Consider the following 41,206-nt stretch of genomic DNA (forward strand, 5'->3'; position numbering starts at 1 on the left):
GAGGCCCTGTTTGTATGCGCCCAGCGCCCCGCGACCACCCGATCGGGACTCCCGTTCGATGCGCATCTCTCAAGATCGAAAAGACAACAGCTTCTCAACGCCTGCACATGTTGCCAGCGGGCGTACAGCCCCTGATCATGCTCGACACTAGAGCAACAGGTCACGGGCCCGTTCCGCTGACCCAGAACATGGGAAACCCCTGACACAGCATAGGCAGTCAAGATATAACGGGTCATCACATCTCTAGGCGACACGGGGGGAACCGATGGCTGACGTCACTCACGAGGAGGCCATAAAGGCACTTAAGTTGGTTCTCGATATTGACGCTTGGACCGAGAATCACTTGATTCTTGAAAAGCCACTTCACATTGATTCAGATAGGGCCGTAAGTCGATTTGAAATCGTAGACCTCAAAACAGCAACATCCCACTTGAACCAATCAAACCGCGAAAACGCAGCACAGCTCAAGTGGTCCAATAGTTGTGAATATTTGATCGTTCGCAACGGTGCATTCAGCCCTGGGGGAGTGATGCCCCGAGACATTGAAAACATTGACTCCCCCGATGAAACCGGTCTCAAATATTCGGTCGGAAATCCCTCTCTCGCATTCACGCTAAACCTTCTCTTGCGGGCAGAAAATCCGCCTCCTTCTTCAACGCGCACACCGTTCTATATTCAGAATGCACGTAGACGGCTCAGGGATCGCCGGATAATCGGATATTTCGACGGATTGCCCGAGGATTCGGAGCCCTCGCTCACTTATCTCATGGGGGAGACCATGCCTCTCATGACTCTTCGCATCGAGTCGAAGCGACCACGGCCTGACTTCAAAGACGCGGCAGAGGCTTTCCTGTTTCAACTAGCCTTCAATTATGACGTCTCCTTTCGCGTGGCCGCAGATATTGACCACCTGTTCGGCGTGGGGAGGGTACGGAGGCGAGGCCGTGCAGGGGACGCGGCAATGGACGCTCCAAGGATGACTTACAACTCAGATCTCGTACATCACTATCAGTTGGCTGTTTCGGCCGAGAGTCCCATGCTGCAGTACCTGTCCTATTATCACATCGCCGAGCATTTTTTCGAGAAGGTGTTCAATGATGATTTCGTAGAGCAGGTACGCAGGAAGATCGCAGATCCCGCCTTTTCTCTTAAGCGGTCGAAAGACATTCAGGGCGTAATCAGACTCGTGACAACAACTCAACGTAAAGTCCGGGACGAGGGCGGAGTTGATGAGCAGCGAGCACTCGCGCTAGTCTTGGAGAACTTTATTGAAACTAGCCGTCTACTAGACGACCTACGGGCGCATGATGCAGAACTAATCAATTACTACAAGACCAATTCACCTTCCTTCAGCGAGAATGTGCCTGTCGACCTGGAAGCCGACCGAGACGCAGAAGTGAAGGCTGCACTAGCGAAGCGCATCTACCAAACAAGAAATTCCCTGGTGCACGCCAAAGACGGGGCTAGGCCGAAGTATTTTCCGTTCGTCGATGATGCTGAACTTTCCAAAGAAATTCCGCTCCTGCGGTTTTGCGCAGAGCAAATCATCATTACTCACGGCAAGGTCATATAGGTAGATTACGGCTGACTCATCTTGGCTGGAATGCTCGGTGTCGCGGTATAGGTTCGGCCGTCGCAACTTGCTCTGGTAGGCGGCGCTGGCAGCGTGGCTGAGGCCGGCGGGGGTGCAGCGAGACATACGCGCGCCTGATCGGTCGGCGCGCCAGCCATCGTGGCTGACTTTCGTCGGCTGAGGTTCAGGCTGCCAGCATCGAGGGCGTCCCCAGTCGGCCGACCGGCCAGACCGTGATGATCAACCGTCTCTGGGCTGTGCGAGGCTCGCCTAGTCCACTCAACAACGACCAGCAGTGACAGACGAGTCTCAGCCGTCAACCACGAAACCCCAGGTCACAACCCCCAACTGAACGGGTTACCCCCGAGGGGTAGCCGTCCGGCAAGATGGGGTGTTTCTTGCCCGATGCCGTCACTCGCTCTCCACTCATGTTGGCTCCGCGCTACCCCCTGGGGTCAAAATTCCAACGTTGCGCCGATCTGCGGCCTCTATGGTCTGTGCATGGGCAAGGTCTGCATCTTCTGTGGCGGCACTCCTCTGACGAAGGAGCACGTCCTCCCTCGCTGGCTCAAAGTCGCGCTCGACCCAACAGTCAGGCGCCACCGGTACATTCGGCTGAGCACGGACGAAGTCCGACATCACGAAGCTCCCCCGCTGCATGACCAAGTCAAGGTCGTCTGCTCCAACTGCAACAGCGGCTGGATGAACCAGTTGGAAGAGGACGTCAGGAGCTTCCTGCCTGCTCTGATCCAAGGAACTCCAAGCAGCCTCAACGCCGAAGCGCAGCGTGCTCTGGCGTCATGGTCCCTCAAGACCATGCTCATGTTTCAGCAAACGCATCCGTCTGACGTGCGCAACGTGATCCCGGGGAGTGACTTCGCAAGGTTTCATGAGGTCCACGAACCAACTGCCTCGATGCTCGGTCGCCTGGGCTTCATGAACTACCCACCTGACGACAGCGTGCCTCTTGTGGACACTTGGTGTCAGGGTTACGGGACTTCCCAAGTGGGTGGAGTGGCCTGGATCAGCACCCTCAAGATCGGCTGCATGGTGGTGCAGCTCATCCGTGCGCCTGATGTGGCAAACGGCTCCCAGCTCGTTCCGTATGAAACCTCGCCCTCCTTGCGCCCAATCTGGCCGCCGGCCGAGCCGATCGAGTGGCCTCTGTCTTGGGCGATCCCGTACGAACTGATGACGGCGCTGGCGCACCCCGAAGTATTGGATGTGACCGTCGCTCCCATCCAGGCTTAGGTGTTCGGCCAGTGACATCTGTTCCTGACATCAACGACGGTGAACACGGATGGATCCTGGCGATCACCGACGGCCCCTGTGTCCAGAGCGATTGAAGCCCTCACACCAGGTGGATCGAACTCCTAAAGCGGGTGTCGCAGGTTCGAATCCTGCCGGGGGCACAACAAAATGCTGGATAATTGGACATAGCACCCGTCGACGACGATCGCAGAGGGGTGCTTTTGTCCTAGATGGGAACCCCATGGGAACGGCACGATGAGTAACGAGCGGTAACTCTTCGTCGATTACCTCATGGTTGCTTTTTGTAGCTTCATAATGATCTAGGGGGAATTGCCGGCTCCGGCGAACTGCTCTCTGGGCGATGCCTGAGCGGGGCGGAAGCGCCTGGCTCGCGTTCTGGAGAATCCGCTGGCGAAAGCGGCGCTCACCGCTTCGATCTGGTTCGGTGCACAAGCCGGACAGTGCAGGTGTGGAGCGGAGGTTCCGAAACCCTCGGCGGGCAGGGGGCCGGGGTGAGCCGTGCGGGCTCGGCCGGCCTCTCCCCCGGGCGGCGGAGATCCGCCGCGGCAAACGTATGTCCTGGCACGGGTCACGTCCCATGCGTCCGACACAGCGATCTATGAGCAGCGCGGCATCGTCGTCTCGCTGAGAGAACCCTCCGGGGCGCTGGACGTGCGCACGACCTTGTGCGTGGAACTGGCTGGCAACACCTACGGGGACTACGACACGACCCAAGACGGGGGCAGCCCGGACTGGAGCAGCATCCGCGTCACACTGAGCAAGGAGATTCCATGCTGAGGGCTGGTTTCGGGGTCAGTGGCCTCGTTGAAGTCAATTGGATGCAGCGTCGGCGCAGGCGTCCAGAAATGGGGGGCTCGGCCCGAGGGTGATCTTGCTGGCACGATCGGGCCCGCTCGGGCCGACCGATCACGCGCGCCGAACATCGGGCGGCCGGAGCCCTGCCCGGCGAGCACATCAGCTCGCCGGGCAGTCTGTCGTTACCGGCCGCGTGTGGAGTCGGCTGTCGGGTCAGAACTTCTTGAAGGCGACCTTCTTCCCCTGCTTGTCCATCGGTTGGGGCGTGGTCAGCAACGTTCCGTCGGCCTTGCTCGGCCACCCCGGTGGTTCGATGAAGAACCAGTAGCGGCCGGAAGGCAGGCCGCTGCCGTGGGGGAACGGGACGGACTTCACCACGGTGTGACTTGCCACTTTGATCGCGGTGGCATTGTCCGGGAGCGGTCCGTACACGACCGTGGCGTTTTCCGCGCCGGGCTCCTGTCCGCCTGACCAGTAGCCGCCTGATGGACTGCTGTCGAAGCCGCAACCCCCGGACGACCAGTCTCCGCCAACTTCTGGCCCCTTAGGACTGTCCACCGTCAGGCACAGCCCCTCATCACTCAGGTACGCATCCAACTGCCAGTGCACCCCATGGGTGACGTGCTTGGACAGCACGACGTAGTCGGGGAGGTGAGGGCCCTTTGCTGAACAGCCGACCAGAAACGCGGAGACGAGCAAGGCGACCGGTCCCATAGTGAGGAGGCGTCTCATGGCGTCGGCCTCATCAGCTCTCGGTGGGCTGGGCAGCCCACAAATGCAGGTGGGGGTTGGCTTGCTGCCAGCTGATGGCGTCTTTGACCTTCCATATCGGTTCGTTCCTTCGCGTATGGGAGTGCTGGGTCACGAGGACGTTGCTGCCGGTGACCCTGGTGATGACCGCCGCGTGGCTGATGCCTGCCGAGCTGGTGCCGGTCCAGTTGACCCAGACGATGTCTCCGGCGGCCGCGTTGCGAGGGGACTCGAAGCCGGCGCCCTGTATCTTCTCGAACTCGTAGAGATCATGGGCGACGGTCCAGGAGTGGCTCCAGCTGCGCCCCAAGCGGCTCTCGAAGAACCAGTACTTGTCGTTGGAGGTGCTGGGGTGCTTGCCCCGGAAGCCGGCGGCGTCGTACTTCATCCGGAACCCGCCTCCGTAGAACAGAGCCCGGGAGACGAAGTCGGTGCAGTCGTCTCCGAACCCGTTGTAATCGATGTTGGCGTGGTTCAACGCCCAGGAAGAAACGGCTGAATTGCCGCTGCCACCGCCCCCGGGATCGGTGAACCCCGGGGCGAGGACGGCGTGGCCGCTGCTGTCGAGCGTCCACTCGGGGGTGCCGTCGGAGGCGGAGTCCTGAACGCTGGGCGCTGTTGCCGTCTGGTTGGTGTATTCCGTGACGGGGTCCAGGGCCGCATCGGCATCAACGAAGCCGGTGATAAAGGGTGTGCCGGAAGCGTTGAAGAAGAATTCGTCGTCGTCGATGCTCTCCCCAGGGGTGGATTGCGAGGTGCCACTGCTGGTGTCCACGGTCGTGAAGGTCTCGTCGGCCGTGGTGAAGACCTCGTTGGTGCTACTGCCTGAGGGGTGCACGACGAGTGTGTTGGACAGGGTGGTGGTGTCCTGGGTGTCCTGTTCGTCGTTGGCCTGTTCCAGGGCGGCGATGGCGGTGTCCGTGTCCGCTCCGTAGTTCAGCTCGGTGGAGAAGGACGTGGAGAAGCTGTACTGGGAGGCGACGATGGAACTGCTTGCCGTGGCGCTCTCCTGAAGCTGGTCCTTGGCGTTGAGGAACTGGCTGATGGTCTGGGTGTACTGCGAGGTCCCTCCGGACACCGCTTGCGGTGTCGCCGCGGCCGTGGTGTCGCTGGAGCCTGTGCCGACCTGGTTGGTGGCGGATACGGCGAATGTGTAGGCCGTACCGTCGGTGAGGCCGGTGATGACGGCGTGCAGTCCGCCCGTGGTGGCCTGTTGGGCGATTTGGCCGGAGGGGTCGAGGGCCTTGACCGTATAGGTGATGCCGTCGCCGGTGGCGTCGACGTAGCCGCTGTCGGTCGGCGGTGACCAGGTGAGGACGGCTCCGCCGTCGCCAGGCGTCGCGGTGGCGTTCGCCGGGGCGCTGGGAGCGGTCGGCGGCGTGTACACGACGCTGATCGTCGGCTGCTCGGCGCTGGGGACCGTGCTGGCTGAGGAGTAGTAGACGGTGCCGGTGGTGGCTGTGGACTGGTCGTCGGCCTGAAGGATGAGTCCGTCGTTGGGCAAGCCACCGCTCAGCCAGCTCGCCACCAGGGGGGTGACGTCATAGGAGGCGCTGGCCTCCGTTCCCGAGGCGATGGGACCGGATGTGTCCTCCTGGGCCAGTAGTCCGGCCCCCGTCGTCTGCGCGGTCACGTCGCCGTTCGCCTGCTCGACATCAAGGGTGTCGCTGATGCATCCGCCGAGGCAGCCCTGTTGCGTGAGGGACAGGGTGGCGCTGTAGACGGTGGAACCCGCCGGAATGGCGGAGAGATCCGCCTTGATCGCCGACGCCCAGTGGTTGGTCCCGTCGCCGCCGACCTTCAAGGTGGTCGTAGCGGTGTTCACAGCGCAGGCGGCCCCGGAGCAGCCGGTCGCGTCGGTGATGGCGTCCTCGCTGGTGATGCCCGAGGCAGGGAGCGTGGCGGTGACGGCGTTGGCCGGCACGGAGCCTGAGCCCGAGTCGGAGGAGGGCCCCGTGAAGGTGAAGCTCTGGGTGGAACTGGGCGCGGAGCAGAGAGAGGCGTAGCAGGCGAGCATGTACCAGCTGTAGGTCTGGCCGGCTGTCAGTGTCCCCTCGGGAATCATGTAGGTGACCCGCTCACCGGACGGCACGGTCCCGATCGCGGTCGGCGTTGCGCCGACCGGGTTGCCGGACGCGTCCTGGACGAAGATCTCGCCGGTCACCGAGTCGCCGGTCGGACCGTAGACCACTCCCGACACCATCGGGGTTGTGGTATCCGTTCCGGTCGTCGCCAGGTCCGTCGGGATGGACGGTTCGATCGCCGAGAACCAGCCCTCCAGATCGACGATCAGATCGACCGTGCCCGAACTGCTGTTGTACACATTGATCTTGCCCGAGGTTCCAGGCTGGAGGATGGCGAGATCGGCTCGCGACGAGCCCGGCTGGAAGTTGCCCACCGACGTGTCTGGAGCGGGCTGTCCGGTAGGCCAGGCACGTAGATAGCCGGCCGCCTGCTGGTCAGTGGTTGTCAGATTGAGGACGACACCACCGATGCCATAGACGGGCAGGCCGTTGGTGCCGCCCACCGCCACGGCCACCGTGCCGTGTGCCGGGATGGAGGTGGTGGTGCGGGTGTCGAGCAGCCGCGCCTGGACCGGGGTGAAGCCACCGCCCTGAGTCACACCGGGACTGAAGTACCCGTAGATGTCGATAACGACATCGATGGACTGGGTACTCGACCCGTTCTTGACCGTGATCTGCCCTCCCGAGCCCACGGCGACGGTCGCCGCGCTCGCCGTGGTGGCGTCCACGTAGTCCAGAGCGGGCTGACCGGCAGATCCCCCGGTGGCGTACGCGTACAGAGAGCCGGCGGCCGCCGGCGAGGGCACCGTGAGGTTCACGAAGACCGCTGAGGCGTCGGCGATTCCATCCACGCCGTCCATCTGCACATTGATGCTGCCGCCCGGAGCAAGTTGCGCCTCGGCGGCACCCGTTCCGTCCCGGGTATCGACCAGACGGGTCTGCGTCACGGGGACGTAGCCGCCAGGTGCTGCCCCGGAGGACGAGGTGAAGTAGCCGCTGACATCCACGACCACGTCAACAGTCCCGGACGAGTTGTAGACGTCGACTTTCCCATCGGACCCGGGCGCCACGAGCACGGTGTTGCTGATTTTCTGTCCGGTGTGGAAGTTGATCACTGATCCCGGACTGGGCCGTGAGGAGCCGTCCGGCCACAACTCCATGTAGCTCGACGTCGAAGTCGGGTTCACGGCAACCACGTTGAGGGACACGGCGGATACCCCACTTGCCGGGATGCCCCCTTGCCCCAGCACCTGGAACGACTTCGTCGTCGTTGCTCCGAGAGAGGAGGAGATACCAAGCCCCGACGAAGTGTCGACGATCTTGGCCGCCGGTGAGACCGGCACGAACTCGCCCCCTGAACCAGATGCATCAGCCACCGCTGGGCCGAGTCCTCCCAACCCGAATGCAAGCAGTACAGCGGACAACACCACCGCCAGACGTCTCCGACTCCTGACGGATCTCCGGCTTCGCGCCCCCTGTTTGTGCATGCGGCGTATGGCCGCCCTGATCCTCATCACCATGGCTTGCCCCCCCTGTTCGGCAAATTGCACCGAATCATCAGGTAAGCCAGAACCATGATCAATCCAGTAGCTGCCAAGCCTTGCCAAAGGTTTCTCCGAACTCGCTACTCACGCCCTCTGCACCTCGGTAGCCCACGACGGGTCGTGCTCCCGACAGCGCCCCTTACCGGCAGCGCGCCATCGACACACTCGCCAACTGGGGCGAGGGCATCCACTCGACTCCGTAACCGCTCGGCTTGAACGGAAGATCGACGAGGCGTCCGGCCGCCGGTCCGCGCTTGCCTTGGCTGAAGCCTCGCTCACGGATGCCAAACAGAAGGCCAAGCGCCTCAACGGGCGTAAACTCCCCGCAAGTGCAACCCACGAGCGGATCTTGGCGGGGCGCTTGGACAAGGAGCTCGCCGACGAGGCGCTCCGGCGCTATACGGCACTGCACGAGCGGGCGAACCGGAAGGCTCCCTGACGCTCCACAGCTAGGAGCCGCCGATGCACTCCCTCCGAAAGGTGCGGTGAGAGAAAGCGTTGACCTGGCTCCAAGAGACCTTCTCCGTCAGCAATCACTTGGCGCCGACGCCTCGGTGATCTCCGGCAGTCGCCACTGAACTCGTCATCGTTCGGAGCGAGGTGCCCCGTAGGATCACCCGGGACCACTTCGAGGGCTGGGGCTCGCCGAACTGACACCGTCTCGGTCCTGATCTCGGTCGACCACCGCTCCGGTAGCGGGCCTCTGGCGCGCTTGGCCTCTCGCGGCTGATCCTGAGCCACTAGCCTGTGCTCATCGACCCCTACTGGCTGCGTAGACGGCCGAGGGCCTCAAGCCCCGATGGGATGGGGCTTGTGTCGCCCCCAAATGGGCTGCGGTGCTCACCGCTTCTGTGACCCCAGCTGGCCTCAGCTGACTCCTCCGCCCTCGTACAGTCTGGCGGTCGCGTGGGGCCCTCATGGGAACGTCATGGGAACGGAAGGCCGAGTAAAGACAGGGAAGGACCGGAAGAAGCCGGAAGACTCCGCCCCGTTGACCAGCAGGAACAGTGAAGCCGGGGAAAGGTCGGGACAGACAGGGTGATCAATAGGGTCTCTCCTAAAGCGGGTGTCGCAGGTTCGAATCCTGCCGGGGGCACCATGCAGAAGGCCCCGGACCGTTCTTGGTCCGGGGCCCGCGGATCTCCATCACAACGCGGGGCGCGACTCCTGCCGCTGTGAGGAGGGGGTGGGGTGACTCGGGGCACGCCCGTGGCGGGCGCGCCCTTGTGTGCCTGCGGTGACTGCTACCGAAGCACGATGATCACGATGCTTCCGTTGACGAAGCGGTGGTCGAAGCGGTGGTCGAAGCGGTGGTCGAAGCAGAATCCCGGGTGGTTGAAGCAGAACCCTGGGTGGTCGAAGCGGAACCCGCCGTGATCGAAGCAGCGCCAGTCGTCGTGGCCGAAGCACCAATTGGTGGGCACCTGGGTGTGCACGGCAGGGGCTGCTGCGGCCGTGCCGGCTGCGCTGATCGCAGCGCCGCCGGCCATCAGGATGCTGGCAGCGAACGCCACGCCGAGACGCCTCGCGCGTTGTGCTCGCATGATGGATACGCCCTTCCTTCCGACGTCTCGCGCGACTCTCGGTGGCACGAGATGGATGGCAGCAGCCGCGGAGCACATCCCTCATCCAAGATCCCGCTGTACGGGAACCAGCCGACCAGGTGCGCACTCCCAGGATGCGGCCTATCTCCGATACGTCAGAGGCGTCCTTTTGGATTGCCCTTTTGCGGACCTTGCACCCAGTGGTTCGGGACGGAGAGGACGTGGGTGCAAATGCTGCCGCCCCGCGGTCGTACCCGCCTCGGGTCCGGACTCGGAAGGCGGGGAGAGGTCACGTTGGTGCCCAGCCCGGTCCTGGCCAAGGCATTGCCCGGGCCGTCGCGCCACCCCACGGTGATCGACGTCATGTACATCGCCGTTCTCGCAGGATCGAGGCCAGATCTACCCCGCCCTCGCACCGGCGCTCGGCAGTCCGGAGGCCACCGCCACCATGAACCGTGCCCGCACCGAGATCGAACGTCTCGCCCGCCGTATCGCCACCCACCTCCAACTGGCCCACGCGGGCGGGGGCCTCTCCGCCGAGCAACTCGACGACCTGCGCTCCTGCCTCTACGGCCTCAACACCGTCCTGCGCCTGCACTTCACCCAGGAGGAGGAGAACTACTTCTCCCTCGCTCCGTGAACGACGGACGGGAGGGGCTGCCAGCAGGCGGTGAAGCAGTGAAGAGGTGCCGAGTGGTCCAGGAGCGGGCCCGAAGAGCCCATGGTGCCCCCGCCCGGGGGAGGCCCACCATCAACGTAAAAGGTGCTGTTCGAAACCACGCAGGTGGAGATGGGCACGGTGCTGTACCGGAATGGCGGCTGGGCCTGGATGGCCTTCATGCCCCTGCTGTGGATCGCACTGATCTGCCTCGCCGTGTGGGCCGTGATCCGCTTGACGCACGGCCCGTCCGGCGGCGCCTCCGGCCGCAGCCACGGCTGGGAGGACCGCGAGCGCCGGGAGACCCCGGAGGAGATCCTCGACCGTCGCTACGCCTCGGGAGAGATCGACACGGACACGGATTCAGCACACATGGGAACGGGAAGCACCGTGAACACGTGAGAGCCGCGGAGCAGTGGTTCCCCCGGTCAAACGCCCCGCGGTCCGCATCTCCCCAGGTCAGCGCCCCGCCCAGAGAAAACTCCTAAACCGTGTCGCAGGTTCGAACCCTGCCCCGGGGGAGCAAAGAAGCAGCAGGTCAGATGTCCTGCCGTCCTGGTGGACGGCAGGACCTTCTGTTCTCTCAGCACGCATGAGGTGTGCGCATCGAGGCGCCGGTGGGGGCCACCCGTCCTGTGAACGTCACACTCCACGCCGACGGTCACCCCGGACGATCCACCCCCGCGAGGATGGCGAGGGACAGTCCGTAGCCGATCCCGGAGCGGTTCAGTCAGCCGAGACTGTTGCCCCACAGGGACGTGTCGGTGCTCTTGAGGCTGGGGACGCCGCCGTACGTGCCGCCGTCGGCGGTGACGAGCGGGGCGGAGAGCTGGTCTTCCAGAAGTCCGTCGCGGACCTGCACGATGGTGCTCTCGTGGTCGGTCTTGCCGGGCTTGAACGTCTTCCCGTCGATCGCGGCCTTCAGGTAGTACAGGGCGTACTTGGCGTAAAGGTCGACCGGCTGGGACACGGTGGCGTCGATGTTGCCGTTGGAGATGTACTTGAGCTCCCTGGGGACGCCGTCGTTGGAGACGACGAACACGTGCTTCGGGTTCCTCGGGCCGACCAGCAGCCCCTGCTGCCTGAGCACGTGCAGTGTGCCGGAAAGGGCCAAGCTGGCCTGCATGTAGATGCCCTTGATGTCCGGGTGGGCGGTCAGGGCGGTCTGGAGCTTCTGCGCGGCGACGTCCCCGTCCCAGCCGGTGGCCTCTCCGAACACCTTGATGTCCGGGTAGTTCGCCTTCATGCATGCGTTGAACCCCTCGGTGCGATCACGGCCGTTGATCGATGAGAGGTCGCCCTGGAGCATCACGACCTTGCCCTTGCCGCCCAGCTTGGCGCCCAGGTACTTGCATGCCTTCTCGCCGTAGGCGCGGTTGTCGGCGCGGACCACCATGTAGACCTTGCCGGTGTCGGGGCGGGTGTCGATGGTGACGACCGGGATCTTCGCCGCCTGCAACTGCGCCAGGATCGGCGCAATGGCAAATGTGCTCTGCGGGGCCATCGCAATGCCCTTGGCGCCCTGGAGGATGAGTGTCTGCCCGTTGGCGGCGAGCTTCGCGACGTCGTTCTGCGAGTTGGTCGTCCTGAGTGAGAGGCCGAGTTGCTTGGCGTACACAGGCGTGTACTTGATGTACGCGCTCCAGAAGTCGGTGTCGGAGCGCGGGTAGTCGACGCCGACCAGCGGCTTGCCGCCGCTCGACGTGGCCGTGCTGCCCGAGCCGCCGCTGCAGGCGCCGAGCAGCACGAGTGCGGAGAGGGCGGAAGCAGCGGAGCAGAGGACGGGCCTGGGCCTCATCGGTACTTCCTCGCGGTGCGTCCCGAAGCGCCTGCCGTCTCACCCTTGGAAGGGCTGGCTGTGAAATCCCAGCTCACTCGGACCCTGGGTTGGTGGCGGGCTCACTTGGCCGGCAGACACATGCCACCCGGCCGACACCAAACTGTCTCAATGTCCAATATACCTGGGCAGGGATTCCATTCCTGTCTGGTCATTTGCCTCGCACCCGTTTGCGTGGACGGGACAAGGAGTTGCACGAGTCCCTCCCACCTGCGCCGCCCGTGGAAGCGTCAGGCGCGCCCGTGCGCCTGCTGCGTGTGTCGGGACAGTGAGTCGATGACCACCGCGGCGAAGAGCACCCCACCCGTGATCACCAGCTGGACGGCGGTGGGCGTGTCGGTGAGGGCCATGCCCGAGGCGATCGACTGGATGACCAGCATGCCGAGCACTGCGGACCAGGTCGTACCGCGTCCTCCGAACAGGCTGGTACCGCCGATGACGGCGGCAGCGATGGCGTTGAGCAGCAGGACGCCGGAGCCGGAGTTCTGGCTCACCGACGTGATGCGCGAGGCCAGGAACAGGCCGCCGGTCGCCGCCAGGGTGCCGGAGACTGCGAGCACGGCCGTCTGTACGCCGGTCACGCCGAGGCTGGCGCGACGGGCCGCCTCGACGCTGCTCCCCAGCGCGTAGACCTGCCGTCCGTAGTGCGTGCGCCGGAGCACGATGTCGAGACCCGCCACCGTGGCGAGGAAGATCAGCAGAGCCAGCGGCAGGCCCTGGAACTGGTTCAGCACATAGGCGGAGCCGAACCCGATCACCGCCACTACGCCTGTGCGCACCCCGATGGCATGCAGCGGGAGGTGTGACATGCCGAGGGCCATGCGACGGCGCCTGTTCAGGTAGGAGGCGAAGAAGACACCTGCTGTGGCGAGTGCCGCCACCGCGTAGGCGACGCCGGCGTTGGTGAAGTAGTAGCTGGTGAGGTGGGCGATGAGCCCGTTCTCGTCGAGGTTGACGGTGCCGCTGGTGCCGAGGATGACGAGCATGAGGCCGTTCCACGTCAGCAGCCCGGCGAGGGTGACCACGAAGGCCGGCACCCGGGTCCTGGCGATGGAGTACCCCTGGACGGTTCCCGCGACGGTGCCCGTCAGCACGGCGGCGATCAGGGCGAGCCATTCCGGCACGCCGTTGTTGACGTTGAGCACCGCGAAGACCGCGGCGGCGAGCCCGCTGATCGAGCCGACCGACAGGTCGAGTTCACCGAGCAGCAGCACGAAGACGATGCCCACCGCGATGAGGCCCGTGCCCACGATGTCCACGCCGAGGTTGGACAGGTTACGGGGCGAGAGGAAGCTGGAGTTCAGGCTCTGGAAGGTGATCCAGACCGCGGCGAGGACGAGGGTGACGGGAAGGTAGCCCAGCTCACCGCCGCTCAGCCTGCGCCGCCGGACGGCGATCCAGCCTGCCAGGGCACGGGTGACGGCCCGCCCGGCACGACGCTGACGGGCTTTCGCGGTGGCTGCCGCGGAATCGGCCCGCGTCTCGTCCGGCATGTCACGCATCCCTTTCACCACTCGGCCTCGCGGTGGGCCGGCCGGCGGGGCACGTTGTCCGTGGCACCCGTGATGGAGGAGATGATCTGCTCCTGGGGGGTGGTGCTCACGTCGAAGAAGCCGTTGTTGCGGCCGAGCCGCAGCACGGCGGCCCGGTCCGCGAGGGCCTTCACATCGCCCATGTTGTGGCTGATCAGCAGGACCCCCAGGCCCTGGTCACGGAGACGGTCGACGAGGTCGAGGACCTCGGTGGTCTGCTCGAACCCCAGCGCCGCGGTCGGTTCGTCCAGAAGAAGGACGCGCGGGTCGCCGAGTAGCGAGCGGGCGATGGCGACGGTCTGCCGCTGGCCGCTGGACAGTGACACCAGGGGACCGCGCAGATCGGGGATGCTCCGGGTCAGGCGCTCCAGCAGCTGCGTGGTGCGGCGCTCCATCTCCACCTCGTCGAGGAAGCCGAACCTGCGGATCTCTCGTCCGAGGAAGAGGTTGCCGACGACGTCGAGGCCTCCGCACAGCGCCAGGTCCTGGTAGACGGTGGCGATGCCGAGGTCCCGGGCGTCCTGAGGACGCCGAATGTGCACGGGCCGGCCCTCCCACTCGATGCTCCCCTGGTCCGCGGGAGCGACCCCGGAGATCACCTTGACCAGGGTGGACTTGCCGGCTCCGTTGTCGCCGAGGAGGGCAAGGACCTCGCCGGCGTGGATCTCCAGCTCGATGTCCCGGAGGACCTCGACGACGCCGAAGCGCCTGCACACGCCGTGCAGGGCGAGCAAGGGGGGCGGCAAGAGAATCCATCTCCTTCCCGGGCCTGGGGCCGGCCGGTCCCGCCTGTCAGGTCAGCCCGGCCTTGTGGCAGTCGCCCGCGAGTGACGGGGGGCAGATTTGTTCGAGCGTGTACACGCCGTCCTTCACCAAGGTGTTCTTGATGGTGGCAAGGACCACGGTCACCGGAGTGAGCAGCACGGCCGGAACCTCCGCGCCGCTGCGGGTTTTCACCCGCCCGGTGGCCACCCCGTCGAGGCGCTGGCCACGGGCGGCGGCCACGGCCATGGCGCCGCCGGCGGCTGCCTCGGGTCCGAACGGCTTGTAGACGGTCATGTACTGATCGCCGCTGACAATGCGCCGCACGGCTGCGAGCTCGGCGTCCTGCCCGGTGACAGGGGGCAGCGGGGTGACCTTGTCGGCCTTGAGGGCGGCGATACTGCCGGCGGCGAGGCCGTCGTTGGCGGCGTAGACGCCGTTGATGCTGCCGGCGCCCAGGGCGGAGACGGCTCCGGACATGTTCCGGTTCGCCGCCTCCGCACTCCACTGGGGTGTGTCGTACTCCTTGGCGATCGTCACCTTCCCCCGGAGTTCGGACAGTGCGCCCTGCTTGAACGACAGCGCGTTGGGGTCGCCGGAGTCGCCGTTCATCATCACGATCCGGCCGCCGTGCGCCTTGGCGCCCATGGCCGTCAGCAGCGCCTTGCCCTGGAGCCTGCCGATCTCCTGGCCGTCGAAGGAGACGTAGCCCGAGATCGGGCCCTCGGCGAGGCGGTCGTAGGCGATGACCGGGATGTGCGCGGCAGCTGCCTTTCCGACCCAGGCGCCCATGGCTCTGGCATCGACGGCCGTCAGCACGATGGCATCGACCCCGTTGGCGATTGATGAGTCCATCTGTTCCTGCTGGATGGCCACGTCACCTCCGGCGTTGGCGTGCTCGGTCGTGCAGCCGCCGCACAGCTGCCGGATCTTCCGCTCCAGCAGGGGCCTGTCCTGCGTCTCCCAGCGGGCTGTGGTGGAGTCCGGCAACAGCACGCTGATCTTCCGTGCGCTCCCTGGGCCGGAGGTGCTCCCGGCGCCCGATCCGCAGGCGGTGAGGGACACGGCCGTCGAGACCGCGGCCAGGGCAAGGGCGGTGTCCCGGACGCAGGCTTTCATACGCGAGACCTCCCTCCTCCCTGGCGCACCGCGACTGCAGCCGCGGCACAGCAGAGTGGCCCGCCGGGGCGGGGCGGGGTTTCGGCCGGTACCCGCCCGTACCAGGCGAAAGCCGCAGAACGACCACCTCGCCAGTGTGACACCGGCCACCGTGAACTGCGAACCCGGTGCCGCGTGGCCGGCATGACGTCAACCTATCCGTTTCATCCCTCTATGCGATTCTGGTAAGAGGAGTCACCAGCGGTAGCCGTGCCGGCACCCCGGCACGGACGGGAGGTGGGTGCGGACATGCCTCACGACGGCAGTGCCGAGGCCGGACTCCCGCAGCCGGGGACGGCCGAGGCCGGCGTCGCGGACACCGGCGCACCGCCGGGGTCGCAGACCCCCGTGAGCGTCCGCGCCCTGACGTTCGCCGGAGCGACATCGGCAGTGCTCTATCTGCCCGACGCAGGTTCTGACGACCTTCGGTCGGTGGACACGGCCGGATGCGCCCCTGCCGAGTACGGGCTGCCGGAGCGCCTGGCCCTGTCCGGCGGCTCGCCTGCGGCCCGCGCCTTCCGCGCCTCACACTCCGTGTGGCTGACCCCCGCGGCACTCGCGTCCTGTCCCGAGGGAAGTCCGGCGCCGCCGCGAGCCCGGACGTCGCTCGGTGCGCTGCCCCTGGGCGCCGAGGGCGGACGGCTCGGCTGCCTCGTGGTCGTGGGCGCCGGTGAGAACGGCTTCGAAGCCGAGCAGCAGCGCTTCCTGGAGCGCTATGCCGACGCGGTCGCCGGCGTGCTGGAGACCGGGGCCGCGGGAGGGCCGCCGTCGGCCCCTTTGAGTTCCGCACTGCGGCGCATGCGCGTCGGCTCCTTCGTCCTGGTGCCGGAAACCGGCGTCATCGACATGGACGAGACCTTGCGCGAACTGGTCGGCATCAGGCCGGACGACGTCGACGGCAAGGCGGACTCCCTGCTCGCGCACGCACTGCCGGAAGACTTGCACGCGCTGATGTCGGTGCTGGAGCCGTCCAGCCGGACGTTCGGCCGACGGGAACTGGACTTCCGCGTCCGATGCCCCACCGGTGAGATGCGCTGGCTGAGCCTGAGGTGCCGCGTGGCGGCGGCTACCGACGACCGGCCGGAGCAGGTGCTGGGTGTGGTGACGGCGACCCCGGTCCTGCACCGGGGCGCCGACGACGTCTCCCGGATCCAGTGGCTGACCGTCGCACTCGACGAGGCCGCCACCGTGCGCGACGTCAGCCACGTGGTGGTCACCGCCCTGCGCGAACCCCTGGGCGCCGACCGGGTGGCACTCGCCGAGCTGCAGCACGATCGGCTCCAGGTCACCCTGCTCGACCCGCCGCAGCCCGCCGCCTGGCCGCGGACATGGCGTCTCCAGTGGCGTTCGGAGTGGCCCGACCTGCCCCTCAGTGCCCTGCCCACCCTGCAGACGGCTCTGCGAGACGGACGTATGGGCCTGTGGCCGACAGGCACCGCCTTCGAACCGGGACTCGACGGCATCGGCCCCGGAGGCCTGGCCGTCCTGCCGCTGCCTGCCAACGGCCGGGTCGCCGGCGTGTGCCTGATCGGCTGGGACCGGCCACACGAGTTCGTCCCCGAGGAACGTTCGCTGCTGACCGCCACCGCCTCACTGGCCGGCCAGGCCCTCACCCGCGCCCACGCCTATGACGCCGAACAGGAACTCGCGACGATGCTGCAGCGCAGCCTGCTGCCGCGGCGTCTGCCCGAGCTGCCCGGCGGGATCGCCGTCGCCCGCTATCTGCCCGCCCGGCGAGGACTGCAGGTGGGGGGCGACTGGTACGACGTGATCGCCCTCTCCGAGGACCGGGTGGCGCTGGTCATCGGCGACGTGCAGGGCCACAGCGCCGCAGCCGCGACGATCATGGGACAGATGCGTACCGCGGTCAGGGCGTACGCGGTGGAGGGCCACCCGCCCGACGTGGTCGTCTCGTACGCCAACCGCCTCCTCGTCGGCATGGAGACGGATCTGTTCGCCACCTGCTGCTACGCCGAACTGGACATGGACGAGGGCGACGTCCTGTTCGTCCGGGCCGGGCACGTCGCACCGCTGCTGCGCCATCCCGACGGCAGCACCGAGGAGGTCGAGGTCGAGGGCGGCCTTCCGCTGGGCATTTCCATGGAGGCGGACTTCCCGATGACCGCGCTGGCACTGGCACCCGGAATGATGCTCGCCCTGGTCACCGACGGGCTGATCGAGGCCGCCGATCTGTCCCTGGACGAGGGCATGCGCCAGGCGCGCGCCACCCTCGCCGCGGCCGACCCGTCGGATCCTGGGCAGGTGGCCGACGACCTGCTGGGCGAGTACGGCCGTCGCGAGGACGACGTGGCGCTGTTGTTGCTGCGCTACGACGGCATGAAGACCCGGCCGATCCGGTCGGGCTGGGTGGTGTGGCGGCTGCCCGACGCCGTCATGCACGCCCGCCGCTTCACCGCACGCACACTGCGCCGCTGGCTGGTCGAAGAGGCCACCGATCCGGTGCTGCTGGTGGTGTCCGAACTCGTCACCAACGCCCTGGTGCACACCCAGGGCCCGGTCCGTCTCGAACTGCTGCTCCGCGGGGACCGCGTGCGCGTCTGCGTGAGCGACTCCTCTCCGCGGGCGCCCGCCAAGCCCGTGATCGTGGACTGGGAGTCGACAGGCGGCCGGGGTCTGCTCCTGGTCGAGGCGATGTCGGAGTCCTTCGGCACGGTGCCGGTGGCCGGCGGCAAGCAGGTGTGCAGCGAGATAGCGGTACCTCATCGTGAACCGGCTTCCGTGGGCGCGGAACCGGGCGCCAAGGACGGGGACCGATCATGACGTACCGTAGGAAATGCGTAACGTCTCGTACGCGGTATGCCGTAGGCGCGCTTGTCGCGGGCCTGCTGGCCATGCCTTCGGCCGCCTGTACAGGGAACGGAACAGCTACCACGGACAGCTTCACCGTCGGCCTGCTGCTGCCGAGCCGGGTGGTGCCACGCTGGGAGAACTCCGACAAGCCGCTGATCGAGCAACAGGTGAGACAGCTCTGCCCGCACTGCAACGTCACCTATGCCAACGCCGACGACGACTCAACGGCCCAGCGGCAACAGATGATCGCCATGATCACCAAGGGGGCCAGGGTCCTCATCCTCGGCGCCACCGACAACAGGGCGCTGCGCTCCACCGTCCAGGAGGCGCACAACGCGGGCGTCCCCGTCGTCGCCTACGACAGGCTCGCCGAGGGGCCGATCTCGGGCTACGTCAGCTTCGACGGCATACAGGTCGGAACGCTGCAGGGCCAGGCTCTCCTCAAGGCCATGCACGCCCCGGCCAAGGACGGGACCATCGTCATGATGAACGGCGACCCGACCAGCCCCAACGCCGCGTGGTACAAGAGGGGCGCACTGTCCGTCCTGCGGGGCAAGGTGAGGATCGGCCGTTCCTACGACACCCATGGCTGGAGCACGAACAACGCGAACGCCAACATGTCCGCCGCCATCTCGGCCCTGGGCCCGGGCCGGATCGACGGCGTCCTCGCCGCCAACGACGCCATGGCAGCGGGCGTCATCTCCGCACTCAAGAGCGCCCACGTCGGGCGCCTTCCACCGGTCACCGGCCAGGACGCCGACCTCGACGCGGTGCAGCGCGTCGTCAACGGTGAGCAGTCCATGACGGTGTACAAGTCCTTCCGCGCGGAAGCCGAAACAGCCGCTGCCATGGCCGTCGCCCTGGGCCGCGGCGAGAAGCTGCACACCATCGCCACGACGACGACCGACAGCCCCACCACCCACCACATCCCGTCCGTGCTCCTCACCCCGGTCGCCGTGACAACCGCCAACATCAAGCAGACCCTCATCAAGGACGGCGTGTACACCATCCCTCAGATCTGCACACCACACCTGCAGGCCGCTTGCGCGAAGGCAGGACTGACTCCGTAGCCGGGCCGCGCCCGGGGGTCGGAGACAGCGGTGCCCTGGCACTGGCCATGCAGAGCCCTGGACCGGTGATCGACCGTCGAGGGTCCGCCTCACCGAATGCCCCACAGCGTGAACGCCAAGCTCGTGCGGAATCGGGACAAGCGGTAGCCACAACCGGTCACACCGGATGACCGACTGCGAGGTCCCGACATCGGACGGGGGGCCTCCCCCTCGACTCGATCGCTCCTCAGTATCTGGCTCTGGCCGATAACCGTACGGTTCCGTTCCACCCGATCGCGCAGCAGACCCGTGGCCGAGATCGCGGCATCGGTGTCCGCGAACCGGCGGGCGATCACCTCGTCCTCTTCGATCTGCCGCAGGACGGCCGTGCTCTCCTTGGAAGCCGCATCCCGAGCGTGGCACTCCGTGTTACGGCCAGGGCGAGGTCAGGCGCAGCGGCCTGCGTCGGAGGCGGTCATGTCCAGGCTGAGGCCGGTTCGGTCGAGGGCCGCGTCGGAGTCGCTCGTCCAGGTGCCGAAGGACTTGCGGATTTCGAAGTAGTACGCGCGTGACCGGCCCGTTCCGCGTTCCCAGGTGCGGACGCTCCATCCGGTGCCGCGGGCGGCGGCGGTCACCTGGGTTCGGGTTGCCGGGGTCTGCGGCGCCGGGAAGTCGACCTCGAACTGCGGGGGCACGGGGCCGTCGTCCGGGGTCTGCTGGCAACGCAGCAGGACGGGCCCGTTGTGGCGGCGCCCGAAGCGGGTGCCGAGCGCGGCCAGCAGCGGATCCTTGGACAGTTGGGCGAAGCGGGCCCGGGTCCTGTCGTCCGCTTTGTCCCGCTGCCAGGCCCGCGCTCCCCCGACCGCCACCGCCACCGCCATCAGGCCGAGGGCGACGACCGCCACCATGAGGCGGCGGAGGTTGCGCCGCGTCCACGGCCGGCCAGGTTCGGGCTCAAGCTCGGGGTCACCGGACATACTTGTAACCCGCCTTCGCCTGCTTGCTGTCGACCTTGAGGATCACCGCGTCATCGCAGGCGGCTTCCATGGAGAGCTGGATTATCTTGGTGGCGAATTTTCCACCGCGCCGTGAATAGTGGCAGTTCGTCATGCGCAGGCCGATATTGATGCCGATGTCGTTGTTGGTCAGTGCCATGTGCCGGGCGCACTTTGTGTTCTGGGAGAAGTCCTCGTGGCGCTTGCCCTCGCCGCGGGCCATGGAAGCGCCGACGTCCCAGGCCATGAGCGCCATCCACAGGATGTGTTGGAAGGCGTCACCGAAACTCCGGTCGGCGATGCTTCCGAAGATCTTGATCGCCTCGGACTTCGCCGCCTGCGCGTCGGAGGCCGTGATCGTACATACCCGCCACCGGGACGGCCAGCAGCACCAGTCGCGTTCGGCCCTGGTGGACGGTCCCTCAACGCCGTCGAAGTCCCAGGTGCCGCCGTTGTCGCTGCTGGTCGCCGTGGTCACGGCGGCGAGGCGGTGGTCGGCGTCCAGGGACCAGGACTGCCGCTGGGTGACGGTGGTCTCCTGCCGGACCAGGTCGTCGGTGCAGTAGGCGAGGGCGCTGCCGTCCGGCAGGGCCGTGGTACGGCCGAAGGCGTCGTAGGTGTAGCCCGAGTCGGTGATCCGGTCGGCGCTGTCGTAGGTGTGGTCGGCGGTGGTGGTCGTGGTGGTGCTGCTGGTGATGCTGCTGGTGGTGTCGGCGCAGTCCGCCGTGCTGACGCCGCTGGTCCGTTGGGTGCGGTTGAAGCTGCGGCTGCCCGGCCGGGGGCCGGGAGAAAGGCGCCCCGGGGCGCGGGGTCTTGCGCACCAAGGCCCCGCCGGCCCCGCACGCAGTCCCGCAGCCGTCAAAGGAGGGCACGGGCGGTGGCGTAGACGTGGCTGCTGTCGCCGAGTGGTGTCGCTTCGATGCCTACGTAGCCGTCATAACCGGCGTTCTGAAGCCAGGCGAGTTCCGTGGCCCAGTCGATGGTTCCGGTGCCGAATTCGTGACGGCCCGGGATGTCGGCTGCCTGGACGTGCCCGATCAGCGGCATGGCGTCCTGAATCTCGGCGTCGAGGGGCTCGCCGTTGAGGAGGGCGTGGTAACGGTCGTAGAGGAAACGGACGTTCGGGAGGTTGATCGCGCGTAGGAGGGAAAGTGCCGACCGTGAGTCGGAGAGCAAGGCGTTGGGACCCTCGTATGCGCGATTGACGACCTCCACGAGCAGTTCCAGGCCGTTCCCGCTGGTTTCCTCTCCCGCCCGTGCGAGCACCTCGGCCGCGTTGCGAAGCTGAGCAGTGGGCTCGATTCCCGGGACGACATCCCCTGCGAGTACCACGAGTCCAGAAGTGTTCAGCCGTCGAGCGGCGTCGGCGGCTGCCCGTACGCGGGTGAGGAACTCGTCGTGCGACGACGGGTCGCCCAGGTCGCACTTGTCCCGCCACGATTCGACGCACAGCGTGATCAGGCGTGTGTCGGTGGAGTCCAGTGCGCGGGTGAGGCGGGACAGGTCCTTGTCCCACCACTCCCAGATTTCCACCGCGCGGAAGCCGGAGTCGGCCGCGGCGCGTACTCGGTCGTCGAGTGGCCGCTCGCCTTCGAGGAACATCATCTCGATGCAGGCGGAGAAGTCGATCACGGGCGGGCTGCCTTCCTCGCCACGGCCGTTCCGGCTCTGAGTGCGGCGACCGGGTCGGCTGCCTCGTCCAGTTCGATGAGTATCGTGTCGGCGCCGGGAGTGCGGGACATGGCGTCGGCCCAGCCCTTCCAGTCGACGATGCCCGTGCCCAGTTCGGTCATGTAGGGCTGCTGCTGGGTGAAGACTGTTTCATCGATGGTGAGTTCGATGTCGAGGGGCTTGACCGCGTCCTTCCAGTGCGCGAGGGCGATGCGTGGGGTATGGCGGCGGGCCACTGCCACCGGGTCGCCGCCGCCGAGGGCGATGTGGCAGGAGTCGGGGCACAGCCAGACGTAGCGCGGGTCGGTCAGGGCCATGAACAGGTCGATGTCCCGCTCGTACCAGAGGGTGCTGTTGGACTCGGTGTGGAAGACGAGCTTCACACCGAGATGCGACACGGCCTCTCCGACCGCGTGGGCGATGTCGGCCATGCGCGTCATGTACGCGGCGTCGACGAAGAAGGGCGGTCGCGTGCCGAATGTCGTCCGCATGGGCAGGCCGGCGACCAGGAGTTCCGCCCCGACGTCGGCGAGGAAGGCGGCCCGGCGTTCGGCGTCGGCGACGATCGCGGGCAGGTTGTCGCCGTGCCGCCAGCCGGGGGCGTCGCTGTCGGCGATGAACGCGCTGACGACGGACAGGCCACGGGCCGCCAGGTCGCGGCGGAAGGCGGGTGCGCTGCCGAAGGCTCGCAGGGCCGAGTCGATGTCGCCCGGCGCGAAGGTCAGCTCGATGCCCGTGACACCGGCCGCCGTCAGCGCGTTCATCACCCGTGTCCAGAAGCGCTCGGGGTGGGCCAGGGCCCAGTCGCGTACGGCGTCGGCGGAGGGAAGGTCCCAGAAGTCCGGGTGGTAGAAGGTGATCACGTCGGTGGCGAAACGAGGTGTCGTGGCGGTCATGCGGTGCCTCCGCGGGCGTTGTAGACGACGATCCCGTCGGCCGCGTCGACGGCCTTGCGGTAGTTCCGGAACACGGCCAGCGCCTCGTCCCGGAGCACATCTCCTACGACCTCGATCCCGCGTGCCTCGAACTGCGCGGCCCATTCGGCGCCGAGGGGGCCCTCGTCGAACGTGGTGATCTCCTCCAGCTCGGGCCCCTCCCCCGCGACCACGAGACCGCGCACCCCGGACCACATCGTGGCGCCGTAACACTGGACGCATGGCCGCCAGTTGACGACCAGTTCGTGGGCGGGCAGTCCCGCGGCGCCCAAGTCCCAGCCCCCGGTGGCCGTTTGGGCGAGCCCCAGCGCGACGACCTCCGCGTGGGCGCTGGAAACGCCGGAGGCGAGCACGACGTTCACGCCGACGGAGACGATCCGGCCGGTGTCGCGCTGGGCGACGAGCGCCGCGAACGGGCCGCCGTTGCCCTCCCGCCAGTTGCGGTCGGCGAGGCGGTGCACGAGCCGCATCCGGTCGGCGCGGTCGGGGACCACGGCGGGCACGTCGGCCAGCTCGTCGTCGATCCACGGGGGCAGCGCCACGCGATATTCCTTCGCGATGTCGATCACGTTCGGGCTTCCTCTCAGCGCGCGGTGAGCGGCGCGGTGCGGGTGGTGACGGCCGGGGTGGCGACGGCCGGGGTGGCGACGGCCCGGGGGGCGGCTGCCCTGTCGGCGACGGCTCGGGCGGCCCGTACGGCGGTCACCGCGCCGGTCAGGGTGACGTTCGCGGCCATCGGGGTGGGGATCACGCCGTTGCCGGCGAGGTACAGGTTGTCGTAGCCCCACACCCGGCCGTCCGGGGCGCAGACGGTGGTGCCGTCGTCGGCGGTGCCCGCCCGGACCGTGCCGGTCAGGTGCAGGGAGGAGCCGGGCGGTAGCAGTGCGAGTTCGGTGGCGGGGTCGAACGGGCCGAACTCCCCGGCCAGTGACCGGACTTCCACGAACGCCCGGTCGATGAGCACGCGGTCGGTGTCGGAGTAGTCGAACTCGACGCGGATGCGCGGCAGTCCCGCGAGGTCGGTCTCCGACTCCGAGAAGACGAGACGGTTCTCGGGGCGCGACTCGACGGGGGCGTACAGCGTGAGGCCCACGGCATGCGCGAGAGGGCGGCCGTCATCGTCGACGTACGTCCGGTTCATGATCTGCCCGTGGAAGGGCTGTGCCGTCCCGTTCTGCGGCAGCCAGAGCGAGTCCGTGCTGAACTCACCGGTGCGCGGCAGGGGCAGGTCGTCGAGGGCGATGCCGAACCGGTCCAGGTCGAGCAGTACCCGGGCCGTGATGAACGCGTGCTCGTTGAGGTGGCGGCCCAGGGCCGCGGGGCGGATGCCCGAGGCGAACAGCAACTGCGGGGTGCGCAGCGCGTCGGCGCACACGATGACGGTGTCCGCGTGGAGTTCGGTCTCCGTCCCGTCGGCGACGCGGCGTAGTCGGGCGCCGGTGACCCGGGCCGCCGAGACGAGCAACCTGATGGCGAGTGTGCCGGTCAGCAGGGTGAACGACAGGTCCTCGCCGGACGCGATGGGCGGGAAGATCGTCCCCGGCGCGGTCCGCGGCGTTGGGCCGGATGCCGTCGTCGTGACGGCCATGGGCATCGGCTGCGGGTGCCGGTCGGCCGGCGCGGTGCCGTCGTAGCGCCTTCGCAGTACGTCGAGGACCAGACGGCCGACCTCGGTCGGGCCGATGGGGGAAGGCGTGACGGCGAGCAGTCGGCGCGCGGTGTCCAGGTCCGCCGCCCATCCGGCCGGGTCGCCGAAGTCGAACACCTCGTCTCCGGCGGGCCACGGGGTCGCGGCGGTCCAGTGCACGCCCATGCCGCCCGCGTTCCAGGCCAGTGCCGTCGCGGGCATCGCCTCGGCGTCCTCGCCGAAGGCCAGTGCGTGGAACATGCCGGGCGTCAGACCGGTGAGGCTGTCCGCGACCTCGCGCATCACCTCGGCGCCGGTGTACATGCCCTGGATGCCGCTGACGACCTGTTCGTTGTGGCGCGACCACAGGACCGGGTCGTCGACGTCGTGCAGGTGCAGCCCGGGCCTCTCGCCGATGGCGCTGCCACCGTCGACCATCGTGATGTCCAGCCCCGGATCGCTGTCCCGCAGCAGCCGGGCCACGGCGGATCCCATGATGCCGCTGCCCACGATGAGGACGTCGGTGCGGGGGGTGTCGGTCACAGAGGAACTCCAAAGTCGTCTGGTGTGTGTGGGGGGAGTTACGCGCCGGGGGCGAGTGGGCCGAACAGCTCGGTGTCCATGTGGTCGAGGGCCAGCTTCACGGCGCCGATCAGTGCGGCGTCGCGGCCCAGGCTGGTGGCGCGCAGCTCGATCGCGGGGGTGCGGGCGAGGCGCATCGCCTCCCGCACCCGGGGCAGCAGCACGTCGGCCGCGTCCTCCAGGCCACCGCCGAGCACGATGAGCGAGGGCGCGACCGTCCAGGACAGGGTGGTGAGGATCGAGGTGATGTTCTCGACGAACTCGTCCACCTCGGCGAGCGCTTCCGCGTCCCCCGTGCGGGCCGCGTCGAAGCGGTCCAGCGCGACCCGGCGCTGATCCGCTTCGGGTGAGGTGAGCCAGGCGACCGGGCGGTTCTCGACCGAGCCGACCGGTATCGAGTGCGCCTCGATGATCTCGCCGGCGGCGCCGTCCAGACCCCGGTGCACGGCGCCCCGGATGAGGATGCCGAGGCCGGTCCGGTTGCCGAGGACCGCCCAGACGACGTTGTCGTGGTCACCGGCCACACCCCGCCAACGCTCGGCCAGCGCACCGAGGTTGGTGTCGTTGTCGGCGAACCAGGGCATCCGGACGCGCCGCCCGAGCTCGTCGGGCAGACACACGCCCTCCCAGCGCGTGGTGTGCACCAGACGTCGTACGACACCCTCGTCGTCGATCGCGCCACCGGCCGCGACCGCACCGGCGCGCAGCCGGTCCGGCGAGCCGCCCGCGTCGTCGAGTGCCTCCCGTACGAGGGCCGCCGCGTCGTCGAGCGTGGCCTGCGGATTCTGGTAGGCGCGCAGCGGGCGCTGCGCCCGGCCGAGGATACGGCCGCGGACATCGGCCACCACCGCGGACACGTCCAGGGTGCTGATGCGTACGGCCGCCAACAGGGCGTGTTCCGCGCGCAGTTCGTACCGTCTGGCGGGGCGTCCGGCGCAGCCGCTGGTCGGCACGCGGTCGAGCTCGGTGACCCAGCCCGCCTCGATGAGCGAGTCCAGGATCAACTCGTTGGTACGGCGGGAGAGACCGGCCTGCTCGGCGAGCTCGGTCAGTGTCATCGGCCCGGCCGACACCGCCAGCGCGCGCAGGATGACCGATGTGTTGACGCGGCGGACGGCGCTCTGGTTCATCCCGTTCGTCGCGGACATCAGCATGCCTCCACCGCCTCGGACTCCGCCCGTACAACCCGTACGAGGGGATCGAACACGCCCGTGGCGAACGGCTGGAGGAGGTCCGTCCGGTCGTCCATCGGGATCACCTCATTCCCGTTCCGGCGATGCCCTGCACGAAGTACCGCTGCAGGAACAGGAAGAGCACGAGCACCGGCAGCATGACGACGACGGCGCCGGCGAGCATCAGGCCGTAGTCGGTCACGTGCGCCGCCGCCTGGCTGGTGGCCGCGAGGCCCACCGGCAGCGTGTAACTGGATGTGCTCTGGGCGACGATGAGCGGCCAGATGAAGTAGTTCCACGAGTTGAGGAACGACATGATCGTGATCGTCGCGACCGCCGGGCCGGCCATCGGAAGGAAGATCCGGAAGAAGATCCGGAACTCGCCCGCCCCGTCGATCCGGGCCGCCTCCAGCAACTCGTCGGGGATCGACGACGCGTACTGCCGCATGATGAACACCGACATCGGCATCGCCACGCTGGGCAGCGCGATACCGGTGAGGGTGTCCGCCAGGCCCATGTCGACGGTGAGCACGAACTGCGGGACGAACACCGCTGTGAACGGCACCATCAGCGCCGCCATGACCGCGCCGAAGGCGATCCGCCTGCCCGCGAAGTCGAGTTTCGCGAGCGCGTAGCCGGCGGCCGACGCAGCCACGATGTTGCCGACCACCACCATGGCGGCGACCACGATGCTGTTGAGCATGAACCGGCCGAAGCCCTGGGTCCTGAACAGCCGGGTGAAGTTGTCGAGGGTGATGTGGTGGGGGAACAGGGAACCGGGGTCCGAGCGGATCTCGTCGAGGCTGCGCAGCGAGCCGCTGATCCCCCAGAGGAAGGGAAGCATCGTGAGCAGCGCGCACAGCACAAGCGCGGCGTAGAGCAGGGGCCGGGCGACGGGCCGGGGTCGTACGGCACGTCGGACCGTGGCGGTGCGCGTGGTCATGTCGGTGTTCTCCGACGCGGTGACGGCGGTCATGCGCGGGGCCTCAGCAATCGGAACTGGACGATGCTCACCAGGGCCACGAGCACCAGGGTCACGAAGGAGGCGGCCGAGGACACCCCGAACTCGCCGACCCCGAACTGGTGGTAGGTGTACAGCGCCACCGATTCGGTGGAGCCGAGCGGACCGCCGTTGGTGAGCAGGTAGGGCTCGTCGAAGACCTGGAGGTAGAAGACGGTCAGCAGCACCGACACCATGAGGGTGGTGGGCAGCAGCAGGGGGACGGTGATGTGCCTCAGCTGCCGCCACTTTCCCGCCCCGTCGAGGGCGGCGGCCTCGTAGACGTCCTGCGGGATCGCCTGGAGACCGGCGAGGAAGAGGACCATCGCGGTGCCGAAGTTGCGCCAGACGCCGAGCAGGATGACCACGGGCATGGCCAGGTGCTGGTCGTCCAGCCAGTTCGGGCCGGCGAAACCGGCCGCGCCGAGGACCTTGTTGACGGTGCCGCTCGGGTTGAAGGCGTACTGCCAGATCAGGGCGGCCGCGACGATGTTGGTGACGACCGGTGCGAAGAACACGGTGCGGAAGAGGCCGCGCAGCCGCCGGATGCCGGAGTTCAGCGCGATGGCCAGCGCGAATCCGACGCCCATGGTGAGCGGCACGCCGACGGCCACGAAGACGGCGGTGTTCAGGATGTCCCGCAGGAAGGTCGAGTCCTGGAACAACCGCAGATAGTTCTCCAGACCGGTGAAGTTGACCGCGAACGGATGCCGCAGATCCGCGCCGTGCAGGTCGGTGAGGCTGAAGCCGAGCGCGGCCACGGTCGGGATCGCCGTGTAGAGCAGGAACACGACGACGAACGGGGCGAGGAACAGCCAGGCGACAGCCGTTCGCCGCAGGCTCCGGGTGCGACGGCGCGCGGGGGCCGTGACCGGACAGCCGCGCGGTCCCGTGCGCGGCGCCCGGGGGGTGAGGGCGGTGGTCATCGGCGGCTCACTTCGTGCTCGTGCCGACGCTCTCGGCGTACGCCTGGATGTTCGCGGCCGCCTTCGCCGCGGTCTCCTTGCCCTTGGCCACGGCCTCCATCTCCTTGCCCAGCCGGGTCGCGACCTGCTGCCAGGTGCTCACCTGCGGGAACGCCCGCGCCTTTTTCAGCTGCGTGAAGAAGGCGTCGAGGAGCGGCTGGCCCTTGATGGCCGGGTCGCCCCAGGCCGACACGGCCGCCGGCAGCGAGCTGTACGCCTTGAACTGCGCGACCTGAGTGCTCGGCTGCGAGACGTACCGGACGAACTTCCACGACGCGTCCGCGTTGCCGCCGGTCGTGAGCACACCCCAGCTGCCCCCGCCGGAGAAGGAGGCGCTGTCGGCGGCGCCGGCCGGCAGCGGCGCGGTGGCGACGTGGGACGCCGTCCAGCCGGTCTTCTTCGCGGCGGTGTCGAGCTGGCCGACGACCCAGGGGCCGGTGATCATGCAGGCGGTCTTGCCGGAGACGAAGTACGGCTGGGAGTCGAGGAAGGTGGGGGTGGCGGTGTCGGCGACGCCCGAGGTGAAGAACGACGCGTTGTACTTGATCGCGTCGACCATCGCCGGTGTGTCGAGTGTCCACTTCCCGTCGGCGGAGAGCAGGGTGCCGCCGGCCTGCCAGGCGTACATCGCGGCGTCCTGGCCGTTGAAGATGTCCCAGCCGTTGTCGGCCCCGAGCCCGTGCACGGCTCCGGCACCCTGCAGCGCCTTGAAGAACGGCACCATCTCGTCCCACGTGGTCGGCGCCTTGACGCCCGCTTTCCTGGCGAGGTCGGCGCGGTAGACGAGGGCGTACGTGTACGCGTACCAGGGCACCGTGTAGGCGACGCCCTTGACCACACCGGCGTCCCACAGGCTCTTGAAGAAGCTGCCGGAGTCGACGAGCCCGTCCGGCACGGGCCGCAGGATCGACGGATCGAGGAACTGCGCCTGCGACTCGGGGAAGAACTGGGCCACATCGGGGCCCTTGCCCGCCGCGATCGCCGCCTGGAGCTTGGTGTAGTACTCGGAGTTCGGTATCAGCGTGAACTTCACGGTGACGTCCGGGTTCGCGGCCTTGAACGGCTTGATCACCTTGTCGAGCACGCTGGCGTCGTCCTGGGTGGCCCAGACATTGACGGTGCCGGTGGCCGGGGTGGTGCCGATCGGCTTGACGGCGGCTTTCGCGCCGGTGGTCTCGTCACCGCGCCCGCAGCCGGTCAGGGCGAGGGTGCCGAGGAGAGCTGTGCCGGCGGTCAGTCTGAGGACGCCGCGGCGGGAGGGGTTGGACACTCGGGGGCTCCTGTCTCATGACATCACTGAGGACAGTGATGTTTTTTCGTGAGAAAGCACCTCTTGCGGCTTGACAGACCCCATGGGTGCGATGACGCCTATGCGACTGCCGGTAACGCTATGAAGTACCTATTTCGGCGGCGTGCCGGACCCGTCACGAATAATTTCGGAACTTGTAGCGAAATCGGGGCCCGCTGGTCGTCGCCGGGATGTGGGTGCTGGTCGCGGAGCATGAGACCCGGGTGCCGGGCCGCTCACTGGTGCTGCGGGCGGTTGTGTCCCGGCGGCGCCGAAGTCCCGGCGGGTCGAGTCGCCGGCCGGGGTGTGGCGCATCGATCAGTTGACGGCCTACGCCGACGACGACCTGGCAGCGGGTTTTCTGTCTCGCCTACGGGCCGGTCTGTGCGCCGGGGGGGGGCGTCACCGTCGAGCGGCTCGTGCAGGTCGCCGGCGCACGCCGGGCCGCCGAGGTGTGCTTCCAGACAGCCGGGAACGAGTGCGGCCCGGAGGAGGATCAGGTGCTCGCCTTGAGGCTCCGGCGGGGGCCGTCCGTTCTGTGAACGTCACACTCCAGGCCGGCGGTCACCCACGAGCCCGGTCTCGCCAGGCTCAGGTGGAGATGTTCTGCGATCTCAGTGTTGGACAAGCCGCGGGCGATCAGGCCGAGCACCTCCAGCTCGCGGTCGGTGATCGCGTCCAGCGAGCTGCTCGGCGGGCGCATCGGCTCTGGGCGGCGGGCGAACTCCGCGATCAGGCGGCGGGTCACCGAGGTGGCGAGCAGTGCCTCGCCCGCAGCGACGACGCCGATGGCGGCGAGGACCTCGGTCGGCGGGGTGTCCTTCAGCAGAAAGCCCGCGGCTCCCGCGCGCAGGGCTGCGTAGACGTACTCGTCCAAGTCAAAGGTGGTGAGGATGAGGACGCGGACGCCGGCCAGGTCCGGGTCCGAGCAGATCCGCCGGGTCGCCTCGATGCCGTCCAGTTCTGGCATGCGTACGTCCATCAGCACGACGTCCGGCCGCTCGCTGCGGGCGAGTTCCACGGCCTCTGCTCCATCCGCGGCCTCACCCGCGGCGGTCGTGCCGGGCGTGTGGTCGACAAGAGGAGTGACGCCGTGACCAGAGCCGCGAGCACGGTTCCCAGGACCCCGAGCGGCCAACGACGACGTACGGCGATCGGCAGGCCGACCGCGGCGGCGATCAGGCAACCGAGCCAGAACGGACCTGTGAAGGTGGGTTGGGCGTCGTCAGCGGTGAGGCGGGCGAAACCGACGTACACGGCGGCCGGGGCCAGGGCCACGGCGAGGTCGAGGGCGTAGAAGAGGTCCTGCCCTTTGGGCTTCATGGCCCGACCGTGTCCGTACGGGTGCACTCAGTCGGCCTGTCCGAACAGCACCATCAGCCCGAGCGTCACCAGGGTCAGTGGCACCCAGCACAGCACCGCCTTCCGGCTGGGACGGGGCCCTTCAGACAGCAGTGCCAGACCCAACGGGCCCAGCCCGGCGCACAGTCCGGCCAAGGCCACCAGCGGCTGAGGGGTGGTCCCCTTGAGCACTCGGAGAGGCAGTGCCGCTGTGAGGCCGAGAGCGGCGGCCCGGACCGGGCCCAGCACCCGGGTGCGCCAGGCCCCGAGAACAAGGACGAGCCACCCCGCGAGGATGGCGAGATTCGGCGCGGCGAAGACGTGGAAGGCACCGTACCCGGCGGAAACCGCGTGGAAGGCACGAGCGAACAGCCCACATGACCAGGACTCCGCCCCACAGGCCCCAGCCGGCGCTCCGGGCCCCGATCCGTGCGGCCACCACCGCCACAGCGGGCCAGAGCAGCACGCTGCCTGCGGCAAAGAGGCCGTATGCGGTGGCCATCAGGGTGGGATGCCGCTCGTACGCGGCGAGCTGGTCGGGATGAAGTGGAAGCGGGCCCGCAGCAACGCGCCGGTCAGCATCAGGAGTGGGCCGAGCACCATGCTGACCCCGCCCACCCAACGTCCTGGGAAACCGGTGCCTTCCATCCGCTCCCCAGGCAGCGCGTCGCGCAGTCGGGCGCCGATCGCTGCGGCCGGAGTGACCGTGGATCTCGTCGGGTTCGTCATGCTGACGACGATGCCGTCGCCGTCGCCGCGGCGCGTCGGACCAAGAGCTGAACTGCAGGGTCAGACCTGGGTATGACCGTCGGGCCGCCTGGAGGCACGGCGTCCAGACCGCTGCATGACCAGTTGACGCCCTGCCAGGAAGGCCTCCGCTGGGAAACACATTCGGCACACATGAGGCCGGGAAACTCCGTGAACACATGAGGACCACGGAGGGGTGTTTTCCCAGGCGAGACACCCTAAGGCCAACGTTTCCGCAGGTCACAGCCCCGTCCGGGGAAGACTCCTAAAGCGGGTGTCGCAGGTTCGAATCCTGCCGGGGGCACAGAGAGAAGGGCATCTACGGCTCGCCGTAGTTGCCCTTTCGCATCCAGGTCTGCCGACCGGCTCACCCGGTGGATACGACACGGGCGCCAGGGGCCTGGCGGATGTCGGCCCGGGTCTGACTGCCTCACCAACGCCGTGGAGGTACTGGCGCCCCTCGCCCCGGCTCTGGCCTCCAGGCCGCGAAGGCTCCTTCCACCAAGGCGTCCCAGAATCACGACGACATCCTGCTACCGGTCGGCCGGATCGCCGTGGACCACAAGGGGTCCCCCGAACAGAGGCCCCCGTCGTTACTGAAGCCATTGGGCCGTTCGAAGGAGCTGAGGCAGCGAGACGGCCAAGAGTGTCACGGACCGTCGGCTGCTTTTTTCCCGCTCTCAGCGTGATTCCAAGCCAGGACAGGGCCGACGCCCAGGCCCCTCCCCAGCATCAATGGCCCTTACAAGGGAGAGTTACGGATATATCTGCATTTTGTAACGCGAATCGTTTCCTTGGTCTGGTGTCGCCGTGGAGGGCCACAGTGTGGGCCTCGGCACCGAGCCGGGAATTACGGATGGCACGCCCGGCCCCAACCAGGGTCGGTGTGCACGAACGTGAGGTGACAGATCCATGTCTGTTTCTCGTACGACGGTCCGCCTGATCGCCACCTGTGTGGCTTCGGGCGCACTCGTCGGCGCGGCCGCCATGCCGGCCCTGGCCGCCGGAGCCGGCCACGACCGCGGCGACGGGAGGGGTTACTCGCACAGTCACAGGAGCGACCACGACCACGACGGCCACTTCGGCGACCGGGACCGGGACCGGCGCCGGGGCTGGGACCGCGACCGGGTCTGGGACCGGGGGCGCGACCGGGACCATGACCGGGGCGAGCACCACGGCTGGTACAGCGACCGGCACCGGGATCAGGACCGCTACCCCGGCCACCGCTAGCCCGCCTTGGAGGCTGTGCCGTGACGCGGAGGCCCACCCCCCGCTGCCACCCGTTGTCACAGCCGGCACGGCCGCTGCACCCAGCCGGAGGGCCGAAGACCGTTCCTTGCGGCCTTCGGCCCTCCGGCTGGGTGGCACACCGTGCGGTCGTTGCCCAGGTACCGCACCACCAACGTCCGGTAGCGGCCGGCCTTCCAGGGAAACAGCGCGACGATATCGCCGCCACTGAGGGGTGTTTCCCCAGGCCAGACATCCCATTGGCGACGTTTCCGCAGGTCACATCCCCGCCCAGAGGATTCTCCCGCAGCGGGTGTCGCAGGTTCGAATCCTGCCGGGGGGCACGCTGTATTGCACGGGCCTCGCCAGGCCCCACCCGATCCGCGCGCAAGGCTGCCGCATCGGTCGGTCAGCAGATGGTCATCCCCCGATGCCGTGGGCGAGGAGGCTCTCGGCGGTTTCCGCGATGGTGTCCTCGATGGGCCGCGCCCGCCACCCGAGAAGCCGCTCCGCCTTGGCGCTTGTGGCGTCGAGATCCCGGCCCAGCTGGTGCCTCAGCAGTCGCAGTTCCGGGTTCACGGCGCCCAGCGCTCGCGCGAGCCACACGGGCATTTCACGGGCCGGGACCTTCGCAGCGCGCTCTCCCAGGCGGTCATGCAGAATGCGCGCGATTTCAACGACGCGCAGGCTGTGCCCGGCGATTGCAAGGAAGCGCTCGCCGGCGGCTGCCGGATCGGTCATCGCGCGCAGGTGCAGATCCGCGACATCGCGCACGTCGACGAAGCCCATCCCGAAGGGAGGGCACGCAGGAACCCGTCCCTCGATCATTCTGCGCACAAGACGCAGCGATGGCGGGTCGTCGGAGCCGAGCAGTGGTCCAAGGACACCCACGGGATGAACCGCTGCCAGTTCCATCCCACCGCCCTCGTCCTCGACGAACTGCCAGGCGGCGTGCTCGGCGAGGGTCTTGGACCGCTGGTAGGGCGGGATGTCGCTGTCGACGTCGGTCCAGTCCTCCTCGGTGAACGGGGTCGAGCGCGGCGGGTGCCCGATCCCGACGGCACCGAAGGCGCTCGTCAGGACGACTCGGCGCACCTTCGCGTCGCGGGCGGCACGCAGCACCCGCAGCACGCCCTCCCGGGCCGGGACCACCAACTCGTCGTCGGTCGCAGGAGTACGGCGCAGGGTCGGCGAGGCGACGTGAAGGACGAAGTCGCAGTCGGCGACGGCGTCGTCCCAGCCGCCGGGGTGTTCGAGGTCGGCGCGTACGACCGTCAGACGGTCGTCATCGAACGGTGCGGCCGCGTGCAGCCAGGAGCGCAGGGCGGGCTCGCGTCGCAGGTCGCGGATCGTGGTGCGTACGGTGTGCCCGGCTTCGAGCAGGGCGAGGACGCACCAGCTCCCGATGAATCCCGTCCCGCCGGTGACCAGTACCCGTGTCATCTGTGTCTCCTCAGCTCGTGACTCGTGTGTCGAGAGGCGTCAGCGGGCTCGTCGCATGACGTCGTTGTGCAGCCGCCACGCTGCTTCCGAGGAGGGCGTGGCCGATCATGATCGGGTAGATCACGGCGCGCTCGAACATGCCGACGTTCCACATCCAGCCGGTGAACACGTCGGCCATGAAGAGGGGGAACGCGATCAGGCCGACGGTGCCGAGCGCGATGCTCGCGATCGACCGCCCCCTGGCGAGACCGATGCGGTCTCCGCCGGCTCCGACGACGATCGCCATGGTGTTGCCGGCGAGCATGACGCCCTGCGCGCCGAAGGTGTGGAACGCGATCAGGCCGTTGTCGACGTTCGCGTTGGAGCCCTGGAAGATGCCGACGAGCGAGACGCCGGCGCCTGCGAGGACGGCGAGGCTCACGATGACGATCGGGCGGGTGCCCTTGCGCGGGTCGAACACTAGGAGGGTGCCGACGATCAGGAGGATGCCGTAGATCACCCAGCCCGCGTCCATGACGGCGCCGAGGGGGGAGTTCGCGACCTGGCCGAACGCGGTCTGGGCCGGGCCGGTCAGGCCGAGGTGGCTGACCCAGTCGTGCAGGGGCGAGTACGGCGGATCCTGCCATGCGGCGGCGGTGACGAATTCGGCGAGCCAGGACACGAGCGGGCCGAGGAGGATCAAGAGGCCCCCGGCACGGGCAGCGGCGCCGGAGCGGACGATGGAGTTCATGCGAGGGCCACGCCGGGGACGCGCTTGCGGATGGCCTCCATCTCGGCCTCGTCGGAGACGCCCTGCCAGTCGTACCGGGGGGTGTACGGGGCCTCCAGGGCGCGCACTTCGTCGTCGGTGAGCTCGACGTCGAGGGAGGCCACGGCCTCGTCGATCTGCTGGATCGATCCGGCGCCGACCAGGGGTGCGGTGACGACCGGCTGGCGGCGCAGCCAGGCGAGCGCGACCTGAGCGCGGCTGACTCCGTGCGCGTCCGCGACCTGCCCGACAGCATCGATGATCGCGTGGTTGGACGCCTCCTGCTCGGGCGAGTAGAGCAGGTCCGCATACGCGCCGTCCGTCTCGGAGCGCGCCGTCGAGCGGGCGTCGTCCCACGCGCGGGCGAGACGGCCGCGGGCCAGCGGCGACCAGATGACCGTGCCGACGCCCTCGTCCAGGCAGAGCGGGATCATCTCCCGCTCCTCCTCGCGGGCGAGCAGGTTGTAGTGGTCCTGCATCGACACGAACCGCGCCCAGCCGTGCTGCTTCTGCAGGTGCAGAGCCTTCGCGAACTCCCACGCGTGCATGGACGAAGCGCCGAGGTAGCGGACCTTGCCGGCCTTCACGAGGTCGCTGAGTGCCTCCAGCGTCTCCTCCCACGGGGTGGCGTGGTCGTTGCGGTGGATCTGGTAGAGGTCGATGTAATCCGTGCCGAGGCGGCGCAGGGAGTGGTCGACCTCGGTCATGACCGCCTTACGGGACAGTCCCCGTCCGTTGGGTCCCAGCCGCATCGGATGGCGCAGCTTCGTGGCGATCACCACGGCATCGCGGTCGGCGAAGTCCCTGAGCGCCCGGCCGAGGATCTCCTCGCTGGAACCGTTGGAGTACATGTTCGCGGTGTCGAAGAAGTTGATCCCCGCCTCCAGCGCGTGCCTGATGAGCGGGCGCGCGTCCTCCTCGCTCTTCGACCAGACGGGGTGGCCCCGGTCGGGTTCGCCGTAGGTCATCGCGCCGATCGCGATCGGCGACACGTCGAGGCCGGTCATGCCGAGCTTGATGTAATGCATGACGCTCCTTAAAGTATATGGAGAGCTCTCCGGATAACGTAGTGGAGAGCTCTCCACTTAGCAAGGTGAGGTCCTGTGGTCCGTTCAGACGCCCGTGAGAACAAGGCGCGCATCCTCGCCGCCGCACGCGAAGCGTTCGCGGCGGACGGCAGCACGTCGATGAACCAGATCGCCCAGCGGGCGGGAGTCGGCGCGGGCACCCTGTACCGCAACTTCCCGACCCGCGAGGCGCTGGTCCTGGCCGTCTACCAGGACGAGGTCGCACGCATCGTCGGCACGGTGCCGGACCTGCTGGCCCAGAAGCCGCCACTGGAAGCGCTCCGCCTCTGGACGACCGACCTCGTCGAGGCCATGCGCAGAAAGCACGGCCTCGGCGACGCCCTCAGCGCAGGCGCGCACCAGGCGATCACCGAGCAGAGCTACGGACCGGTGATCACCGCGATCACCGAGCTCCTCGACGCCGGCAAGAAGGACGGCACCATCCGCGCGGACGCCGATCCCGGCGACTTCCTCCAGCTCACCGGCGCGTTGTGGCGGGCCGCGGCCGGCCCCGAAGACCGGGCTCCCCGCATGCTCGCGCTCATCCTCGACGGACTCGGCACGCACCGATAGACGCTGCGCACCCTTCGTAGTGGCCGACGCGCCATTCGGTCAGGAGGACGGTGGCGTCGCCGTCGAGCCGACCGCAGGTCCGGCGCCAGGCCCTACGGCGACATGCCCGAAAATGAGCCAGTACGGGATGCGCACGGCCTCGCCGTCCAGCTCGAAGCCCAACTCACACAGCTTGCCGCCCAGATGACGCGAGTGCGACGCACCAGCGAGGCGGCGCTGCTCGTCGGCCACGACGTGGTCCCGGTCTGGGCGCCGGTCTCTGGGGAGGCGCTGGTGCGCATCGCCTTGGACGAGGTCACCGGCCGTACGTTTCCCCTGACCGACGGCCCACTCGGCGATGGCCGGCCACCTCGGCCCGGCGTCGTCGCGACAGGTGTGACGCCGAGCATCGGAGAGACGGAAATGGGGTAATCGTGACTTAACACCTATATAGGGAAAGGTCTGCCGATCTCTCCGAGGACCCCATGGGACCGTTCCCGACTGGTCCGGGCGTGTCAGACTCCGGCCCGGCCGATGACATTCCCGAGATGCTGCGCTTCCCCGATCCCGCGCGGCTGGAGCTGGACCGCGCCGTACAGGACCTGCTCGACCGCGTCGGCGAGGTACTGCGCACTCAGGGTCGGCTACGGGATCTGCTGCATGCTGTCCTCGCCGTCTTCCATGCGACCGGTGATCTGGCCGGGTTCCTCCAGATGGCAGGGTGGCCGGCCCCGCACCCGGCGACCTCCGGCAACAGGTCCTGGAGGCCGTCAGCCACCTCGACACCGTCATCAAGGACATCCGTGCCACCGTCTTTGACCTGCTACACCACGACCAGGCACAACCAGGGCGCAGCCCCCGGGTGACTCGGCCACCAGTCGAGCAAGAGGCAGGCGGCCGACCACCTGGCGCCTCGGGGAAGGGATGAAGCGATGGCCTATCCACACCATCACCGCCACCATGCGACAGAGCGCTGGCACGCACGAGCGGCCGACCGGCGGGCACGGGCCGCTGCGCGCCGCTGGCGCCACACGGGCAGCGAGGCACGCTGGGCACAGAGCGACCTGCCCGCCCGGCGCCTCCTCTCTCGCATCTTCGGAGCCCTGTTCGTGCTGGGTGCCGCTGGTTTCGCTCTGCTGGCCTGGAAAGCAGGCCCGGCCTCCCACCCCGATCAGCTGGTGTTCATCGCGCTGGCCGCGCTCTGCGCAGCGTCCACCGTCGTTGCCATCGCCGACCTGTACGTGATCCGGCGCCGGACAGCTGAGCAACGTCGCTGGAGACGCTGAGCCGTACTCGCACTGCCCGGCATTCCGGCCCCGGCGCCCAGCCCACCAGGTCAGACGTGTGGATGGCTCCCCGGTGACCCACCCGGCGCAGCGAGTTGAACGCCTCGTACGGTCCCTCGCCGAAGGCACGGCTGCCGACCGGGACTTCCGCAGGCCGGCCTGGTCCTCACTTGGCGTGAGCTCGCTGCCGGGGAGGGGCGTGAGCGGGATCAGCGTGCTGTACGGGTGGCAGACAGTACGCTGAATCCAGCGGGATCGGGCCCGCCGCACAGTGTCCGGGAGATGCTTCATGACGGCCGAGATGGTGGCCCCCGCGTGGATGCATGAGCAGATCACGGCGGAGGAGTACGAGTCCTGGTCCGAGGAGCAGTGTGCCGGCATCGAGATCGTGGACGGGATGGTCGTGGTGAGTCCGAGTGCGTCCAAGCGGCACAATCGGCTGGCCCGGATTCTGGCGAACGCTCTGGATGCCGCCGCGGGTCCGGAGTGGAATGCCGACACCGACTTCGACGTCCGGCTTCAGAACCTCCCGCTCACCAATCGCCACCCGGATGTCGTCGTCTACCGCGCAGACACGATCGACATCACCCCCACCCGCCCCGAGCACGTGCTGCTGGTCGCGGAGGTGGTGTCGCCGGGCTCGGAGACCACCGACCGGATCGTGAAGGTCGACCAGTACGCCAAGGCGGGCATCGGCTTCTACTGGCGGATCGAGCAGGCCGCGACAGGCGTTCCTCTCGTGTACACCTACGTTCTCGACCCCGCGACGAAGACCTACCGGGACGGAGACGTGTTCACCGGCGTCCTCAAGGCAGCGGCCCCCTTCCCGGTGGAGATCGACCTCGGCCAGATCTGACCACTCGCTGCTGAGCAGCCGACAGCGCGTGAGCGATGTGTGAGCGGACAGCCCGATACAGAGCGGTATGAGCCAGAGCAAGTGGCTCGCCGTGCGTTTCCGACCAGAGGAAACAGCACCGCGCGGCAGCGCCAGGCACCACCCGGCAAGGGTTCGATCCCACTCCCAAAGCGGGTGTCGCAGGTTCGAAGCCTGCCGGGGGCGCAAAGAAGCAGCAGGTCAGAAGGTCCTGCCGTCCTGGTGGACGAGCGGGAGTGGCCGGACATCACCGTCGACGGGCCGTCACTGCGGATCCCGTTCGTCGAGCCGGACGTGCGCGAGCTGGTCGCGGCCGGGCGGCTGATCGGCATGCCCGCCGTCCTCCAGGCCCGCACCGGGACCCGGGACGGCTGCATGCTCGTCAGCCACTGGACGGTCACCGGGATGGAGCTGATGACCAGCCAGGTCGCGCCGTGGCCCGGCATGGAACTCCGCCTCCGAGCGAAAGGCCCAGGTCCGGACGGAGCCGGCCTCACGCCGCGCAGACGCCCCGGGGTGCGCTAGCGTCCGCTCTACTGCACACGAGTCAGGGGGGCGTCGTGCCGCATCCGATCGGGCGGACGGTTAAGGCCGCCCAAGGGCCGCACCTGGGGCCGCCGAGGCTGCACCCCGGTCGTGAAGGTCACCGCCGCGGGCACCAAACGGGTCTCCATAGCGGCGCTGATCTGCACGAAGGCCGGCCGCAGGCCACGGCTCATCTACCGCATCCACCTGGACCGCGGCCCCGCCAAAGGCCGGCGCAAGGGCTTCACCGAGATCGATTACGCCCGCTTGCTCGATGCCGCACACCAGCAGCTCGGCGGTCCCATTGTCTTGGTCTGGGACAATTTGAACACGCACGTCAGCCGCATGATGCGACGGCTGATCGCCGCCCGGTTATGGCTGACCGTCTACCAGTTGCCGCCGTACGCTCCGGAGTTCAACCCGGTCGAGGGCGTGTGGTCGCACCTGAAGAGGTCGCTGGCCAACCTCACCAAGCACAGCCTCGACCAGCTCACCGCACTGGTGAAGACACGGCTGAAACAGGTGCAGTACCGACCCCGCCTCATCGAGGGACTCATCGCCAAAACCGGACTCGACCTCCAACCACCGCAGCCTCAGCCGTTAAAGATCTTCTAGAGGGAGCCAGGCGGCAGCAGGTGTGGGACGCGGATGCCGAGGATGCCGAAGACCTCATCCTTCGCCAGGCTGCGCAGTTCCGCCAGGAAGGCGGGATCCACGTGGCCCTCCCTGGCCCAGATTCCGGCAAGGGACTCGGCGCAGCGCTGGGCCAAGTCGCTGCGGAAGTCCCCCGCCCGGATGGCCCGGATCAGGGCCGCCTCGACGAACGGACCGGAGAGAAACTCCAGATCCGACGCCGCGTCGTCTTGATCGCCCTCGTGCGCCGTGGGGTCTTCGATGAGGCGTACGAGCAGAACCGCGCGCTCTTCGTCCGGGATCTCCGGATCGCTCCATACCGGGCCCGGCGACGAGACCGCCGCCGCATCCTCATTCACGATGCGGGGCCGCTCCTTCCTGAACAGCCTGTCCAGCCAAGTCCTCATCTACGACAGATCCTCGATCCCGTCCACGATGCCGATACCGACCACGCCACCGACGACACCTCCCAAGATCCCGCCGACCGCGGGTCCGACAGTCCGGAGGTCTGCCCCGAACCCGGAACCGTAACCCGCGCCCGCGAGGCCGTCCGCCGTGCTGACACCGTCGTGGAGGCAGCCTGGATCCGCTCGGTGCCGCCACCACATCGTAGACGTGCAAGGCGACGGTCGCAGCGATCAGCAGCCTGCCGCCGATCTTGGCGGTCGACGACGAGTTGCCTGGTGACGGTGAGGAGCCCGGCATCCAGATGCGTATCGGTCCACATCTGGAAGCACCTCGCCGTTTCGTCCGCAAAGCGTGCAGCGCTGCTGGTGCGGCCGGAATGCCGAGCGCTCCTGATGGGGGGCAATTCCGTCCGCGGCCCGGGCAAGCCGGTCACAGGGGAGGCTGGGTGCGCTCCACATGGCGGGAACTCGCAGTAAAAATGGGCAGATTGCATGTTTGCCGACGGAAGGGTGATCACCTGAAACCTCCTTGACAGGAGAATATTGCGCCATGAGTATCGTCGTGCTTCTGCTGATCGGTAGAGGCTCAGTTGTGAACGAAGCAGGGGGTTCTCGAATGTCCGCGATCGTTTCCACGCTCAAGCACACGAAGTACGTCATGGGTTCTCTGGCGGCGGTGCTCTTCACGGCCTGCATCAGCTGACGCGAGGGTGGGGCGGGCGGCCGTGTGAGCCCCCGCGATACCGTAGTACGGGCTGGGGCGCGCCCTGGTGGTCGGGCTTCCGATGATTGTGCGCGAAGCCGAACGTCGC

At 67.9% G+C, this 41,206-nt stretch carries 35 protein-coding genes, 2 tRNA genes and 3 pseudogenes; 16 read left to right on the top strand and 24 right to left on the bottom strand.

Annotated elements, in window-relative coordinates; all coding sequences use genetic code 11:
* Positions 1–265: 265 nt before the first annotated feature.
* From ACWGKQ_RS35625 to ACWGKQ_RS35635, 3 genes are all read left to right on the top strand, one after another.
* Positions 266–1,573 carry a hypothetical protein gene (locus tag ACWGKQ_RS35625; RefSeq protein ID WP_453296170.1) on the top strand — a complete coding sequence of 436 codons (1,308 nt, stop codon included), beginning with the start codon at positions 266–268 and terminating at the stop codon, positions 1,571–1,573.
* 501 nt (positions 1,574–2,074) lie between these two features.
* A complete protein-coding gene (locus ACWGKQ_RS35630; protein ID WP_453296171.1) occupies positions 2,075–2,824 on the top strand; it encodes a hypothetical protein in 750 nt (249 codons plus the stop codon).
* A 72-nt stretch (positions 2,825–2,896) separates the two neighbouring features.
* A tRNA-Phe gene (locus ACWGKQ_RS35635) sits at positions 2,897–2,985 on the top strand.
* 868 nt (positions 2,986–3,853) lie between these two features.
* On the opposite strand, the gene ACWGKQ_RS35640 is transcribed toward ACWGKQ_RS35635, so the two are convergent.
* The 3 genes from ACWGKQ_RS35640 to ACWGKQ_RS35650 form a co-directional block, all read right to left on the bottom strand.
* Positions 3,854–4,372 carry a hypothetical protein gene (locus ACWGKQ_RS35640; RefSeq protein ID WP_453296172.1) on the bottom strand — a complete coding sequence of 173 codons (519 nt, stop codon included), beginning with the start codon at positions 4,370–4,372 and terminating at the stop codon, positions 3,854–3,856.
* A gap of 13 nt (positions 4,373–4,385) precedes the next feature.
* Positions 4,386–8,021 (bottom strand): DNRLRE domain-containing protein, encoded by a 3,636-nt coding sequence (locus ACWGKQ_RS35645; RefSeq protein WP_453296173.1) that lies wholly within the window; start codon positions 8,019–8,021, stop codon positions 4,386–4,388.
* Positions 8,022–9,202: 1,181 nt separating this feature from the next.
* Positions 9,203–9,472 (bottom strand): hypothetical protein, encoded by a 270-nt coding sequence (locus ACWGKQ_RS35650; RefSeq protein ID WP_453296174.1) that lies wholly within the window; start codon positions 9,470–9,472, stop codon positions 9,203–9,205.
* A gap of 424 nt (positions 9,473–9,896) precedes the next feature.
* Between ACWGKQ_RS35650 and ACWGKQ_RS35655 the strand changes: the two are divergent.
* Both ACWGKQ_RS35655 and ACWGKQ_RS35660 read left to right on the top strand, forming a co-directional pair.
* Positions 9,897–10,142 (top strand): annotated as a pseudogene (locus tag ACWGKQ_RS35655) (hemerythrin domain-containing protein); the annotation flags it as partial.
* 123 nt (positions 10,143–10,265) lie between these two features.
* Positions 10,266–10,562 carry an SHOCT domain-containing protein gene (locus ACWGKQ_RS35660; RefSeq protein WP_453296175.1) on the top strand — a complete coding sequence of 99 codons (297 nt, stop codon included), beginning with the start codon at positions 10,266–10,268 and terminating at the stop codon, positions 10,560–10,562.
* A gap of 328 nt (positions 10,563–10,890) precedes the next feature.
* Here the strand turns inward: ACWGKQ_RS35660 and ACWGKQ_RS35665 are convergent, their stop codons facing one another.
* The 4 genes from ACWGKQ_RS35665 to ACWGKQ_RS35680 all read right to left on the bottom strand — a co-directional run bounded on the left by ACWGKQ_RS35665 (position 10,891) and on the right by ACWGKQ_RS35680 (position 15,410).
* Complete coding sequence (locus ACWGKQ_RS35665; RefSeq protein WP_453296176.1) at positions 10,891–11,958, bottom strand: sugar ABC transporter substrate-binding protein; 1,068 nt, start codon at positions 11,956–11,958, stop codon at positions 10,891–10,893.
* A gap of 269 nt (positions 11,959–12,227) precedes the next feature.
* Positions 12,228–13,490, bottom strand: coding sequence for a sugar ABC transporter permease (locus tag ACWGKQ_RS35670; RefSeq protein ID WP_453296177.1), 1,263 nt, complete (start codon positions 13,488–13,490; stop codon positions 12,228–12,230).
* A gap of 14 nt (positions 13,491–13,504) precedes the next feature.
* Entirely contained in the window at positions 13,505–14,275 is a 771-nt protein-coding gene (locus tag ACWGKQ_RS35675) for an ATP-binding cassette domain-containing protein (protein ID WP_453296178.1), read from the bottom strand.
* A 46-nt stretch (positions 14,276–14,321) separates the two neighbouring features.
* Positions 14,322–15,410, bottom strand: a complete 1,089-nt coding sequence (locus ACWGKQ_RS35680) for a substrate-binding domain-containing protein (RefSeq protein ID WP_453296179.1) — start codon at positions 15,408–15,410, stop codon at positions 14,322–14,324.
* 288 nt (positions 15,411–15,698) lie between these two features.
* Here ACWGKQ_RS35680 and ACWGKQ_RS35685 point away from each other — a divergent pair, with 288 nt between their 5' ends.
* Complete coding sequence (locus ACWGKQ_RS35685) at positions 15,699–18,230, top strand: SpoIIE family protein phosphatase (RefSeq protein ID WP_453296180.1); 2,532 nt, start codon at positions 15,699–15,701, stop codon at positions 18,228–18,230.
* A 71-nt stretch (positions 18,231–18,301) separates the two neighbouring features.
* Positions 18,302–19,330 (top strand): sugar ABC transporter substrate-binding protein, encoded by a 1,029-nt coding sequence (locus ACWGKQ_RS35690; protein ID WP_453296181.1) that lies wholly within the window; start codon positions 18,302–18,304, stop codon positions 19,328–19,330.
* 425 nt (positions 19,331–19,755) lie between these two features.
* On the opposite strand, the gene ACWGKQ_RS35695 is transcribed toward ACWGKQ_RS35690, so the two are convergent.
* The 12 genes and pseudogenes from ACWGKQ_RS35695 to ACWGKQ_RS35750 all read right to left on the bottom strand — a co-directional run bounded on the left by ACWGKQ_RS35695 (position 19,756) and on the right by ACWGKQ_RS35750 (position 31,614).
* On the bottom strand, positions 19,756–20,286 hold the full coding sequence (locus tag ACWGKQ_RS35695; protein WP_453296182.1) for a hypothetical protein: 531 nt from the start codon (positions 20,284–20,286) through the stop codon (positions 19,756–19,758).
* Positions 20,276–21,166: a DUF6973 domain-containing protein gene (locus ACWGKQ_RS35700; protein WP_453296183.1), complete on the bottom strand. Its 891-nt coding sequence runs from the start codon at positions 21,164–21,166 to the stop codon at positions 20,276–20,278. The genes ACWGKQ_RS35695 and ACWGKQ_RS35700 overlap by 11 nt, the downstream gene beginning before the upstream one ends.
* Positions 21,163–21,936, bottom strand: a complete 774-nt coding sequence (locus ACWGKQ_RS35705) for a TIM barrel protein (protein ID WP_453296184.1) — start codon at positions 21,934–21,936, stop codon at positions 21,163–21,165. The genes ACWGKQ_RS35700 and ACWGKQ_RS35705 overlap by 4 nt, the downstream gene beginning before the upstream one ends.
* Complete coding sequence (locus tag ACWGKQ_RS35710; RefSeq protein ID WP_453296185.1) at positions 21,933–22,871, bottom strand: sugar phosphate isomerase/epimerase family protein; 939 nt, start codon at positions 22,869–22,871, stop codon at positions 21,933–21,935. Before ACWGKQ_RS35710 ends, ACWGKQ_RS35705 begins: the two co-directional genes overlap by 4 nt.
* Positions 22,868–23,479: a nucleoside deaminase gene (locus tag ACWGKQ_RS35715; RefSeq protein WP_453296186.1), complete on the bottom strand. Its 612-nt coding sequence runs from the start codon at positions 23,477–23,479 to the stop codon at positions 22,868–22,870. The genes ACWGKQ_RS35710 and ACWGKQ_RS35715 overlap by 4 nt, the downstream gene beginning before the upstream one ends.
* 14 nt (positions 23,480–23,493) lie before the next feature.
* Complete coding sequence (locus ACWGKQ_RS35720) at positions 23,494–25,080, bottom strand: GMC oxidoreductase (protein WP_453296187.1); 1,587 nt, start codon at positions 25,078–25,080, stop codon at positions 23,494–23,496.
* Positions 25,081–25,118: 38 nt separating this feature from the next.
* Positions 25,119–26,267, bottom strand: a complete 1,149-nt coding sequence (locus ACWGKQ_RS35725; RefSeq protein ID WP_453296188.1) for an ROK family transcriptional regulator — start codon at positions 26,265–26,267, stop codon at positions 25,119–25,121.
* A gap of 106 nt (positions 26,268–26,373) precedes the next feature.
* Entirely contained in the window at positions 26,374–27,267 is an 894-nt protein-coding gene (locus ACWGKQ_RS35730) for a carbohydrate ABC transporter permease (protein WP_453296189.1), read from the bottom strand.
* Positions 27,264–28,217, bottom strand: a complete 954-nt coding sequence (locus ACWGKQ_RS35735; RefSeq protein WP_453296190.1) for a carbohydrate ABC transporter permease — start codon at positions 28,215–28,217, stop codon at positions 27,264–27,266. The genes ACWGKQ_RS35730 and ACWGKQ_RS35735 overlap by 4 nt, the downstream gene beginning before the upstream one ends.
* Positions 28,218–28,224: 7 nt before the next feature.
* Positions 28,225–29,526: an extracellular solute-binding protein gene (locus ACWGKQ_RS35740; RefSeq protein ID WP_453296191.1), complete on the bottom strand. Its 1,302-nt coding sequence runs from the start codon at positions 29,524–29,526 to the stop codon at positions 28,225–28,227.
* Between the two features lie 601 nt (positions 29,527–30,127).
* Positions 30,128–30,682, bottom strand: a pseudogene (locus ACWGKQ_RS35745) (response regulator); the annotation flags it as partial.
* A 704-nt stretch (positions 30,683–31,386) separates the two neighbouring features.
* Positions 31,387–31,614 (bottom strand): hypothetical protein, encoded by a 228-nt coding sequence (locus ACWGKQ_RS35750; protein ID WP_453296192.1) that lies wholly within the window; start codon positions 31,612–31,614, stop codon positions 31,387–31,389.
* A 263-nt stretch (positions 31,615–31,877) separates the two neighbouring features.
* Between ACWGKQ_RS35750 and ACWGKQ_RS35755 the strand changes: the two genes are divergently transcribed.
* Positions 31,878–31,936: transfer RNA gene (locus ACWGKQ_RS35755), tRNA-Phe, on the top strand.
* 608 nt (positions 31,937–32,544) lie between these two features.
* Entirely contained in the window at positions 32,545–32,862 is a 318-nt protein-coding gene (locus ACWGKQ_RS35760; protein ID WP_453296193.1) for a hypothetical protein, read from the top strand.
* A 417-nt stretch (positions 32,863–33,279) separates the two neighbouring features.
* Here ACWGKQ_RS35760 and ACWGKQ_RS35765 read toward each other — a convergent pair whose 3' ends face one another.
* Genes ACWGKQ_RS35765 through ACWGKQ_RS35775 form a run of 3 tightly spaced genes read right to left on the bottom strand, consistent with a single transcriptional unit; the run spans position 33,280 to position 36,078 of the window.
* A complete protein-coding gene (locus tag ACWGKQ_RS35765; RefSeq protein ID WP_453296194.1) occupies positions 33,280–34,302 on the bottom strand; it encodes an SDR family oxidoreductase in 1,023 nt (340 codons plus the stop codon).
* A 10-nt stretch (positions 34,303–34,312) separates the two neighbouring features.
* Complete coding sequence (locus ACWGKQ_RS35770; protein ID WP_453296195.1) at positions 34,313–35,032, bottom strand: DUF998 domain-containing protein; 720 nt, start codon at positions 35,030–35,032, stop codon at positions 34,313–34,315.
* Positions 35,029–36,078, bottom strand: a complete 1,050-nt coding sequence (locus ACWGKQ_RS35775) for an aldo/keto reductase (protein WP_453296196.1) — start codon at positions 36,076–36,078, stop codon at positions 35,029–35,031. The genes ACWGKQ_RS35770 and ACWGKQ_RS35775 overlap by 4 nt, the downstream gene beginning before the upstream one ends.
* Before the next feature lie 75 nt (positions 36,079–36,153).
* On the opposite strand from ACWGKQ_RS35775, the gene ACWGKQ_RS35780 reads away from it, so the two are divergent.
* Positions 36,154–36,690 (top strand): TetR/AcrR family transcriptional regulator, encoded by a 537-nt coding sequence (locus tag ACWGKQ_RS35780; protein ID WP_453296197.1) that lies wholly within the window; start codon positions 36,154–36,156, stop codon positions 36,688–36,690.
* Between the two features lie 39 nt (positions 36,691–36,729).
* Here the strand turns inward: ACWGKQ_RS35780 and ACWGKQ_RS35785 are convergent, their stop codons facing one another.
* On the bottom strand, positions 36,730–36,921 hold the full coding sequence (locus ACWGKQ_RS35785; RefSeq protein WP_453296198.1) for a hypothetical protein: 192 nt from the start codon (positions 36,919–36,921) through the stop codon (positions 36,730–36,732).
* 296 nt (positions 36,922–37,217) lie between these two features.
* Here ACWGKQ_RS35785 and ACWGKQ_RS35790 point away from each other — a divergent pair, with 296 nt between their 5' ends.
* The 5 genes and pseudogenes from ACWGKQ_RS35790 to ACWGKQ_RS35810 form a co-directional block, all read left to right on the top strand.
* A complete protein-coding gene (locus ACWGKQ_RS35790) occupies positions 37,218–37,535 on the top strand; it encodes a hypothetical protein (RefSeq protein WP_453296199.1) in 318 nt (105 codons plus the stop codon).
* Positions 37,536–37,601: 66 nt separating this feature from the next.
* Entirely contained in the window at positions 37,602–37,955 is a 354-nt protein-coding gene (locus tag ACWGKQ_RS35795; protein WP_453296200.1) for a DUF6343 family protein, read from the top strand.
* 289 nt (positions 37,956–38,244) lie between these two features.
* Positions 38,245–38,811 carry a Uma2 family endonuclease gene (locus tag ACWGKQ_RS35800; protein ID WP_453296201.1) on the top strand — a complete coding sequence of 189 codons (567 nt, stop codon included), beginning with the start codon at positions 38,245–38,247 and terminating at the stop codon, positions 38,809–38,811.
* Between the two features lie 240 nt (positions 38,812–39,051).
* The gene (locus ACWGKQ_RS35805) at positions 39,052–39,354 is read left to right on the top strand and encodes a hypothetical protein (RefSeq protein ID WP_453296202.1); all 303 of its coding nucleotides are present in this window, start codon (positions 39,052–39,054) and stop codon (positions 39,352–39,354) included.
* 48 nt (positions 39,355–39,402) lie between these two features.
* Positions 39,403–39,969 (top strand): annotated as a pseudogene (locus ACWGKQ_RS35810) (transposase); the annotation flags it as partial.
* Here the strand turns inward: ACWGKQ_RS35810 and ACWGKQ_RS35815 are convergent.
* Entirely contained in the window at positions 39,966–40,394 is a 429-nt protein-coding gene (locus ACWGKQ_RS35815; RefSeq protein ID WP_453296203.1) for a hypothetical protein, read from the bottom strand. The pseudogene ACWGKQ_RS35810 and the gene ACWGKQ_RS35815 sit on opposite strands and share 4 nt — an antisense overlap.
* 550 nt (positions 40,395–40,944) lie before the next feature.
* Here ACWGKQ_RS35815 and ACWGKQ_RS35820 point away from each other — a divergent pair.
* Positions 40,945–41,097: a hypothetical protein gene (locus tag ACWGKQ_RS35820; protein ID WP_453296204.1), complete on the top strand. Its 153-nt coding sequence runs from the start codon at positions 40,945–40,947 to the stop codon at positions 41,095–41,097.
* Positions 41,098–41,206 lie beyond the last annotated feature (109 nt).

The organism is Streptomyces sp. NPDC054770 (assembly GCF_053611985.1).

Coding starts and splice junctions, on each gene's coding strand:
- ACWGKQ_RS35625 (WP_453296170.1), top strand. CDS start 266: ATGGCTGACGTCACTCACGAGGAGGCCATAAAGGCACTTAAGTTGGTT.
- ACWGKQ_RS35630 (WP_453296171.1), top strand. CDS start 2,075: ATGGGCAAGGTCTGCATCTTCTGTGGCGGCACTCCTCTGACGAAGGAG.
- ACWGKQ_RS35640 (WP_453296172.1), bottom strand. CDS start 4,372: ATGAGACGCCTCCTCACTATGGGACCGGTCGCCTTGCTCGTCTCCGCG.
- ACWGKQ_RS35665 (WP_453296176.1), bottom strand. CDS start 11,958: ATGAGGCCCAGGCCCGTCCTCTGCTCCGCTGCTTCCGCCCTCTCCGCA.
- ACWGKQ_RS35670 (WP_453296177.1), bottom strand. CDS start 13,490: ATGCCGGACGAGACGCGGGCCGATTCCGCGGCAGCCACCGCGAAAGCC.
- ACWGKQ_RS35680 (WP_453296179.1), bottom strand. CDS start 15,410: ATGAAAGCCTGCGTCCGGGACACCGCCCTTGCCCTGGCCGCGGTCTCG.
- ACWGKQ_RS35685 (WP_453296180.1), top strand. CDS start 15,699: ATGCCTCACGACGGCAGTGCCGAGGCCGGACTCCCGCAGCCGGGGACG.
- ACWGKQ_RS35690 (WP_453296181.1), top strand. CDS start 18,302: ATGCCTTCGGCCGCCTGTACAGGGAACGGAACAGCTACCACGGACAGC.
- ACWGKQ_RS35695 (WP_453296182.1), bottom strand. CDS start 20,286: ATGTCCGGTGACCCCGAGCTTGAGCCCGAACCTGGCCGGCCGTGGACG.
- ACWGKQ_RS35710 (WP_453296185.1), bottom strand. CDS start 22,871: ATGACCGCCACGACACCTCGTTTCGCCACCGACGTGATCACCTTCTAC.
- ACWGKQ_RS35725 (WP_453296188.1), bottom strand. CDS start 26,267: ATGTCCGCGACGAACGGGATGAACCAGAGCGCCGTCCGCCGCGTCAAC.
- ACWGKQ_RS35730 (WP_453296189.1), bottom strand. CDS start 27,267: ATGACCGCCGTCACCGCGTCGGAGAACACCGACATGACCACGCGCACC.
- ACWGKQ_RS35735 (WP_453296190.1), bottom strand. CDS start 28,217: ATGACCACCGCCCTCACCCCCCGGGCGCCGCGCACGGGACCGCGCGGC.
- ACWGKQ_RS35750 (WP_453296192.1), bottom strand. CDS start 31,614: ATGACGAACCCGACGAGATCCACGGTCACTCCGGCCGCAGCGATCGGC.
- ACWGKQ_RS35760 (WP_453296193.1), top strand. CDS start 32,545: ATGTCTGTTTCTCGTACGACGGTCCGCCTGATCGCCACCTGTGTGGCT.
- ACWGKQ_RS35765 (WP_453296194.1), bottom strand. CDS start 34,302: ATGACACGGGTACTGGTCACCGGCGGGACGGGATTCATCGGGAGCTGG.
- ACWGKQ_RS35770 (WP_453296195.1), bottom strand. CDS start 35,032: ATGAACTCCATCGTCCGCTCCGGCGCCGCTGCCCGTGCCGGGGGCCTC.
- ACWGKQ_RS35775 (WP_453296196.1), bottom strand. CDS start 36,078: ATGCATTACATCAAGCTCGGCATGACCGGCCTCGACGTGTCGCCGATC.
- ACWGKQ_RS35790 (WP_453296199.1), top strand. CDS start 37,218: ATGCTGCGCTTCCCCGATCCCGCGCGGCTGGAGCTGGACCGCGCCGTA.
- ACWGKQ_RS35795 (WP_453296200.1), top strand. CDS start 37,602: ATGGCCTATCCACACCATCACCGCCACCATGCGACAGAGCGCTGGCAC.
- ACWGKQ_RS35800 (WP_453296201.1), top strand. CDS start 38,245: ATGACGGCCGAGATGGTGGCCCCCGCGTGGATGCATGAGCAGATCACG.
- ACWGKQ_RS35815 (WP_453296203.1), bottom strand. CDS start 40,394: ATGAGGACTTGGCTGGACAGGCTGTTCAGGAAGGAGCGGCCCCGCATC.
- ACWGKQ_RS35820 (WP_453296204.1), top strand. CDS start 40,945: ATGAGTATCGTCGTGCTTCTGCTGATCGGTAGAGGCTCAGTTGTGAAC.